Annotated in this window: 47 protein-coding genes and 1 pseudogene; 29 read left to right on the top strand and 19 right to left on the bottom strand. The window is 56.9% G+C overall.

The features are described from left to right. The 3 genes from BLU15_RS35340 to BLU15_RS35330 all read right to left on the bottom strand — a co-directional run. On the bottom strand, positions 1-188 hold a 188-nt coding region (locus BLU15_RS35340; RefSeq protein WP_210187495.1), incomplete at its 3' end, for a transposase. A gap of 224 nt (positions 189-412) precedes the next feature. Next, positions 413-1444 (bottom strand): IS110 family RNA-guided transposase, encoded by a 1032-nt coding sequence (locus BLU15_RS35335; RefSeq protein ID WP_090301826.1) that lies wholly within the window; start codon positions 1442-1444, stop codon positions 413-415. A gap of 1069 nt (positions 1445-2513) precedes the next feature. Next, the gene (locus BLU15_RS35330) at positions 2514-5183 is read right to left on the bottom strand and encodes a TIR domain-containing protein (protein ID WP_176960453.1); all 2670 of its coding nucleotides are present in this window, start codon (positions 5181-5183) and stop codon (positions 2514-2516) included. 1400 nt (positions 5184-6583) lie between these two features. On the opposite strand from BLU15_RS35330, the gene BLU15_RS35320 reads away from it, so the two are divergent. Further along, entirely contained in the window at positions 6584-6841 is a 258-nt protein-coding gene (locus BLU15_RS35320) for a hypothetical protein (RefSeq protein ID WP_090301820.1), read from the top strand. A 149-nt stretch (positions 6842-6990) separates the two neighbouring features. Next, positions 6991-7143 (top strand): hypothetical protein, encoded by a 153-nt coding sequence (locus tag BLU15_RS39755; RefSeq protein ID WP_176960450.1) that lies wholly within the window; start codon positions 6991-6993, stop codon positions 7141-7143. Between the two features lie 323 nt (positions 7144-7466). Here the strand turns inward: BLU15_RS39755 and BLU15_RS35315 are convergent, their stop codons facing one another. From BLU15_RS35315 to BLU15_RS35305, 3 genes are all read right to left on the bottom strand, one after another. Continuing rightward, a complete protein-coding gene (locus BLU15_RS35315; protein ID WP_090301818.1) occupies positions 7467-8864 on the bottom strand; it encodes a hypothetical protein in 1398 nt (465 codons plus the stop codon). A gap of 1 nt (position 8865) precedes the next feature. Continuing rightward, complete coding sequence (locus tag BLU15_RS35310; protein WP_244546920.1) at positions 8866-10050, bottom strand: MFS transporter; 1185 nt, start codon at positions 10048-10050, stop codon at positions 8866-8868. A gap of 141 nt (positions 10051-10191) precedes the next feature. Beyond that, positions 10192-10965, bottom strand: coding sequence for a helix-turn-helix domain-containing protein (locus tag BLU15_RS35305; protein ID WP_244546919.1), 774 nt, complete (start codon positions 10963-10965; stop codon positions 10192-10194). 396 nt (positions 10966-11361) lie between these two features. Here BLU15_RS35305 and BLU15_RS35300 point away from each other — a divergent pair, with 396 nt between their 5' ends. Then, on the top strand, positions 11362-12348 hold the full coding sequence (locus tag BLU15_RS35300; protein ID WP_090301812.1) for a class I SAM-dependent methyltransferase: 987 nt from the start codon (positions 11362-11364) through the stop codon (positions 12346-12348). Positions 12349-12527: 179 nt separating this feature from the next. Here BLU15_RS35300 and BLU15_RS35295 read toward each other — a convergent pair whose 3' ends face one another. Then, entirely contained in the window at positions 12528-13010 is a 483-nt protein-coding gene (locus BLU15_RS35295; protein WP_090301810.1) for a helix-turn-helix transcriptional regulator, read from the bottom strand. 157 nt (positions 13011-13167) lie between these two features. Here BLU15_RS35295 and BLU15_RS35290 point away from each other — a divergent pair, with 157 nt between their 5' ends. Beyond that, positions 13168-13479 (top strand): hypothetical protein, encoded by a 312-nt coding sequence (locus BLU15_RS35290; RefSeq protein ID WP_090301808.1) that lies wholly within the window; start codon positions 13168-13170, stop codon positions 13477-13479. A gap of 47 nt (positions 13480-13526) precedes the next feature. Here the strand turns inward: BLU15_RS35290 and BLU15_RS39245 are convergent, their stop codons facing one another. Genes BLU15_RS39245 through BLU15_RS35270 form a run of 4 tightly spaced genes read right to left on the bottom strand, consistent with a single transcriptional unit; the run spans position 13527 to position 15911 of the window. Further along, entirely contained in the window at positions 13527-14078 is a 552-nt protein-coding gene (locus BLU15_RS39245; RefSeq protein ID WP_143034326.1) for a hypothetical protein, read from the bottom strand. A gap of 23 nt (positions 14079-14101) precedes the next feature. Beyond that, positions 14102-14788 carry a thermonuclease family protein gene (locus BLU15_RS35280; RefSeq protein WP_143034325.1) on the bottom strand — a complete coding sequence of 229 codons (687 nt, stop codon included), beginning with the start codon at positions 14786-14788 and terminating at the stop codon, positions 14102-14104. Next, on the bottom strand, positions 14785-15330 hold the full coding sequence (locus BLU15_RS35275; protein WP_244546918.1) for a thermonuclease family protein: 546 nt from the start codon (positions 15328-15330) through the stop codon (positions 14785-14787). The genes BLU15_RS35280 and BLU15_RS35275 overlap by 4 nt, the downstream gene beginning before the upstream one ends. After that, the gene (locus tag BLU15_RS35270) at positions 15327-15911 is read right to left on the bottom strand and encodes a hypothetical protein (RefSeq protein WP_090301804.1); all 585 of its coding nucleotides are present in this window, start codon (positions 15909-15911) and stop codon (positions 15327-15329) included. The genes BLU15_RS35275 and BLU15_RS35270 overlap by 4 nt, the downstream gene beginning before the upstream one ends. Before the next feature lie 199 nt (positions 15912-16110). On the opposite strand from BLU15_RS35270, the gene BLU15_RS35265 reads away from it, so the two are divergent. The 13 genes from BLU15_RS35265 to BLU15_RS35205 are packed head-to-tail and all read left to right on the top strand — an operon-like array spanning position 16111 to position 28961. Continuing rightward, a complete protein-coding gene (locus tag BLU15_RS35265) occupies positions 16111-17028 on the top strand; it encodes a lytic transglycosylase domain-containing protein (RefSeq protein WP_244546917.1) in 918 nt (305 codons plus the stop codon). A gap of 12 nt (positions 17029-17040) precedes the next feature. Next, positions 17041-17379, top strand: a complete 339-nt coding sequence (locus tag BLU15_RS35260; RefSeq protein WP_090301802.1) for a TrbC/VirB2 family type IV secretion system protein — start codon at positions 17041-17043, stop codon at positions 17377-17379. A gap of 3 nt (positions 17380-17382) precedes the next feature. Continuing rightward, entirely contained in the window at positions 17383-17682 is a 300-nt protein-coding gene (locus tag BLU15_RS35255) for a VirB3 family type IV secretion system protein (protein WP_090301800.1), read from the top strand. Positions 17683-17686: 4 nt separating this feature from the next. Next, positions 17687-20101 (top strand): VirB4 family type IV secretion/conjugal transfer ATPase, encoded by a 2415-nt coding sequence (locus BLU15_RS35250; RefSeq protein ID WP_090301798.1) that lies wholly within the window; start codon positions 17687-17689, stop codon positions 20099-20101. Beyond that, complete coding sequence (locus BLU15_RS35245) at positions 20098-21177, top strand: lytic transglycosylase domain-containing protein (protein ID WP_090301796.1); 1080 nt, start codon at positions 20098-20100, stop codon at positions 21175-21177. Before BLU15_RS35250 ends, BLU15_RS35245 begins: the two co-directional genes overlap by 4 nt. A 10-nt stretch (positions 21178-21187) precedes the next feature. Continuing rightward, positions 21188-21889 (top strand): type IV secretion system protein, encoded by a 702-nt coding sequence (locus BLU15_RS35240; RefSeq protein ID WP_090301794.1) that lies wholly within the window; start codon positions 21188-21190, stop codon positions 21887-21889. Between the two features lies 1 nt (position 21890). After that, the gene (locus BLU15_RS35235) at positions 21891-22100 is read left to right on the top strand and encodes a hypothetical protein (RefSeq protein ID WP_090301792.1); all 210 of its coding nucleotides are present in this window, start codon (positions 21891-21893) and stop codon (positions 22098-22100) included. Positions 22101-22109: 9 nt separating this feature from the next. After that, positions 22110-23135, top strand: coding sequence for a TrbL/VirB6 family protein (locus BLU15_RS35230; RefSeq protein ID WP_090301790.1), 1026 nt, complete (start codon positions 22110-22112; stop codon positions 23133-23135). Between the two features lie 38 nt (positions 23136-23173). Then, positions 23174-23866: a VirB8 family type IV secretion system protein gene (locus tag BLU15_RS35225; RefSeq protein WP_090301788.1), complete on the top strand. Its 693-nt coding sequence runs from the start codon at positions 23174-23176 to the stop codon at positions 23864-23866. Beyond that, complete coding sequence (locus tag BLU15_RS35220; RefSeq protein ID WP_090301787.1) at positions 23866-24678, top strand: TrbG/VirB9 family P-type conjugative transfer protein; 813 nt, start codon at positions 23866-23868, stop codon at positions 24676-24678. Before BLU15_RS35225 ends, BLU15_RS35220 begins: the two co-directional genes overlap by 1 nt. Further along, the gene (gene virB10, locus BLU15_RS35215; RefSeq protein WP_090301785.1) at positions 24675-25916 is read left to right on the top strand and encodes a type IV secretion system protein VirB10; all 1242 of its coding nucleotides are present in this window, start codon (positions 24675-24677) and stop codon (positions 25914-25916) included. Before BLU15_RS35220 ends, virB10 begins: the two co-directional genes overlap by 4 nt. After that, entirely contained in the window at positions 25891-26919 is a 1029-nt protein-coding gene (virB11, locus tag BLU15_RS35210; RefSeq protein WP_090301783.1) for a P-type DNA transfer ATPase VirB11, read from the top strand. Before virB10 ends, virB11 begins: the two co-directional genes overlap by 26 nt. Beyond that, positions 26916-28961, top strand: coding sequence for a type IV secretory system conjugative DNA transfer family protein (locus tag BLU15_RS35205; protein ID WP_090301781.1), 2046 nt, complete (start codon positions 26916-26918; stop codon positions 28959-28961). The genes virB11 and BLU15_RS35205 overlap by 4 nt, the downstream gene beginning before the upstream one ends. Before the next feature lie 363 nt (positions 28962-29324). On the opposite strand, the gene BLU15_RS35200 is transcribed toward BLU15_RS35205, so the two are convergent. The 3 genes from BLU15_RS35200 to mobC all read right to left on the bottom strand — a co-directional run bounded on the left by BLU15_RS35200 (position 29325) and on the right by mobC (position 32376). After that, positions 29325-29516, bottom strand: coding sequence for a hypothetical protein (locus tag BLU15_RS35200; RefSeq protein WP_090301779.1), 192 nt, complete (start codon positions 29514-29516; stop codon positions 29325-29327). An 11-nt stretch (positions 29517-29527) separates the two neighbouring features. Further along, positions 29528-31726 (bottom strand): conjugal transfer protein TraA, encoded by a 2199-nt coding sequence (locus BLU15_RS35195; protein WP_244546916.1) that lies wholly within the window; start codon positions 31724-31726, stop codon positions 29528-29530. A gap of 239 nt (positions 31727-31965) precedes the next feature. Continuing rightward, a complete protein-coding gene (mobC, locus tag BLU15_RS35190; RefSeq protein WP_090301775.1) occupies positions 31966-32376 on the bottom strand; it encodes a plasmid mobilization protein in 411 nt (136 codons plus the stop codon). 446 nt (positions 32377-32822) lie between these two features. On the opposite strand from mobC, the gene BLU15_RS35185 reads away from it, so the two are divergent. Next, positions 32823-33533, top strand: a complete 711-nt coding sequence (locus BLU15_RS35185) for a ParA family protein (RefSeq protein WP_090301773.1) — start codon at positions 32823-32825, stop codon at positions 33531-33533. Beyond that, a complete protein-coding gene (locus tag BLU15_RS40435) occupies positions 33530-33928 on the top strand; it encodes a hypothetical protein (protein WP_090301772.1) in 399 nt (132 codons plus the stop codon). Before BLU15_RS35185 ends, BLU15_RS40435 begins: the two co-directional genes overlap by 4 nt. 69 nt (positions 33929-33997) lie before the next feature. On the opposite strand, the gene BLU15_RS39745 is transcribed toward BLU15_RS40435, so the two are convergent. After that, positions 33998-34141, bottom strand: a complete 144-nt coding sequence (locus tag BLU15_RS39745; protein ID WP_176960452.1) for a hypothetical protein — start codon at positions 34139-34141, stop codon at positions 33998-34000. A 263-nt stretch (positions 34142-34404) separates the two neighbouring features. Here BLU15_RS39745 and BLU15_RS35170 point away from each other — a divergent pair, with 263 nt between their 5' ends. The 3 genes from BLU15_RS35170 (at position 34405) to BLU15_RS35160 (ending at position 36331) form a co-directional block, all read left to right on the top strand. Then, positions 34405-35598: a DUF1173 domain-containing protein gene (locus tag BLU15_RS35170; RefSeq protein WP_090301768.1), complete on the top strand. Its 1194-nt coding sequence runs from the start codon at positions 34405-34407 to the stop codon at positions 35596-35598. 110 nt (positions 35599-35708) lie between these two features. Next, positions 35709-36017 carry a WGR domain-containing protein gene (locus tag BLU15_RS35165; RefSeq protein WP_090301766.1) on the top strand — a complete coding sequence of 103 codons (309 nt, stop codon included), beginning with the start codon at positions 35709-35711 and terminating at the stop codon, positions 36015-36017. A gap of 35 nt (positions 36018-36052) precedes the next feature. After that, positions 36053-36331, top strand: coding sequence for an HU family DNA-binding protein (locus BLU15_RS35160; RefSeq protein ID WP_090301764.1), 279 nt, complete (start codon positions 36053-36055; stop codon positions 36329-36331). Positions 36332-36375: 44 nt separating this feature from the next. Here the strand turns inward: BLU15_RS35160 and BLU15_RS35155 are convergent, their stop codons facing one another. Together BLU15_RS35155 and BLU15_RS41055 are read right to left on the bottom strand one after the other, a co-directional pair. Then, on the bottom strand, positions 36376-36687 hold the full coding sequence (locus tag BLU15_RS35155; RefSeq protein ID WP_090301762.1) for a DUF736 domain-containing protein: 312 nt from the start codon (positions 36685-36687) through the stop codon (positions 36376-36378). A gap of 382 nt (positions 36688-37069) precedes the next feature. Further along, a complete protein-coding gene (locus BLU15_RS41055) occupies positions 37070-37519 on the bottom strand; it encodes a zincin-like metallopeptidase domain-containing protein (protein ID WP_371590365.1) in 450 nt (149 codons plus the stop codon). A 92-nt stretch (positions 37520-37611) separates the two neighbouring features. Here BLU15_RS41055 and BLU15_RS40735 point away from each other — a divergent pair, with 92 nt between their 5' ends. Beyond that, a complete protein-coding gene (locus BLU15_RS40735) occupies positions 37612-37740 on the top strand; it encodes a hypothetical protein (RefSeq protein ID WP_256386719.1) in 129 nt (42 codons plus the stop codon). A gap of 122 nt (positions 37741-37862) precedes the next feature. Here BLU15_RS40735 and BLU15_RS35145 read toward each other — a convergent pair whose 3' ends face one another. Further along, the gene (locus BLU15_RS35145) at positions 37863-38732 is read right to left on the bottom strand and encodes a LysR substrate-binding domain-containing protein (RefSeq protein ID WP_143034324.1); all 870 of its coding nucleotides are present in this window, start codon (positions 38730-38732) and stop codon (positions 37863-37865) included. Positions 38733-38855: 123 nt separating this feature from the next. On the opposite strand from BLU15_RS35145, the gene BLU15_RS35140 reads away from it, so the two are divergent. Then, on the top strand, positions 38856-39872 hold the full coding sequence (locus BLU15_RS35140) for an AbrB family transcriptional regulator (protein ID WP_176960451.1): 1017 nt from the start codon (positions 38856-38858) through the stop codon (positions 39870-39872). A 432-nt stretch (positions 39873-40304) separates the two neighbouring features. Here BLU15_RS35140 and BLU15_RS35135 read toward each other — a convergent pair. After that, positions 40305-40691 (bottom strand): annotated as a pseudogene (locus BLU15_RS35135) (zincin-like metallopeptidase domain-containing protein); the annotation flags it as partial. Between the two features lie 144 nt (positions 40692-40835). Between BLU15_RS35135 and BLU15_RS35130 the strand changes: the two are divergent. The 5 genes from BLU15_RS35130 to BLU15_RS35110 all read left to right on the top strand — a co-directional run bounded on the left by BLU15_RS35130 (position 40836) and on the right by BLU15_RS35110 (position 47330). Beyond that, complete coding sequence (locus BLU15_RS35130) at positions 40836-42299, top strand: tyrosine-type recombinase/integrase (protein WP_090300107.1); 1464 nt, start codon at positions 40836-40838, stop codon at positions 42297-42299. Further along, the gene (locus BLU15_RS35125; protein ID WP_090300109.1) at positions 42296-44080 is read left to right on the top strand and encodes a phage integrase SAM-like domain-containing protein; all 1785 of its coding nucleotides are present in this window, start codon (positions 42296-42298) and stop codon (positions 44078-44080) included. Before BLU15_RS35130 ends, BLU15_RS35125 begins: the two co-directional genes overlap by 4 nt. Beyond that, positions 44077-46218, top strand: a complete 2142-nt coding sequence (locus tag BLU15_RS35120) for a hypothetical protein (protein WP_090300111.1) — start codon at positions 44077-44079, stop codon at positions 46216-46218. Before BLU15_RS35125 ends, BLU15_RS35120 begins: the two co-directional genes overlap by 4 nt. Positions 46219-46229: 11 nt before the next feature. Beyond that, positions 46230-46574, top strand: coding sequence for a hypothetical protein (locus BLU15_RS35115; RefSeq protein WP_090300113.1), 345 nt, complete (start codon positions 46230-46232; stop codon positions 46572-46574). A 126-nt stretch (positions 46575-46700) separates the two neighbouring features. Then, positions 46701-47330 (top strand): recombinase family protein, encoded by a 630-nt coding sequence (locus BLU15_RS35110; protein WP_090300115.1) that lies wholly within the window; start codon positions 46701-46703, stop codon positions 47328-47330. Positions 47331-47460: the final 130 nt, after the last annotated feature.

Genomic DNA, 47460 nt, shown 5'->3' with positions numbered 1-47460 from the left:
TTGACCAAGTGGACCGGAAGGAACGTTGCCGACACATCGAAGTGGCTAAGCGTTTTCCGCCATAAACGGATCTGCGCAGGATAAATGTCATGGCGACGAGCGACATCACCAATGCGAACGCTCGGTTGATCGGCTTCAGCCAATATCGCCATATGTGGAACGGCCCGCTTGGCAAGATATTTCCTCATGCATTTCCCCAATGAGGACGGTGCGGTCATATGTCCGGCCTGTTTGCTGGCCTTTCAGCCATGGCCACGATGAGATCCGCGGAGCAAATCGCCTAATCAGCTTCTCGCGCTGTAACGCGCTTGCGATATTGCGGTCTGATTTGCTTCGGGATGTCGTCCCGTTGGGTCATCACAATTGGCACCTTGCCTGCCTCTCCGACTGGTCGGCCGGAAAGTTCGTATGTCTAAGCCCGGACGATCATCTTCGCTCCCCGATAGCTATCGCCTCGAACGAGAAGAGCCCAGATAATGCGCGCGATCTTGTTTGCGAGTGCTACAGCGATAACCTTGAACGGGCGGCGCAACATCATGGCCGCAATCCATGGTGATGACTGGTGGCCACGACGAGCGAGCTTGAGGACCGACGTTGCTCCAGCGACAAGCAGCGTTCGCAGTTGCTGGTTTCCGCGCTTTGAGATCGAACCGATCCGCTCTTTTCCTCCGCTGGAATGCGCACGTGGCGTCAACCCAATCCAGGCAGCAAAATCGCGACCGGTCCGGAATCCGGCAGGATCCGGTACGACGGCCCGAACGGTCGCTGCGATGATCGGCCCCACGCCGGGAATCGCTGTCAGGCGCCGAGCGCTGTCGTCGTTTCTCACCGCCTCAAGGACTTTTCGATCGAGCCTTTCAATGCGTGCCGTCACGGTCTCGATTTGCTCGACGAGCTCTTCCAAAGCCATACGAGCTGCACCCGGCAATCTCAGGTCACTGTCGTCGCGCACTATGGCGGCAAGGCTGATGATTCCGACCAGACCGGTCGCCCTGACAATGCCTAGTTCGGCAAGATGGGCTCTCAAGGCATTGATCGCTTGAGTGCGCTGACGGATGAGCAGATCTCGTGTTTTGAGCACCATTCCGGCAGCCTGCTCCTCCTGCGTTTTTGCCGGCACGTAGCGCATGGTCGGCCGGGTGACTGCCTCGCAAATGGCTTCGGCGTCTGCAGCGTCAGTTTTGTTGCGTTTGACGTAGGCCTTCACGTATGCGGGTGGCATCATCCGAACCGTATGCCCCAGGGCTTGAATTTCCCGAGCCCAATAATGCGCGCTGCCGCAGGCTTCGATCCCTACGAGGCAAGGCTGCAACGCGCGAAAGAAGTCCAGCACCTGCGATCGACGCAGTGCGCGACGTACGATCACGTCTCCTTCTTCGGCTATGCCATGAACCTGAAAAACGGTTTTGGCCAGATCGAGCCCGACCGTGGTAATCTTCTTCATGGAGGGGTCCTTCTTCTTTGTGGCGTTTCAACACGACCACGTTAGGCACTTGATGCCGTTTGAGAAGGGCCGTTCCACCTCATCAGCTTCGCTTCCTTCGACCACCGCCGCCTACGCTCAACGCCGGAAATGATCTCCATGCGAGCCATGCCAACCTCTCAGATCTGATATTAGTGTCAGCACTAATGCTGGTTCTAATGCCAGAACATCGCCTAACTGGCTCGTTCAGCAAAATCCGCTCACCGGACGCTCACGACCAAATCACCAGTCGGGCAACAGAATCAGAAATCGACCAACAATGGAATCCTCAGTCCGATTCCGCGTTCAGCGGACGTGCTCTAGCTGCTCAGGCTCGATTTTAGCGCTATAGGCCTGCAATTGAGAAGAGATCTCGATCTAATGAACATTCAATTGCAGCATCGCTCCCTTAGCGACGCGAAATACTCCGGCCTGTTCCAGCAACCCAAGAGTCTTCCTATAAGAATTTACGCCAGAGTGCCAAAACCAGCCCTGATATTCGCCGAAATCGATGCAGCAGCGTCGGATTGCTCGCAGTGCGAGGCGTTGCGACAGATCACCAAACAAAGATCTTTGATCAAGCAAGAGAAGAGGCGTCATTTGTTTCCATCGTTTCCGCGACTACGAAAAATACGGAAATCCTCAGCGTTGGCAATGTTTTCTAATGGCGCACAGTTGCCATAGGGCTCGGCGTCGATGGCATTCGATACCAAGCGCCGGACTTATCCGAGCAATGTGCGAGGAGAACATGACTTACTCTCTATTGTCACCCCAGCGCGCATTGCCTGCGGACTTGCGTACCCGAGCCTGCGGATTAGCACTTCAGAGTTTCTCTCATCCGCTGTTGGAGGGCCCGGTGGACCTGAGAATACTCTAGAAATCAGATGGTCATCGGAGAGGCTGTTTGGTGGATGTTCTCAGTAATTGGCGAGCCAGCACTGCGGGTTTGTGCATGGGCCGGCCCCATGCCTCGCAAACTGTATTGTAGGCCGTCTCTACAAAAACAACTGGCCAGATAGCCAGTTGCTCGCCTACCCAGTTTGAGCGTTCGCTAGCCTTCGTCGCCAAGGACCGCTTCAAGCACCTCCGATCGCAATTTGTTCGGTTTAATGGAAGTCGCCCGCACGCGCTGCATCTCGATAGCCTTGAGCGGCAAGTTCAGTGTCTTCGAGATCCATTGCTTATCCTGGATCGTCATCGGCATGTAATACGAATATATATGCAGGGTGACCCTCAAGATAGCTACCAATGAGCTGTGCTCGCCGTATTTATGGATGACTTCCTCAACTTCCTCCTTGTTGAGGCGGCCTTTGTTGTACAATCGAGCGATAAGCAAAACGCTGGTGAAATTGTATGGAATATGCCCGTCATCACCGGCCTCGCTCTCAAAGTCTTTGGCAAGACGTTCTAGGGCTCTAATAGAATGGTCTTGGTTGAGGTAGCGCGCCAGCCCATTTTGGGACATGAACACCGACCAGAACGCGAATAGCCTCATAACTTTCTTGTACTTTTCGTCCATCGTGAGGCCGTCGCCCTTCACGGCCTTTTCGACTTCGGAAAGGGAGCCATCCTTGTCATAGATCAGAATGGCCGCGATCGCGTGGTTCAGCGATGCGTAGCGTCCGCTCGCCTGGACCATTTTCGTGATGCAGGTCAACACTTGGTCTGTGCCGTAGGTGCCGGAGCGGCCAGTCAATATCTGCCCGATGACGGAGTGAATTCTCAGGAGGGCGTTCACGCTTTTGATGTATGAATCGCGGTTGATCTCATTCTGGTCGATCTCTTCGATTGCCTCAGAGTCATCGATTTTGGAATCTAGGAATGGCAGCGTGTACTTCGCCACGACCTCTTCAGCGCTGTCCAGAATGTCGACAACCTTCTCACGAAGGAGACGGCTTCGATTTTCGTCGACGTTGGCTTCTGACGAGATCGACATGTTGTCGCCGGCCGGCAGGCCAAGAATGATCGACTTGGATCTATCTGACAGGATCCAGTCATCAGCCTTTGAGAACAGCTTGTCCAGCGTCACCATGAGTTGACGAATGACTATGTTGTCGTCAGTGAAGTACGCAATGTAGATAATAATATTTGCATATTTCTTTTGAAAAATATTGACTGAGCAGTTCTGGATAAAGTCGTTGTATTTTTCCTTGTCGTCGGACGCGAGCTTCCTTGCAACATATCTGGCGCAGAGAAAGTACCATAGGTAATCTTCGTGAAAAGAGAAGGTCGTCCCGTTTTCGTACAAAAACACGCCAACAGATATCTTTCGTAGAAATGCCCTATCGGACAAGAACTGCTCTTCAAATATATCCAGGCACCCCTCAAAGGCCTCCTTCGACAACGAGCCCATTTCGGTCTCCTTGAATGCAGTGTATGCCAACAAAGAGAGAAAATTCTTGCATTCATCCAGATGACGCCAGTCGCTGCTCACTTTAATCAAACGTTGTTGAATTAGCGTTTCGTAGCAAGCGGCAAACGAAGATAATGCGATGTCGCTTCCAACCGCGGCATCAATGAGCTCCAAGAACGTAACGACATTGTAGGGATACCGCTCCGCTTCGGTCTGGTTAAACATGATCATTAAGTGCTCGAACGTCGAAAGCACTTGTGCATCGCTCACAGCTGTCACGTGAGCGCCGCCGATCAATTTCCATCGCTTAACGACTTCCATGATCTTGTCACCGCTCATGGGTGCGATCGAGTAAACTAGCGGGTTAGGCAGATCATCAGGTGTAAACAACACGGAAGGAGCTGCCGTAAACGAGACGATCACACAGCGCGCATAGCTCGCCGACATCGTGCGAACAATGATCTCTTTCATTCTATCCGGGAGCGAACACTCATCAAAATCGTCAATGACGATGGAGAAGCCGCTCGGAATGAAATCGGATGAATCGAACTGGTGAACTATTGCGCGCTGGATAACCTTAACGATGTCAGCGCTCTTAATATCCTTCCCAGAAATAAGTATAGTAGGTTCACTTTGCTTACATAGCCCTAATTGAATCTGCTTGGCGAGGAGAGACTTTCCAGATCGATCGGACCCGGAAATGATAACGGCACGATTCTCCACTATTTGTGCCAATAGATTTTTGAGCTTGTTGACCTGTAATTTGTCTCTTTCAAAATAAAGCTCAGGATCGATGAACACTTGTTCTTCATCGAACTGTTGCAAGGCGGGGTGGCGAATAAAATCCACCTTGCAGACCTTGGATCGATAGTCGCTATTTAGCTGGGGCGGAATGAACTTTTTTTTTAGGGCCGCAATCTGCCCCTTGAGACCTCGAACAACTTCCAGCCACTGAGAATCTCGCTGTTGTGAATCAGACTTAGACGACGCGTTCTGGGTGACCGGCGTACCGTCCGTGGGCACGGCGTTGAAATCTCGTAGGCCGGCCACATCCCAATCGCAAGCCCGGACAATGACGGGTATTACCACGGCTTCACCTTTCGTATGCCGTTCTTTTGCTCGCGCATACTCCTTGTCCATACAGAAATCTGAACTGATGAACGCTGGGCTTATGAGAAACAGAAAGATATCTGAGGTCTCAATCTCCTGATGGATATCCTCCTTCAGCTTCCCTCCCGCTAAGATCATACGATCGTGCCAAACATCGATATCGCCGTTGCGCCTTAAGGCAGAAAGATGCGAAAGCAATTCATCCTTCAACCACTCGTCTTGATGGCTGTACGAAACAAAAACTTCAAACTTCTTCAAGATTGGCGACCCCTGCCCGATTCGCGTTGATTTCAACGTCTAGTGATATCGCAATAACCACTCATCTAGCAATTGCATCGGCCCGTTTTCCGCAGTTGTTATCAGTCACACCTCCGACAAGGTCAGCTTGCCCATTTGATAGATTTCTGGAAAAAAGCACTTGAGCGCGCTGGTCGGTAGAAGGCATCGCAGGGGACGATTAGAAACCTATTTTCGCAACACAGTGCCCAAGCACCCCTACGTCCTATTGGCCGTATTCGGTCGCTCGAACACGCCATGGAGCGAGGCGGCTTTCAGAAAGCCAATTCAGCGGATGCGACTTCGGTGACATTTACCGATGCTCTAGACACTCGATTCTTTGAAGCCAGCAAGCTTCAGCAGCGGCCGTCTTTCAGCACACCTCCTCAGTATCTGATGTCCGACGATAATGGCGGAGCGAAGTGGCCAGAGCAGGCCGCCCCAAAATTGGCCCGTGAAAGGTTCGACTACGTTAAGGTTGAGCGGAGCAATCTTTTCACGGCGACAAAGGACGTATCCTCGACAGAGACAATATGCTCTGCATTGGAGCTTTGTTTATCTTTAATTCCTTTGCGATGCCGTACATGCCGCGGGAATTATATGGGGTTTTCTTTTGCGCGGCGGCCAAGATTGGCGATCCGACGCCTTGAACCTAAAACTGATGTTGATGTCAAAATTTGCTCAATACGTCTGGAACGGCTTCAGATAGGTCAGGCCGAGTGCCATCGCCGCAATGCCTTGTCCCCGAGCGCACCCGCAGACCCTCTGTTGCAACGATCGCCAGTTCGGCGCGCGGGGTCGCTTCGGCTTCTGCCTTGGGTGATGACCATGTTTGGCGTCACGACTGACGCGCCGGCCCCGCGGGTACTGCCATAGCCGATGATCCAGCGACGTCTCGATGGACCTTCGTCTGCAGGGTTTCCCATCGCTTGACGAACTAAGTGCCGCCGTGTTGATGCGTCTTCTCACGGCGTTAATCTCTTTCGTTTTCAGGGAATTGTGCGATAGTTGATAGGCGGCAAGGCCAGGTCAGGAGAGACCGTTATGGACCTTGAAAGGATCGGTAGATCTCGTTTGAAAATGAGGCTTCCAGCGTTGCGGGCGCTCATTGACGCGCAACAGAGCCCGGTCCTTCGCGCATTGTCTGAAGAGTATGCGGTTGCCTGGATGGCCCGAGATCAGTTGAGCGTTGCACGCCGTTGTGACCCCGCCGATCTCTACGATTTAGAGGTCATCTGCGCCGAAATCGAAAACGACGTTGACCGTCTGCTCCGGAGAGCGAACGTCTGGCGGGCTTGGAACTAATGCCGCTTGGTCGACCGTACGAAACGCATCCTGCGTCTTTCGTAACGTCGATCGCCGACAGTCGGAGGAGCAAGGCGATGGATTTCGAAAAGGTCGGGCGGGGCCGCATGATGATGCGGCTGCCAAGGCACCGCAAACAGATTTCCGATGCCAACTTCCGTGCGATCAATGATCTGCTGGAAGCCTACGACCTAGCCGCAGTGAAGCGCGATGAGCTGCGCGAGCAACTGACGCCAGACCCCGTGATCATCAAGGAACATGAAGTTCTCTGTCAGAAACTGGAGGACGACATTATCAAGATGCTAGCCAGCGTGAGCCCGCGAATGGTTCGCTGACATCCACTTTATTCCCAGTAGATTCTCTGGGGCGAAAACGCGCAACTCGGCGGCAATCTTCACTTAACGAAAGAACGGCATTCTCTCAGTGGTTGCCGTCGCCCTGCCCCCCCTGCCGGCAACTCCGAACCGCAATCCAGGACCCCGGGTTGCGGTTCTTTTCCCTGACGGAGCTGAAGATGGGCTATGATTGGGATGGCGCCCGTTGGCGCCGCATGAAGGTGGCGAGATACGGAACCGCCGTGGCGCTGGCGGGTCTACTGGTCGCGGTCGCAACGCAGGTCGTGACGTCAGCGCTTTAGTCCCCTTCTTCAGATCGTCCTTCCCCGCATCGCCCCCAGACTGCTTCAGTTCGAGGCGAGTAGTCGCGCCGCCGGTTGCAACTGCCGGGCGGCATGGTTTCGCTTGAATGTCCAGGCTCGGTCGCATGAAAGCCCAGAATAATATAGATCCTGTGAGGAGGGTGGATAGCGACCGGCTCTGTGGCAGGGTGAGGTTGCATAACCACAAACACCCTACCTTGGAGGCAAGCATGCCTGTTGTAGCTCACCAATCCCAAGGGCCGGTCGCTATCCACCCTCCTCACAGGATCTACATAATTCCGTGAAAGCCTCAGTCGCTGGTGCTAGGAGAAGAACCATTCGGCGTCGGTTGGAGCGGTTGTTCCGGCCTGCAGGCTGCGGCGCAGTTCACACCACTGCGGATCGGACACGAAACCGTTCATGCCGCCGCAGGCGTCGAAGAGAGGAATGTCCCCGAAGCTGCCAACAACTTCGTCCACCTTGCCGGTGAGGAGATTTCCCAATCGCTCAATGGGCGGTCCACCGCAGTCAATGATCCGATGTCCCCATGCCCCAGGCATGTCGTCTGTCGCAAGAGCATCCACCAGATCCCCGTCGAGGCCCGTGGCAGCCAGCGCCCGGCACACGACATATCGCATCAGCGGATAGTAGATTGGATGGTGGCTGCCGCCGAGCACGCGAACGCCCGGAAGCACCGCCAGGACGAGAAACATTAAAAGCAGATTGGGAATGAGGCTCCGGTCAACAAGCCGTGGGATGATGTCGGAAGCCGTGAAGGCGGCAACATTCAATCCGGTCGTCGGATGCACAAGATCGCCGGCGACCAGTCTCAACGGCACGCGTTTGCCGTTTTCGTAAAGCCAGAAGAAGTCGGTGCCCCTGGTCAGCCAGCCTCCCCAGGCACCAGTCGTCAGTTTGTCGATTTCCGACAGGATGTTGTAAGCAAAAGACTTGTTTTCCAGCAGCCGAGAGCGCAACCAGGACCCCCACTCCGTCAGATGATCCGTAACGAGATCTGCAATGTCTTCGTCATCGATCTGAAGGAATGAAAAGCCCGTACCGAACAATTCCGGCCACAGCGCGCGGTTAGCGCATTTTAACGCGTGCGACGGACGCTCGAACTGCGCACTCGGCAGCAGCTCGCGAAGCTGCGCTAGCGCATGTCCATTGGAAGCTTCAGTGGATTTGAGCTTGAATTCGTAGGCTCCACGTCCCGACAGCAAGCTGTAAGGGAGCAGCTCGCTTCGGCTGAGCCCGAAGACGTTCACCGCTTGTCCATCAACACTCAGCCAGCCAGGTCCCTTCCGCGGTCTTTCGACCAGATTGACTGTCGAGACCGCATAGGAGACGTAGCTTGCTTGACCATGGGCCGACAGCCCAATGAGGCTGAAAACGTGCGAATAATAAGCTTCTGGTTCGATAAGCAACAACAGGTGCGGTCCCGTCTGCAGGACAGGCCGTGCCTTAAAGTCCGAGCAAATCTTTGAGACGCTCTCGACCGACATACCATTTCTTTCCCCTGCCCTTCTCAGGACATTGAGAACCTTGGCGAACGATCGGGCGCGGAGTTCACAAGGTGATTTCGGTCCGCAGTAGTCAAAGATACGCGTTGCGTAGTCCCGGAGCGGCCGCTGGTGGTATTCCTTCATCCACGGATAGAGCGTACCGAGAGCTTCAAAGACCGCTCGCTTCGCCTGGCCGTTTTCGCCCTGGTGCTCCATCTCAACGCTCCTCCTGTTCCTTTTCGCCCGGTCGGCGGCCGGGGTAAGCTGTCAAAATCAAAACGCCGATGACCAGCGCGACCCCGAACGCCAGGAAAACCGTCGAGGGATGTAGATCCTCGCCAGCTATGGCAGCCATGCCGAAAACAAGGAGTCCGAGCGCGACACCAACGCTGTGCATGATGCCCTTTGCCTGACCCAGGGAGCCGTCGGGAACGCTCTCCTGAAGCTCCACTTCCACGTTGACCCGTCCAAGATTGTAAAGAGTGCCAAGGGCAAGAAACACAAGCAGCGTCCACGGCACGTTTAGGAGCTTCAGCATCATCAGCGCAGCCGCGGTGGCGGTGAGGATTGAGAGATTGAGCGCACGAGCCCGTGCTGTTCGTCCCGTTCGGATTAGAAGCGCCGCACCGACGATCGCTCCCGCGGACCACGCTGCCTCGAGACGGCCAAAGTCCGCAGCGCTGCCGCCCTGTTCTATAAAGACGAAACTCGAACCCATGACGCTGACAAGTATCGCGCTTGCGTAGAGGAAGGCGTAGATTGTCGAGAGGCGCAGGAGTATCGGATCGCCGCGCGACTTTGGGGCTTCGTCGAGGCCGACGTTCGATGCCGGCAACGATTCCGGCTGCACGGGAATCATCAAAAATGCCGAAAGAAAGAAAAAGACAGAAAGAACCGCGAACGCGGCGGCCGGCGGGCGCTCGCCCAGCAACGCTCCAACAAGGAGAGCCGCGGCGAGGTTGCCACATTGCATGACGAAAAAGACAAGAGAGTTTGCCGTCGCGAGGCTGCGCCGCCGCGTTACCGCCGGGATCAATGCTTGCGATGTGGTCAGCGCGATGCGGTCGCAGAACGCGAAAAAGCCGGCTGACAGACTGATCGTGAAGAGGGTCTCGAAATAGACGAGCGCGCAAGCAGTTCCCGACACGGCCGCAAAGCGCCCCAGATCTGCCAGGATGTTCAGGCGACGTCTGTCAAAACGATCTGCGATCAGTCCAACCAAAGGGCTCGCAAGCAATTCGATAGCACAAACGATCGCGAGGAAGGTCGCCACGGCGGCGCTTCCGTATCCGGCTTCCACGAGGACCCAAGAGCAGGCGACGTAATAGCCGTTTCTTCCAACGGCTGCCGACAGTGTGCTGCACAGGAAGCTTGCGAACGATCGCGACCTGCGTCTTGTCATGTCGGGATAAGAAAACTGCGTAGGCTTCAACATGAGCGACGTAACCAGGGTGAACGCTGCCAGTCATATCCACATCCGCCAATTCTGCTTTTACAAAGCCGCCATCTTTTTCGATTCAATGCCAAAAAGAGACGGCATGCCCTATGTACGCCAGATGCGGCGGAATGCCGTGGGGCTGCAGCCAAAGCCACGCTTGAAAGCTATAGTAAAATTGCTTGAGCCCCCAAAGCCGCATTCCAGCGCGATTTCCGTCGCGGACAGGTTCGTGAAACGCAGCATTTCGGCGGACCTCTCAAGGCGCCGCCGGGCCATGAAGGCGTGCGGGCTTATCCCTGTCGATTGTTTGAACGCTCGTAGGAAGTGACGCGGCGTTATGCCCAGTTCGCGCGATAGATCGGTGATGCTTGGACCTCCGTCAACCTGAGCCTCCATCGCGGCCAACGCGCGCTTGAGATCAAACGGTGAGAGCCCGCCCTTGGCCCGCTCGGTAGCAATCCCGTGCCGTCTCATCAGTTGCACGAACAATTGCGTCGCCTGGCTTTCCACCATCGTTGAACTGTATGGATCGGGGCACTTCAGTTCGTTCGCGATCTTGTGGAGCGCTACCTCGATTGCACTGTCGCGGAACCCGATTGAGGGCGGCAATCCGTCGAGGTAACCGTGGGCTTCGTCTCCGAACATACGCTCGGCGAAATTTCGCCTGATCGATACGAGGAGGTAGGAAGCCGTCGCGTCGCCATCATCCCACCCTGTCCACACACTTCGAGGGGGAATGTAGATCACCGATCCTGGTCGCCGCGCGGCAAAGACGATCCGTTGCCCATCGACGAAGTCCTCGCCCTGACGCGCCTCGCCTTTAAGGTTCATCAGGAAGGCGTGCCGTGTGTGGGTGAAATTCGTTTCCTGGCGCTGCAATCCTGTCCGCCTTACCAGATCCGCTCGAATACTTCCCCATGCATGGAAGTTGTGGATCAAGGACCGATTTGCTGATCGGCCATATTTGTCGGGATCGATGCAACACCTGTCCGTCACCTTTCGAAATTCCCCTTACGTAGATTGTCGGCTCATGGAAAGTGTGGCTGACCGGAGGTTGTTGGGCAATCGTCGATTAACTCATGGGTGGCTGAATATGTCGTTCCAGTTAAAAAAAATTCAATCGAGGAAAAGCGGGACCTCCCGCACCAATCTAGGAGTAGGGCGACGACACAGCGCGAAGCAATCGGAACTCTAAGTAATTATTATTATTACTTATTTCCTATCTCTGAACCTGTGGCACCGCACCCAATGATCGGTATTTGCAGGTGAACAGCGATGCAAGACTTGAAAGCCTTCCTGGCCGAATGCGATCTCGGCCCGCGCATTAAAGAGCTCAACGGCTTCTTCACGGCGACTGCCGCCGGCCAGAGCGGCATGCCCATCCGCAGGCCTGTGGCCGACATGCGTGTTTTGCCGCCCGGCGAACTCCTTGGCCGGTTTGTGAAGCTGCACGCGGCGCGTCAGGGGTTTTTCGACCAGCACTATCTCAGCAGCATCCCGTATCGGTTGGAGGAGGAATGCCGAATGGGTCATGCTCTGTTGAAATACGCTCAGCGCCGTGGCGGTCCGATATCTCTCTACAGCCTGGGCACAGCGGAAGGCACGATGGCGCGAACCTTGTCGGAGCTCTCGCAGGGTCAGATCCAGACCCTATCGTGCAGTCCGAATGCGGAGAATTACAATTGTTTCATGGCATACGGCGAGCCGCTTCACGCGCACTTCTTTCTTGGTCCGTTTCACAGATTGACGAAGGATCATCTGTCCTCCGACGCGCGCCTTGCAACATTCGCCCAGGGGTTCGACTTCATCCTCGAGGATACAACGTTTCAGATGTATTCGCCAAAGCGGGCAAGGCAGATCGAGTTCGTGGCGCAACATCTCAAGGAAGGGGGCATCTTTCTTTTCCTTGAGAAGTTTCGAGCCGCGGACGAACATGACTACAAGTGTCGAGAGTATCAAAAGGACTTCGGCTTTAAGGCGCGGTATTTCACGGCAGACGAGATCGAGAGAAAAGCAAACCAAGTTCTCAAGACGATGTCCAACAACGAGGCCACCCTCGACGAGATGGCGCAAGCGGTGGCGATGCATTTCAAGCACTGCGTCGTCACCTGGAACAGCGGGAACTTCTACGGCCTTGCAGCGAGCAACAGCGAAGAAAACCTTCGGCTTTACCTCTCGCAAATGGCCGAGCCGGCCATTCCATACGAGTATGTCTACGAGACAAGCCCCTATCTGGTTCTGACCAGTTCGACCGTCAAGTAATTCAGGGCGGGCAAGTTCTCGCCCCGAGCTTTTCCTTTAGGCCCGAGGTTTTTCCCTTCCCGATTGCCAAACCCGCTATTGCTCGAGAGGTATTCGGGCTTCATTCCGCATGAAGAAGATGATCCAATGACTGTACGCTTCGAAAGAACAGGGCACCCCTCCCCCAATCGCTGCAATCCTCATGTAGACGATGATGGTTCAACCGACTGCTGGATGCGCAGAATGGCCTCCATCAGAGTTAGTACCGTGTTTAACGTGTCACCGGGAAGGTCTTCGATCAGCTTGATCAAACGGCGTCGCTTGCTAGCCTCTTCAGGGGTTTCACCCCAGAGGTGAGGAGCTGCAGCAAACAGTAAATCGTCGGGGGCGAAACCGAGGATTTCGCTGAGGTGGATCAGTTGGGTTACGTGCAGCTTCGAAACGCTGCGCTCATAACGGCCGTACACCTGCTCGGCCAACCCAAGAAGGGGGGCCAACTCTGCCCTTGTCAGTTTCTGCTCATCCCGTGCCTTGCGAAGCGCGCTGGCGATTTTCTCATCCATTTCTTTGTCAGTTAGAATCCCGCCGAATCCCGGCCGGCGGTATACGATTTTTTCGGTCTTGGGCTCGCGGCTCTCAACGAGCCCCGCCTTTTGAATGTATCCTGCAGATTTAGTTGTCATGCATCCATGCCTTCCCCAACGGCAGATACATACATCACCCATCAGGCGGTTGGCTATGCGTTTCCATAGGCTTGTTCGGCAACCAGAATGACCGCTTTCTCAACAAGCGCGTTTTCACGTGCCTAGGCATAACGGCTCGACAACGGAGCAGTTCCTCATGTCAGATCAGAAGGTCAGCGACGAGCTCGTCGAACTCATTCGAAACCACGCCTCCGTTGCAAAACAGGAAAAGCAAACGCACCTTGGTTTGGTCACTCACGAACTTGATGCCGACCAATGGCGGCGGCTACGCGACGAGGAAAAGGCCGCACAGGCGCGCCTCATCGAATGGAAGCCTGCCACGCCATATGACGCCCTGATCAAACTGAGCTATCTCCTAAGATTCTCGGCGGAACGCGGAAGGCCCCTTCATGACGCGTCGCTGGCGATCGTGTTGAACTCCGTAAACCAGTTCGATCCCGGGGGTTAGGCCCCCGCAGGTGTGGAAGTAAAGCGCGTGATCAGCCTGGCATTAGATCAGTCGTTCAAATCGAAGTAGTAGCGCGTCGCCTTTCCTGTTTTCTGATCATCGATGTCGAAAAAGTAGGGTCGTTCGCGAGGCGTACGCGGTTTGAATTCCTGATAATGACAACTGCCCCAACCGCTATAGACACGGGAAACGCCGTCCTTCGTCAGTTCGGTCCGAACCCGATCGCGGTTTCCGAAATGACTTCGCCCATCCTTGCAGGTCGACACCTTCCGGATACATCGAGAGAGCTCGTCCTTACTGGGATATTCAGAATTCTTCTCTCCAGCTGTTGGGGTCCAACCAGCAGGGCAGTCGGCATAATGTTCGTAACCGGGTTCTCCGGCACCACCCTCCGGACATATCGGCCAGGAGAAGCCGGGCTGCTTCATAGCGGAGATCAATTTCTCCATGGGCGGATGGCATTGCGGTACTCCATGCCACGACGGATTAGAAGAGGCCGCACAAAGAAGAACTTCGCATCCCCATTCGCTAGTTTCCGCTCGACCGGTATGGAAAATGGTAACAGTGAGAATGGCGATGAGCAGACAGATACGCACCATTGTCGATCCTGTGATTTGTTAAGTTATCGATCGGTTCGAATTGGCGGTTGTCGGGCGTCTAGGAATGGCGGCGAAATCTCGCTTTGCCGCTCGCCAAGCAGATTGCGATCGGCAACGGGTCGACGATACTTCGTACGGTCGACGGCCTTGCGGCGCCACTCGTTCATATCGAGAACGTAGGTCCCCCACATTCCATACCGGGCCGACATCGCATATCGTTGGGTCGCGATATATTGGGCATCGATTTGAGCAGACGGTATGACACGCGACCACCCGACGCGGAGCATTTCCAGAGCAATATCGCGGCCGCGCACGGTACATAGCGCGCGCAGAACACCATCTGCATCATAAGCCACGCCGTGACATACGACGCTGTTGTTTCCAACCACCCGTCGAAGCCAGGCCTTTGCCAGCGGACCACATGGGACCGGTCGCAACGCTATGTTTTTGGTATCCGGCGACGATTTGATATCGAAACTCCACTGCGGCAGTTCGCACGCGTCGATTTGGAACAGGCGCACCTTTGCCGCTGATCGTGGATACCACAATGTGCGGCCGTCGATGACCGCTACCCGTCCGCTAAACACTGGCAGCTTTATCGCTGGCGGATAAGTACCGCCCGCCGGAAAACTGAGAACCGGGTCCGCAGCGCCCGCTGATGGGGCAAGTGCGACCAGGCAAAGCGCAAGCAAAGAACCTCTTTGGATCATGGTTCCCCCTTGGCTCTTTCCCGAGCTGCACGACTGAGCAGTACCGATGGATGCTGAACGTCGGAGAACTGCCAAAGCCCGGCCTTGCGTTCTCTCGCCCCCTGCTCTGCAACAGCATATGTAGGGTTGATGGGAAGCCCGGCGCCATCGAGCGCGGCAAACGAATAGCCTTCCGTGATAAGTATCGCCGCCAAATCCAACGCCTTTTCGCCAACATTGGCAAAGCAGACCACATAATTGAGCTCGTCAGCCCGCGCGACCGGCGCACATTTCGGATGGGTGTCTTTGATGAATGCGGCGAATACGGCGACCGATGCATCCCCGCAATCCAGTTTTTGTCCGGCACTGTTGGTAAAGGTTGTTCCTCTGAGGCAGGACTGAACCCCGTAGAGACGATATCGCTCACCGTTGTTGGACCAGGTGTCGCCGCTCTCCAGAGTGACGCCAGGCTGGAGTTCGAGATATTCAGGCCCAGCACCCGTCACGCGAAAGGCCAGCGCGAAAAACACCAGGCAGGCGCCGATAAAAGCCGCCGTCCTCATTGCTGAACGATCCTCGGATCCGCCCACATGCCGAAACCGCCGCGGCCGATATTTTCAGCTGGAGCCAGATCAGGCCGCATCAGTGTTCCGTCCGGCTTCCTCGACAGCCGAAGCGCGCCGAGCGAAACGAGCTGATCTTCGAAATTGTCGATCGTATCGAGTGTACCCGGATAGTTATAGTAGCCGAAGCAGGTCGCGTCCTGAGCCGGCGCATCCTTCTCGGAGAGGAAGACTCTACAAAAGATGACCCGCGGTGATTTCAGCAAGATTTGCAACTGTTCCATCGCGTAGTCCTCGCAGCGGCCGGCAAAATTCTCTTGCCTGTTGATCATTTCGCCCTGACACGGTTCGAGACCGAAGAGGTGCAAGGCAATCTTGTCGTCGACGCGAATGTCCGTCGGTGAGACCGCTTTGAAGCCGCTCACCGACGCGAAACCCCTCCGGTCAACGATTTTATTGCTGCCGTCATAATACTCGATCACGAGTACGGTATTGCCTGGGACCGCCAGCGACCTGACATAGCTGGCGTCAACGGTCCCGGCCGCCGCGGCGGGCAATGCCACCGACAGCCCACATAACATAAGGGACGCCGGCAATCGGAGGATTGTTACTATTTTGGTTATCACGTCACACCACTAAAAGTTTCATTTCTGGTCTTCCACTTTCAGATTTTTCGATGTAGCAGTTATCCATAATGGTAACATGCTTTGCTGAGATATACCGCGTTTTCGACGGGCTCTCAATGGGGCGCCACCCTAAAAAGTCGATGAAGGGCACCGCATGAGAGGCATTTCGATTTCGACACTGGTTGCCATTGCGACAGCGACATCGTTACGATTCGCCAACGCTAACGATCTGAAACAGTTTGATTTATCACGATTTTATGAAAATTCTGATCTGGATCTGAGCGTCCTGGAACGAAATCGACTGGACATCGACCATTGGGCGCCGAACGAGCCAATCGAATATAGCCTCAGTGAGGAGGGCCACCTCTCACTATATCGTGTTGGTCAAGCGACCGCAGAGAATTTGAATAATTATGGTAATTCTTCCATTCAGGACAATAGTTTGCAATCGGCGTCGATGTTCTCCATGTCGGACGCATCACAGCCACTACCAGATTATCAAAACGATAATGTGGACGGGGCTGCCCGAGCCGATGGAAAGTGCGGCCCCTCACCCCTTACTCCCGTTGAAATCGAGTCATTGGTTTCACGGACTGCCGATCGGTACGGTGTCGATATTGGCCTTGCCAAGGCAATCGCTTGGACGGAGAGCAGATTCGATCAGATCCGCAACAGCCCCAAGGGCGCCCGCGGGCCTATGCAACTGATACCCGCAACGGCCAAACGGTTTGGCGTCAGTGACGTTTGCGATCCGGCGTCGAATATAGAGGGTGGCGTCCGTTATATCAGATCCCTCATCGACCAGTTCGGCAATCCGCTACTCGCAGTGGCGGCTTACAACGCCGGGGAGCAGCCAATCTACGATCACGGTGGCATCCCGCCATTCGCCGAGACCGTGGGATACGTCGCTGCGATCATGAATTACCAGCTGGGCCTCAGCACCCCTCGGCGAAGCGGCAGCGCGCAAAGCCGAGCGCAAGATCCCTTTGCACAAGCCAGCGCGGACGCAACCAGCACCATCATCGGAAAGACCGGCATCGCCAAATTCGTCAGCGGCGTCATGCAGTTTTAAAAGGAAAGGCACATGAAAATCACGCTTTCGTCCAGCCAACCGCAGATGCTCCGAGCGGCTGCGACATCTTCGCTCATCATCGCAACGCAGTTCATCGGCGCTGATCTCGTGATGGCGCAAGCGACCAATCAGGCCTTCGCGCCATTGCAGACCGTCGTGCAAGCCGTTGTCGACTTCATCACCGGTCCGTTCGGCCGTCTGATCGCTATCATCGCTGTGATTGGCCTCGGCTTCCTTGCCTTTGCGGGCCGCCTGAGCTGGTTCACGGCCGGCGCTGTCGTCCTTGGAATCGGTCTGGTGTTTGGCGCACCAGCGATCGTCGATCAGCTCATATCGACCGTCGGAAACTGAACCATGGCCGAGATCGAGGATGAAAAGCCCGTACTGACGCCTCTCGTCATCGGCTTAACACGCTCACCGACCCTATGGGGTGTTCCCTATATGGCGATCGTGGCCGTCATCGGCCTGACGATCATTGCGTGGCTGGCGACCAACCGGCTCTGGGCGCTCACCACCGCCCCCCTTGCCTACCTCATCCTCTTCACCCTTTGCACCTGGGACAGTCGCATCCTCGACGTCCTTCAAGTGGCATCGCGCCTGACCCCGAAAACGCCGAACCAGACCTTCTGGGGCGCCAATTCCTACGGACCGTGACGCCATGTTGAAAATCATTCGCGAAGAACTCGGGTTTGGAAATGTTGGACATCGCGAGAAGCCGATGTCCAAACACATCCCCTATCTCCGACATGTCGCCGATACCGTCATCAAGCTCGAAAACGGCGCCCTGCTCTCCATCGTCAAGTTGGACGGCTTATTCTTCCAGACGGAAGACCAGGCCGAACTCAACATGCGTTCCGTCGTCCAGAACACAATGATCCGTGCTCTCGGATCGAGCCGGTATTCTGTCTGGTCAACTGTCGTCCGCCGGCAGGTGCAAACGGACATCGAGGGCGAGTTCGACGATCCGTTCTGCAGGATCCTCGATGGCCGGTATATGCAGCAACTGCGCGAAAAGCGCATGTTCACCAATGAGCTTTACCTGACCATCCTGCGTTCAGGCATGCGTGGCGCCCTGGCAATTGGCGACAAGGCCCGCCGCTTTCTTAATAGGACAACTGGACGAGACGTCGGCGACCATCATTTGAGCGAATCCACAAACGAGCTCGAAGAATTGGTGGGCAATATCTGCCGGGACCTCCAGAAATACGGGGGCCGTCCGTTGGGTATTGTTCATCGAAACAACGAACCCTATTCCGAGCCTTGCGAGTTTTTCAATTCGATTTTGAGCTGTGGCGTCCCCCGGAAGATGCGGCTGCCGCGGATGGGGCTTGCCAACTTCGTCGGCACCTCGCGGCTGCATTTCTCACGGCGAACGTTGCAGGCGCAAGGCGCCACCAACGACGATAACCGGTTTGGCGCTATTCTTTCGATCAAGGAATACCCTCCCTTCACCGGACCGGGCATGCTTGATGGTCTCCTGCAGGTCAATCACGAGTTCATTCTGACGCAATCCTTCACGATCACAGACAAGCCGATCGCACAGGAGCGCATCACCCGGCTGAAGCGCCAGATCGCCGCCTCCGACGAGGCCGGCAGCGATGTCGAGAACGATATCGATTTTGCGCTCAACAGCCTGATGAACCAGGAGGCAGTATTCGGCCTTCACCACATGACGCTTCTTTGCCTATCGCGCGACCTTCAGGGCGTCAACAAATCCGTGTCCGATCTCGGTAGCTGCCTCACCGACATGAATATCAACTGGCTGCGCGAAGATCTGAACATGGAAGCAGCCTTCTGGGCGCAGCTGCCCGGCAACCACTCCTACATTGCCCGCAAGGCCCTGCTCTCCAGTGCCAATTTCTCCGGCCTCTCTTCGATGCACAACTTCGCGACCGGTCAGATCGAGGGAGCGCATTGGGGTACACCCATTACCATCCTCGAAACCACGAGTCAGACGCCCTACTGGTTTAATTTCCACCGACGTGACATTGGCCATTTTCTCGTGACCGGTCCGACAGGATCAGGGAAAACCGTCGCCCTCACCTTCCTGCTTGCCCAGGCCTTCCGCGTCAGGCCAGCACCGAGGGCCGTGTTCATCGATAAGGATCGCGGAGCCGAGATATTCGTTCGAGCGATGAACGGAGCCTATGAAGTCCTCACACCAGGGACACCGACCGGCTTTAATCCGCTCCAACTGGAGAACACCGGCCCAAATCGCGATTTCCTGCTGCGGCTTCTTAAATCGATGCTTCGGCGCGGTGATCGCCGAGACTTCGACCAGTCGGAAGATGATATCCTCGAGCGGGCCCTGCAGCGCTTGATGCTGGAGCCGGCAGAACAGCGCAATCTAGCGAACCTGTCCGGCCTATTGATCGGGCGGTCCCGCGCCGATCCCAACGATATGCACGCGCGTTTGCGTCCCTGGATCGAAGGCGAGAAGGCGTGGCTATTCAATGCGCCGCATGACGTTCTAACGCTCGCAGATCGGCGTATCTTCGGTTTCGACATGACCAGCATTCTCGACAACGAGGAGGTCCGCACACCGGCGTTAATGTACGTCTACCATCGATTGGACGAACTTCTCGACGGCAATCCGGTCATGATTTTCATGGACGAGGGCTGGCGCCTTCTGCGCGATCCAACCTTCAGCGACTTCATTGTCGACAAGATGAAAACGATCCGCAAGCTCAACGGCATTCTCGGTTTTGGGACCCAATCTGCCGCCGACATCGCCCGGTCACCAGCGTCTCACACGCTGATTGAGCAGTCATCGACCAATATACATTTCCCCAATCCACGGGCTGATGAAGAGAGCTACATCAAGCGTTTCGGCTTGACCGCGAAAGAATTCGCGTTCGTCCGCAACACCCCACCGGAGCGGCACACGTTCCTGATCAAACATGGCATTGACAGCGTCATCGCCCGGCTAGACCTCGGCTGCATGCCGGACCTCATCAAGGTTTTGTCCGGGCGCAAAGAGACGATCGAAGAATGCGCGCGCCTGCGTGACACATATGGCGCTGAACCAGATTGTTGGCTCGCCAAGTTCTGTGGCTGGGAGGAGGACAAATGAGGACCTTCCTTCGCATCATCCTGCTTACGGTGTTGGGCGATCCGGAGTTCGCAAGGGCCGATGTTCCGGTGCTGGACAACACCACCCTCAAGGAGGATCAACAGCGGGATAAGGCGACAAGCAACATAGAGAACTCGGATCGCGATCGACATACCATCCACACGTCGGTAACCTGCTCAATGTACCGGGCAGCCCGCCGAAACGATCCGGTATCGGCAGCGCAAGCGAACCCGGAGATCTCGGGTCTCGTCAGGCGCGTCGCGTTGGAGGAAGGTGTCGACGACAATCAGTTCCTAGCTCTCGTCTACCAGGAGAGCCGCTTCAACCCTTGTGCAAAATCAGGCGCTGGGGCGACCGGGTTGTCCCAATTGATGCCCAGGACTGCCGCCGAGCTGGGGGTCGACGAAAACAACATCGAGGACAATCTGCGCGGAGGCGCGCGCTACTACAAGCAACAGCTGAAGCGTTACGACGGCAATGTCTCGTTGGCGCTCGCTGCCTATAATTCCGGCCCCGGCAACGTCAATAAGTATGGCGGCATCCCGCCATTCAAGGAAACGCAGGGCTACGTCCGCAACATTACCCGCAACTGGCTTCCAGCGTTTGGCGGAGCCGACAAGTCAGCCATTCCCGTTAATTTCGGCGGTAGCGAAACCGCCTATGCCGGCATGCGCGATTCAACGCTCAACGCGATGGAAACAAGTGCGGCGACCGAGGACAGCCTCGGCAACGTTGCGAGCTGGTACCAGCAGTTGGGTCGCCTCCAGACCGGCAACATACAGGATAGCTGGGATCATAACTCCACCGCGCGCAATGCCAATCTCGAGATGATGAACAACGTCATCAAGATGGGAACTGCGATGGCTGACCTCGTCAACTCCCGCAACGCGGTCTCCGCTTCGAACCTGTCCGGTTCCTCCCGCTCGTCGGAAGTGAACAACGACAGCGACGAACCCCGCCAGACGACCGAACTCTGCGCCGCCAGACAAAACCTGGTGTGGAACGACATCGAAAAGGCCTGCGTCGAGAAACGCGAGGCCGAGAAACAAGTGGACTTGCTGCTGCAACCCCAATGAGGAGACGGGAATGAGAACTTTGCTTTTGGTGCCGGTCGCGCTCGTTTTTTGCTATAGCGCCGCGCATGCGGACGTCCCTGTCATCGACAGAACAAACTACGAGGTAGCCAAACAAACGGCCGATACGACCGACAAGATCCTCAACACCAACAGGGACATCCTGTCGACGGTGAAAGATACGCTGAAGGCCGTGACAGGCGACCGCGGCAGTGCGGCGGCGCCACTGAAGAACCTCGCGATTGGACAAGGTTTCAGCGTCTCGTCGATGCCCTCCTTCGATAGCCTGCTAAAGTCCGGCATTCCAAATTTTGGCAGCATGAGCGGCGATGTCGCCAAGGTCGCAACGACCTTTCTCAATGGGCTGCAGTTGGTCACGTCGCTCTCCGGAAAAAAGGACAGCGATTTCTCCGGCGACAAATCCTACGAACAATTGGTCAGCACAGTCCTTGGAGTCTCTGCGCTGATCACGGGCTCCCAGCAGGCAGTCGAGACCCGGAGAAGCGCCTTCGAACAGGCGGGGCAGCAGATCGGAACCGCTGCGGACATCAAAGGCTCGATCGATCAAAACACGCAGTTGCAGGTGCAGTCCGGCCTGACGCTCAACGAGATGATCGGGGTCATGAACGGCGCGGTCACCTCTCTACAGGCTGAAAACCAGCGGCGTCTGACGGATATCTCCAACAGCAAGAAAACGCTCACTTACGGAAATTGACATGATAAGAGCCGGTATCTTTGCCGCCCTCCTTCTGATGGGTATGGCCCTGGTGGGCTGCGGCACCGTCAAAGAAAAGACTGCACCGTGCAAGCGGCCGGCAAATCTTTCCGCTTATGCCGAGGATCCGCGCGGCCCTTGCGCAGCGATGCGGCTAATCAACGATCCGGTCAGTGCCTTTGAGGCCATCGGCGTGCTTGATCAACACTAGGAGACGGCGATGGAAGACTTTCTCGGCGACCTTCTCGACCGGATTGAGAACTCGGGAACTAGCTTTTCCGAAAGGGCCTATACGATCGTCGGCAACGAGATCATGCCGCTGTTGCAGATGATGTTCATCGCCTACGTCGCCTATTTTGGCCTGCAACTTTTCATGGGAACCGCACGCATCAGCGTCGGAGACATCCTATCCCGGATCGTTCGGATGATGATCATTCTTGCCTTGGTCAGTTCCTGGGGCAACTTCAACAACCTGATTTACCACTGGGTCAACGACACCCCGGAAGATGTCGGCCGCGCCATCCTTGCCGCCTCGGGTACCGGGATAACCGAGCCGACAAATGGCATGTCGATGATCTGGGAGACCGCCAATGAGGCGGCATCGGCCTTTGCCGAGCAGTCCGGTTATTTCTCCATCCTGCCCAGCATGATTGGAGTGCTGATCATGGTCGGCGCCGGGATCTTCATCGCGGTGGCGCTCGCCATCCTCATCCTCGCAAAGGTCATGCTGTGGGTTCTGATCGGCACCTCGCCGATTTTCATCGCCTGCATGTTGTTCGACAGAACGCGCGGATACGGGGTCGGCTGGTTCAACCAGTTGCTCACTTACGCGCTCATCCCGCTCTTCATTTATGTCATAGCCGCCTTCCTGATAGCGGCGATGGACCCAGAACTGAGCAAGATCGATGCTGCCAGTGGAGCGCGAACATTGACGCTGGCTGATGTAGCGGCTTTCCTGTTGCTCTGCGCGGCCGGTGCCTTTGTCATGCTCTACATTCAATCGCTTGGGCAGGGGATTGCCGGCGGCATCGCCGTTGGTCTGGGAAGTGCTGCTGCGAGCTTTGCTCAGCGGGTTGGCGTGCGGATTCCACTTGCAACGGCACGCGGCGGCTACAGCGCCGGACAGGTCGCCGTCAGAACAGGCCGCGCGTTCAATGACCGCTTTCGCGGTGGTGGGGGCGATGGCTCGTCCGGCACTAGATCTGCCATGCAAGCGAAAATCAGCCAACACAGTTCACCGACTTGAGATCACAGGGTCACGCACATTCCAGGGTTTAGGAAGCAATGGCAGATTCAAAGGACATCAGTCTCCGCACCTATTATCAGGACGGTGATATTTGGGAGCAGGAGATCGTCAGGAAAGCAAAACGATCGCGCGCGCTTGCTTGGTTCGTCACGACCATTTTCGGAGGAATCACGCTTCTGAGCCTGGCTGCCCTAGCTATGCTCGTGCCACTCAAGAGCTTCGAACCGTATATCGTCGAAGTCGATAAAAACACCGGCTACGTGGAGGTAAAGACAGGGTTGACAAGGCCGACCAGTCTGACCGAACAACAAGCTGTCACCCAGGCCAACATTGTTCGCTACATTCGCGCCCGCGAAGGTTACGATCCCTATGCGATCGAACATAATTTCGGGATCGCCGCACTATTGTCGACCGGCAACGCGGCACGCGAACTGCAGGACCTTTATAGCGCCGCAAATGCCAAAAATCCTGCGAAGGTCTACGGCAAGAGCAAACGAGTGACGACCGAGATCGCCTCTGTCACTTTCCCCAACGGCAGCACTGGCATTGTTCGGTTCGCGACCAGCGAACAGTCCGATACGGAAACGATCCCGCGGCACTGGATTGCAGTGGTCCGCTTTCGCTACACCGATACACCAGCCACAAACGAGTGGCGTTTCGAAAACCCGCTCGGCTTTCAGGTCTACGACTACCGGCGCGATCAGGAAACGGTTTCGGGAGACGGCCAATAATGCTGAGACAGGTCCTTTTTGCGGCGGTGATCAGCGCCGGGAACGTCTCGGCTGCGAGTGCCCTGCAGACGCCGACCGCCGGCCGGCTCGATCCCCGTGTCACCAGCGTCGTCTACCAGCCGAACAACGTCGTCCGTGTCTTCGCAACCTACGGCATCTCAACCATGATCATTTTCGATGAAGACGAGAAATTCGAGACTATTGCACTCGGCGACACCGATAGCTGGGATGTGGTGCCTACCGATAAGGGCAACATACTCTTCGTCAAACCGAAGGGAAAAAACGTCGCGACCAATCTGAATGTCGTGACGACCAAAAGGATCTACTATCTCGAACTCAATGACCACGCACCGGAAGATGGCAAAAAGGTCTTCGGCATTCGCTTTGTTTATCCGGACAAAGACTTGAACGCATCCCTGCGCAAGCAAGCGGAAGAGCGCGCCACCAGCCCGAACACTTCGGGCATCGACAAAGCCAACGTTAATATCGACTATTCCTTCTCGGGCGACAGCCAGTTGAAGCCGACGATGGTTTTCGACGACGGAAAGAAGACATTCTTCAAGTTCGGTCCGCGCGTGCCTGCGATCTTCGCGGTAAATGCCGATTTCACGGAGACGCTTCGCAACTTCCGCCGAGAAGGCGATTACATCGTCGTTGATGGCACGGCCACCCAGTACACGCTGAGGGACGGCAATCAGTGGACGTGCATCTTTAATCTGCGCAAGCCCGATGTCGGGGCGCCGGATCCCGACATTATGGCGCCCGTGCCGGATGACACGGCGACCATTCGCAGAAGGAGTGGCAACAAATGAACCGCTCCCCCGAACTGGAAGCCATGATATCCGCCGATGAGGCGGAGGTTCAGGACAAACGTGCCCGTCGCAAGCAGGTGATAGGAAGTGCAGCTCTGCTGCTGGGTGGCGCAGCCCTCGCCTATGTGGTGGTGTTTGTGCCTCAAGAACGGCCGCAAGACATCACACAAGGCGACGAGGAATTTACGACGACAACCTTCCGTCCGCCCTCTTTCCTTCGAACCGATGAAAAGCCGCCGGAAAAACAGCCCGATCCGGTGATCAAACTGCCCGACCCGCCGCCTGACGAGACGGAGGATAGGCCTTCTGACACCACACAGTTTGTCGTTCCCCCGCCGCCGGGCATCATCGAGATCGAAGGAGAGACGCCACAACAACAACCGGACAAGGTCGAGGAATTTCCCAAACGGTTCCTTTCGAAACAGATCGTGGTGGACTCGGCCAACGCGGACGCCAACGATGGGACACTCGGATCGAACACCGGCGATGGCCCGACCGCCGCAGGTGAAGATCGCAGCAGCAAGTTTCTGGCAACAGCGTCCGCAATCGGCGACCGGTCGGCCAAGGCGCGCCAGATCGGGCGCATAGATGCGATGATACCAGAGGGAACGCTTGTGCCCGGCCTCCTGGAGACCGCGATCAATAGCGACTTGCCTGGGCAAATCCGCGCCATCGTAGCGCAGGATGTCTATTCTTTCGACGGACGCCGCGTGTTGATCCCGACCGGCACGCGGCTAATCGGTGAATATCAGTCCGACATCACCCGCGGTCAGAAGCGCATCTTTGTGATCTGGACACGGCTCCTGCGTGATGACGGCGTGTCGATACGGTTGAACAGCATCGGAACAGATAGCCTGGGTCGGTCCGGCCTCTCCGGCATCGTTAACAACAAATGGCGCGAGCGGTTCGGGTCGGCAATCCTGCTTTCCATCGTCGGCGCCGGTGCAAGCTATCTCACTGGTTATGGCACCGGCCAGACCAGTAGCATCACCGGCGAGGAGACAAACTCCGATCGCGCCGCCGAGCTTGCACGCGAGACAATTGCCCAGACCTTTTCCGACATGGCCAACCAGGCGCTCGCGGAGAACCTGAGGATTCCGCCGACGATAAGCGTTCACCAGGGCGAGCGCATCTTCGTCTATGTCCGCCAGGACCTCGATTTCTCCGCGATGTATCCGGATCCCATCGAGGAAGCCTTGAAGGAGATCAAGCATGAGCGAGGCCTTCGCCAGAATTAAAGCCGCTGAGAACAGCCCGTATTATTTCCTCGATCGCGCACTCGATCCGCTGCGCCTATTCCTGGCCGATCCTGAAGTCCTCGAAATCTCGGTCAACCGACCGGGGCAGGTGTATATCGAACGTCTTGGCGCAGAGCAGATGGAGCACCATCACATCCCGGCGCTGACTGCCGCGGAAATCGAGAACATAGGTGAACGTGTTGCCGGCGCCACGCAACAGTTCATAAGCCGCATCAATCCGATCCTGAGCGCGGCTCTGCCGTCCGGGGAACGCATTCAGATTGTGCTTCCGCCGGCGGCCGCCGACGGTGGCGCGATTTCCATCAGAAAACAGGTCACCAGCGATTTCAGCCTTGAGCAATATCGCGACAACGGCTCGCTCGAGAAGGTGTCGGTTACCATGGCAGGTCTCAGCGCGATTGATCGGGAGCTGATCGAGCATCTTCGCGCCGAACGGATCTATGAATTCATCAGCACCGCTATTCTGAAACGTGTTTCGATTCTGATCAGCGGCGGCACATCGACTGGCAAGACGACATTTCTAAATGCCTGCCTGAAAACGATCGATGGATCGGAGCGCATTCTGACGCTTGAAGACACCCGCGAGCTTTTCCCGCCGCAAAAGAATGCTGTCCATCTTCTGGCCTCGCGTGGCGAGCAGGGAACGGCCCATGTCACGATCCAGTCGCTCCTTGAAGCATCGTTGCGGATGCGGCCAGATCGGTTGTTTGTCGGCGAAATCAGAGGTGCTGAGGCGTTCGCTTTCCTCCGCGCGATCAACACTGGCCACCCGGGCAGTATGTCGACCGTCCATGCCGACACGCCAATGGGAGCTTACGAGCAACTCGCCATGATGATGCAGCAGGCCGGTATGTCGTCCGGCTATTCGAAACAGGATCTGATGTCCTACATCAAAATGGTGATCCCCATCGTGATCCAGTTGCGTCGAGACGGGGGTCGGCGCGGCATCTCGGAGATCTTCTTCGCTCGGCATTCGGGATGAGCAAGTCCTACCAGGCAGTCTACCTGATTATCTGCACCCTCATTGCTGCTGCCACCTGGATGCTCAGCTACGGCCTCATCCTTCAGCTTGGCTTCAAGGATGGCCGTATCTTCCGGTTGACGGTGACCAGCAATCCGTTCGCACCTTTCCAGCAATTGCTTCTCTATCCCGAGAGCCGACCACTACAAATTGCAGCCCTCGGCGCTTTGGCACCGGCTGTAGTGATGGCTGTAGCTGCTGGGATCTTTGGATTGAGACGACGTTCAAATCCGCTGGGTGATGCTGCGTTCCAGGACACGGCGTCGCTTCGACAGGGCAAGTGGTTTCGCAAAGATGGGCATATCTTGGGACGTCACGGGCGGCACATCCTTCGTCGCAAGGACGACCGGCATCACCTTGTCATCGGACCAACCCGTTCGGGAAAAGGTGTTGGCTATGTGATCCCGAACGCACTGATGCATCCAGGGTCGATGATCGTCACCGATCTCAAAGGCGAGATCTATCAACACACCGCCGCTTATCGCAAACGAGCCGGCCACCAAGTCTATCTGTTCTCCCCCGGTTCAGCAAAAACGCAACGATGGAATCCCTTGGACTTCGTCCGATCCGACCGCGGAAGCAGGACGATGGACATACAGAATATGGCGAGCATCCTGATCCCGGAGACCGTTGGTTCGGAGAATGCGGTCTGGCAGGGCACGGCACAGCAAGTGATCGCCGGTGTTATCAGTTACGTGCTCGAAAGCCAGCACTACAGAAACCGCCGGAATCTTGGCGAGGTTAACAGCTTCGTCAATTCCGGGTCTGATCTGCAGGTGTTGATGAAGCTGATCCAGGAGAAGGAACCTGATCTTTCCAAATTCACAATGGAGAGCTTTAACGCCTACATTTCGCTCAACGAAAGAGCCGCCCGCTCTGCCCTGCTCGATATCCAGAAGGCGATGCAGCCGTTCCGAAATGACCGGGTCATCGCTGCGACCAACATCACAGATATTGAACTTGAGGCCATGCGGCGCAAACCCGTGTCGGTGTACCTCGCACCGAACATTACGGACATCACAATTCTTCGTCCTCTCCTAACACTGTTTGTCCAACAGATCATGGAGCTGCTGACGCGCCAGCTCGATGTGAGCGCCCTGCCCGTCTATTTTCTGCTCGATGAATTCCGACAATTGAAGCGCATGGACGAGATCATGAACAAGCTGCCATATGTGGCCGGCTACAATATCAAGATGGCGTTCATCATCCAGGACCTGAAGAACCTCGACGAGATCTACGGCGAGACATCGCGGCATTCGCTTCTCGGAAATTGTGGACTACAGCTCATGCTCGGGGCCAACGATCAGGTGACCGCCGAGTATGTTTCGCGTGCTCTTGGAAAGAAGACCATCCGATATAAGTCTGAATCCCGCACGCTTGAGCTTATGGGTCTTCCGCGCCGCACAAAGGTCGAGCAGATTCGCGAGCGTGATCTGCTCATGCCCCAGGAGGTAAGGCAGATGCCGGAGGATCGCATGGTGTTGATGGTGGAGGGGCAGAGGCCAATCTTCGGGCGCAAGCTTAGATTCCACGAGATGGAACCCTTCCAGTCTGCTGTTCGGTATTCCTTGGAGCATGTGCCCGAGGTACCGGAGGTCGACTACGTCGTCGCGCGCACTGTTCCTGCACTTGCGCCAGGGTACGATGGGCACGACAACTTGGTCACCGTGCGCGACGCTATCGACCACATGAAAGATTCGGTCGATTCGGCGCCTCCAGATCGGTATCAGGATGTCGTGGCCAAAACTATGCGGCCGCCACGAAAGAACCCAAAGTCCGGTGGCAACTCCCGCTCTCCCGACTCAGATCGAGTAAGCGCATCGGTGCTTGAACGGATAGCCGATGCGGAAGACCGATTGGTCCCAAGCGGCAAACGCCTCGCGGAAATCGTCGGCCAGAAGCGTGGAGAAAAGCGGTTATCGTCTGCTCGTCGGAAGACGATCAATGACATTCTACAACAGACAATCCCTGACCCCGTCGAGCTTGGGCTAGAGATAGGTTGACTTCGCGATCCATGAGGGAACCGCAACATTTTAAAAACACGTCAATTTCCGCGGTAGTATGTGATCAGAGGGGGATTCTCGAAATCATTGGACCCCATGTAACGCGAAATGAGATCTACCGTCACGCCTGCGGGCGGTCTATCCTTATCTATCAATACAATCTGCGTCTGGGCGACGCCGCCTTCATTCAACTACAAACCATGTTGTAGAAGCTTTGAAACTGCTCGCGGTTTTCCCTCTCGCTGATGTTCTTCATCGGCGAGTCGATTATGAGCATTTCAGGCAGTGGCACCCAACTCCACAGCATGACGATGCACAGCAATCGCAGAGCAGAACTTGAAGTGCCTCTTTTTGACGCTAACGTCAGAAGGGCGAAAGATCACCGATCCACTGCAACGATTGAAGAGCAGCTCTCCAAGCCATTGTGAGATAGTGCTCAAGCAGCGCCAATACCATCACGAACACGAACACTGCGCCGCAGACCGTCGCCCAGCCACCGTTCGCTTTATGGTCAGTCTCCTGATTGACAATAAATTGACGCCGATTATCACGCATAGCTAAATCCCCTACCGTTCGCGATCATCCTGGTCACGTTCTCTCTCATCGGCTTCACGTTGCAAAAATTCGAGCCGAGGGACCTGTTGTTTCGCCAGATCCGTCCGGGGTGCGCCTCCGGATGCGCGCTCCCCCGAGGGCTCTCGTCCATCAGACTGTGCATTGTCATTGCTTCGAATATCGGTTTGACTGTGCCCTGCGGCGTTGCTCCCTCTGGGTGCCCCGCGTTCCTCAAGCTCCTCGGAGCCGTTCCGTTCATTAGAGCGCAAAACTTCGCGACCTTCGCTCCGCCCTCTTTCCCGTTCAAGGCGCTCACGCTCGACTGCGATTAGCGTTCTACGGAGTTCGTCGTCCACTTCGGCAACTTCGCGTATCAGTGTATTGCCCGCAGCTCCAAGTTCAGCGGCCTTGCCAAGTTCGAGGTCCAGTTCCACTTTCAATGCACGAACGTCCTGTCCACCCACCTTCCCGGCTTCAACCCGTTCAATGGCCTCACGCGCTCGTTCAATTTCGACAAGGATCTGATTTGCGGCTTTAACCGTCGCGAGACCATGGCGAGATACCGCATCATTCCACCGCTCGAGGCTATCGTCCCGCTCTTGCGCCGTTCCCTGGATATCATTTGGGCGAGGGTGGCCCTCCTCATGCCGCTCCGTAGCCTCGTCGCGATCTCTTTGCTCGACGAGTGCGACGAGCTCTCTGCGCACGTTGACGTGCTCCCGTGCGGCGGCGGCGATCTCCTCGAAATCCGCTCGCTCAGATGGAGGTGTCGTGCGATCGGCCCGAAACAGGGCCATCTCGACCCGCTTCTCATAGGCTTCGAATTCAGGCCGCGTCATATGGCGCATATCGTCTCCCTCGGAAACAAGGTGGTCTAACTGTACCAAATTTATTCGCGATTGCGAGGACGAATTCTTTGAGGCGCTGGCGAATGCTTCCTGCGCGTTTGGGCGTTCACCATCTGTTTCCAAACGCAAAATTTGCGCTACTGCAAAGGTGGCGACTGTTTCATGCCCGGCTCCGCCCGCAAGCGAACGCCATTCCTGCTTAGCCAAAACAGTATAGGCCTTGCTGGCGTGCGTGTGCGCAAAACTCCGCTCATCTGAACGCTTGGCAAGATAACGCCGTTCCGCCGCTTCGCTCGTTCCTTCGTGTTCTGTGCGCCCGGTCGAATTGATCGGGCGCACCTGGTTCTTACCAAACGCGGGAGCACTAGCCCGCTCGCGCCGATCCGTCATTTCCATATTGATGCCGTGGTCTCGAGCCTTCTCGGCCATCGTCACCCGCCACTGCCTGAAGGCCGGGATCGTCGTTTCAATCCTATCGCCCGCATCCGATCGCATAACGACGATCGCGTGCGCATGCACATGCGGGCGTTTGCCGCCGCTATGCTCAGCCTTCGGGTCATTGGCCGGATCGTGGACGGCGAACACATAGTGGTGGCCGGAAAATTCAGCCGCGAGAAAGCCGCGGGCAGCACTTTCAAATGCTGCGACAGCCGTGCCTGCACGAGCCGACATGATCAGATGCATAACGTCCCGCGGTTTGCGGCTGTGAAGCTTGTCACGCCACTCCTGCTGCACAAGGTCGCCAGCCTGCCTGGCATTGGAGATGCCGCGTCCTTGTTCATCCCTCACCGCACCACCGTGCTTATCGACAAGCGCCCGGAGGCGGCTTGTGCCGTAATCGACGCCATTGCCGTAGCCCGTTAAGCGAAACCGCGCCTCGACACCATCCCTGTCGCCTTGTTGGAAACGCGCCTGAACGAGCCTGCTTGCCTTGTCGTCGCCGGTCAGCCGCTCACCATCTTTTGGGCTACGAAGCACGACCAGTCCTTCGATATCAATGCCGTTTCCATCAGCCCGAGGAGTTACGGCATAAGCAAAAGACCGATCTGCGAACCCCCGCTTGACGACGGAGCGGGCGAGCAAATCCAGATCCGACTCTTGCACAAAGAAAGCCTCGATCCGGAATGAACCGATGTCGCGGCTTTCGGCTCTGTTCTTCATCAGGTGATCCCAGTCTGCGCCGACTGCGGCAAGCTCGTCTCGGCCACGCAATCGCTCTCCACGTTCGTTCTCGACGACAACTTCGCCGTTACGCGACACGTAGTTGACCATCGCACCAAGGCGCGAGCCGCCTCCGAAAGAGGCCATTTTGACCACGGCTGGCTGGCTACCTGAGGCAAGAGCCTCAAAGCGGGTTCGCATCGGCCGCTCCGTGTCGGCACGCCTGACGTCACCGCCCAAAACTCCCGCCGATCTCCGCGATATCCCGGTCTTCGCTAGGCTGCCACCGCCAGAAGCAACGCCACCCGCTGCGAATCCAGCGCTGCGATGCCGCCATTCCTCTTCATCGATGGGTTTGCGTCGCCCCAACGAGCGATCGTGAAGAAGTGCGGCCTTTCGCTGCTCCCATTCCGCGCTGAAGGCCCCCAGGAAGAACTCCATCAGCCACCTCCGCGCCGTTTCTGATGGCCACGCTCAGCATAGACTCTGAGCTCAAGCATGACGGACGCCAGAATCTTCTGGATATCGGCAATCTCGTTGGAGATCCTTTTCGAGGCGGTAACTCCGCTTTTGTTTGCGACAAGCGCCAATTGATTGAGGTTGATGCCAACCCTCCGCATTTCAGCGTGAAGGAGACCCAAAACCGCACGATCGTCGTCATCAAAAAATGGCCGGACCCCCGCCCCTTCCAGCGTCAGCGATCGCATGAAGGCGGAAACCGTCATCTTGGCTGCCTCGGCTGCCCGCTCGATTTCGGCAAATTCCCCAGCATTGAAACGCGCATGGACGACCTTGTCCTTGCGACCCTGCACCGATTTGCGCTCGATAGTCCTGTTATCGGCACCGTCCATCGCCCACCCCAAAACCCGCCGCAGGCGCCATCGACGGCTTGTCCGTCGATCGTCAGCAAATTTGTATCACAAATTTGCGTATCCTGCCAAAACAAGCTTTACTGTAATAGTTCATCATCCACAACCGAGATCCTCCGCTGACGGTGCAGCGGACACCGCTCGACACTTTTGAGCGCGCTCGGGCATTGGTGGGATCGCTTAGTAGGAATCACGCGTGTATCCAATTCATGCTGTTGAATTAACTGACTGCACAATGTGTTCACACGACACCATCGAGTGATTAATCGATGTGAAATGTCGAGGTGAGCGGTGTATGTGGCCGTACAGACCTAGAGATCATTCACACGATGTGCATTTGGTTTGCAAATTTCCTGAACCTATTTTATTCATAGTCCGTCTTTAGGCCAGGAACATCACTACGCGGCGTCGCAGAATGTTGAGGGATCGTGACAAGGATCTATGCTGCAGTCAGCAATAAGGGCGGCGCCGGGAAGACGACGCTTGTAACCTTGCTCTCCGGCGAATATGCGCTGCGGGGAGAGCGTGTACTTCTTATTGATGCCGATGCCAGGAAAAACCTCTCGGGCTGGTGGAAGCTTTGCCACACAAAGGGAAATGTTCCAGAAAATATCGCAGTCACGATCGCCGCGACGCAAAGATCGATCGAGACCGAGATAGCACGCTTGGGCAGGTCCTTTGATCTGATCGTTATCGATGCGCCTGGTGTCGACAGCACCATTCTATCAACCATCATCCGGACGTCACAGATTGTTATCTCCCCTGTCCAGCCGGCCATCAAGGAGATCGAGGCTGCAGGCCAAGCCGCCGCCGCCGTCAATGAAATCAACGACGAGTTCGGCTCGCGGATCCTGCATTTCAACGTCCGCACACGCATCACTGTGCCAGGACGCAATCTCGAAGCCTATCGCTACATCAGGCCATTCGTAGCGGGGTTGGTTGCGGCCGACTACCAAACGACACTTCTGGAGACCGAACTGTTCGAGCGCAACGTCTATCGGGAAATCCAAAACGGCCTGGGGACGTTGCAGATGCAGGAGTTGACGGAAACGGTCAGGAAGGCCCGTGCGGAAGTGCAGGCGCTGGTTACGGAAATTGAACAGAAGCGTGCGGACATCGTTAGGGAAGAAGCTGCATGACGAAGGCAAATTTCGGGCTCGATGATTTCTCGATTGCTCCACGTCGGCGAGCGCAAGAGCTGGTCCCCATCGAGTCGGATCGCGACGACAAGAAACGGCAGCGCTCTGCACCACGCGTGTCAAAAGGCTCGGACGATACCGCCCTGATGGCCAAACCATCCGACGACGAGAAACAGGCGCGCGAGAGAGAGCGTGCAATGGTCCAGGGCGAAGCCCGCCGCAGCCTCAGAAATCTGAAGCGCACAAAGCAACGTCACGTCAAATTCTACGTCAATGTCGCACTTGATCAGGAAACAAAGGCTCGGCTTGTGCGTGCCGCCTACGAGAACGATGTCAAAATGACGGTGGTGATGAAGGAGGCGATCGACTTCTATCTATCGGAGAACGGCTACTAACTGTCCTCGAAGAGGATGCAGCCGGTCGATCCGGCGGCATCATCTTAAGCGAACGCCGAAAGATGCCCCCTAGTGAGGAGGCAAGGTCTGGATTTCGGCATCTGTCTGCTCAATCGCTGCGTTGAGTTCGCTCTCGATCTGGCGACGCTCTTCAAGGGTGGGGGCGTTGCGGAGTTCGGCGCGCAGTTCCTCGATGTGCTGTTCCATCGTCATCTTCGTCTCCTTGACGTTTGTGAAAGATGACCTGAGCGGCTGTGAGGGGAGAAGACGGGTCAAGGTTCGCGTCAGCGGCCGGCGGAGCCGGCGCGCGGAGGAACCGATTTTGTCGGAGCGCAAGCGCAGGCAAAATTGGAGGGGCTGCGCGACCTTGAGGCGGCTTTTCCCCTCGCAGCACAATCGCGGCTCTGAGCAGACAGGGTTTGGTCTCGTGTGGCACCGGGGCGAAGGTTCGACATACTCGGGGAGACACTGTACGGATGAGGCGCTTCCAAATCGGGAACACTGTTGTCGAGGAGCAATCGACAGGCTTTCAAGAAAACCTAGCCGCGGCCTATCGCTCGAAGCTGCGCCCAGTCTGCCTTTGCCGGACGTCGGGCGTAGCGATGTACATTGCCAGTGTCGGGGAGCAACTCGTCATCAAGCGGATGCCTTTGACCGGCGGTGCGCACGCTCCTGAGTGCGAATCCTATGAGCCACCCTACGAATTGTCGGGGCTGGGCTCCCTGATCGGTAGTGCTATCCAGATCGATGCGGAAAGCGGAGTGGCTTCTTTGAAGCTGGATTTCTCACTTTCCAAGAAGGGCCCGCGTACCGCGCCGACGCAGACATCGGCGGGTTCGGGGTCCGCGAAGAATGATGTGCGCAAGATGTCGCTGCGTGCCCTCCTTCATTATCTCTGGCATCAGGGCGGCTTGGCGGTATGGACCGCACATTGGGCGGGCAAGCGGCACTGGCCGCAGGTTCGCAACCACCTTCTGGAAGCGGCGCGCACCATGTCTGTCAGGGGCGAGCCACTCGCGAATCGGCTGTTCGTGCCAGAACCATTCCGGCTCGACGACAAGTTCGCGATCGAACAACGACGACATGCTGCCCTGGCGCCGCTTCATGGTGCAGCCACCGGTTCGAAACCCCTTATGGTTCTGATCTGCGAGATAAAGGAGTTCACGCCGACAAGAAGCGGTCAAAGGATTATCGCCAAACACCTGCCTGGTTTTTCCCTTTTCCTGGAAGAGGCCCTGTGGCGTCGCCTCAATTCGCTTTTTCCCGCCGAATTCGACATGTGGAAAGCAAACGAGACTTGTCATTTAATCGCGATCGCGACGATCGGCGCGTCCGAGTCGGGAGCGATCGCCATCAATGAGATCGCCTTGATGGTCGTCACGGAACAATGGCTTCCAGTCGAAAACACCCATGAGGCGCGATTGCTGGAACAATTGACGAGGATGTATCGAAAAACCATCAAGGGCCTCCGTTTCCACCTTGCCACCACGCAGCCATTCGCAAACGCGATGCTTCCTGAGCAGAAGCCCTGTCCCGCAGCACTCTATATCGTGCCCCCCGGCGCCGGCGAGGAATTCGAGATTGCGCTTCAGGAAATGATCGATGCACGGCCGGATGTTGCGCCTTGGCTATGGCGTGTCGCCGATGGCGACATGCCTCCCCTGCCCTAGTAAAGGCGATCGGCACTGATTTCGACCTATCAAGCCTGTGAATCAATGCAGCGCGATTGATTCAAAACTGTCGTTGGACGTTGGGCACCAGATCACCGATTCTGTTCTCCATGTCGCTCTATCACTATCGCCTCCATTGCCATCGCACCGATCCAAGCAGAAACATGGCGCGGTTCTACACACTCTCGATACAGCCAACGCTGTTCGGCGAGACAGCAGTCGTCCGTTCGTGGGGACGGATCGGAACGAGCGGTCGGCAAAAGACGGAGGCGTTTTCGGATGAGCTCGTCGCGGTGTCCCGCTTCCTCGAACTCGCGCGCCGAAAGCGGGCAAAGGGCTACGAGCCGATGGGAAGCTGTGGAAATGCCGCCAAGGGCGGCTCGTTGAGCGTAATGGTCGATGACAAGAGAGTTCCGTAGTGGAAAAATCTCGAATCTTCAAGCGGGAGTTCACTATGACCACGACCAGCGAAATTGCAGATAAGATCGCAAGCGAACATGGCCTGACGAAGGTTCAGGGCAAGGCTATAGTGGAAGCCGTGTTTACGGCCATCACAGCCGCATCCACCTCCGGCAACGAAACTTCAATTCCCGGTTTCGGGAAGTTCAAGGTAAAGAACACGCCGGAGCGCGAAGCACGCAATCCGGCGACCGGCGCGACCATCAAGGTCGCTGCCGCCAAGAAGCTCACCTTCGCGCCGGCAAAGGCGCTGAAGGACGTGCTTAACAAGTGACGTGAGAAAAGCCCCGCTTGATTGGCGGGGCTTTCTAGTACAGCTCACCGGCGAGTGTTGCGCGACCAGATGAGCTGGAGGCCTTCGTGACCGTGGACTTCGGTGAGCGTGGCATAGATCGGCGCTGGGAAGCTCGGATCGTCGAGCTTGACCGAGATGTAGTCGCGCTCGGTTTCGCGGGCTTGTTTCTGCCAGCCTGCTCCGAACTCGACATTGCCGGCCAGTACCCGGAAGTCGGGGGCGTCTTCGGAGGAGCGTTCGACCCTGACGATCTTTGCCTTGACGTTGAGGTTGAGGGTCTTGATGGTGCCGGTGAAGCCGTCGTTCGAGGCGGTGAAAGAGCCGATGGTAGCCATTGTCGTATTCCTTTTCTGTTGCTCGGGCCGCGCCCATCGCGACCTCGATGGCTGTCGACAAGACCGGGGACGATCGGCCCGCACCCGCAGGGTCGCAACGAAGTGGAGAACGGTCATGGGCCGAGGCTTTCTTGGCTATCGCGAGGAATGACGGAGACGATCCCGCGTGAGCTGTCACGTGGGATCGTCGCCGTCAGGGGAAGAAAACGAGCCGGCCGTTGCGGGAGGACGATCCAGCCGAGCGCCGCGAGGCGGTCTCCGGTCAGACATGCCCCATCGAGACCGCAATGGGCGTGCCTTCCGCAAATATTGAAAGGATCGAGAATGGCGGAACCAGACGCTCTCAGGCCAGCATGAAAACTGCAACACCCGCGCGTTTCATTCACCCCCCTCTGAGGGGCTCGGCCAGGAACGCATGATACCAGTGACCCTTCCGACTGCGGGGCATTTTGGACTGTGAGCGCGATTTTCTTGAGGAAGGCAGGCCAGAAACTGCCAAGCGGCGCGGTCGCCTCGAAGGTAAATGCATTGTCGAGTTCAACCCGATTGTACCTATCCAGAATGAACCAACATGGAAAATCCAGCCCGGCGCATCAGATCGTGGAGGTAGGCGACGGCGCGCTGCGGCCTGGAAAATGAAGCGCTGTCGTTTTTTGAGGACCGAGAGCCATGATGCGAGATAGATCGCGTGATCCGGGCACGGCCCCATCTCCGGAGCGATGCCAAGGTCGGCTACGAGAAACATCACACCGAGTTCGGCCATCAGCTCTTCGCGGGCGCGCTCCGACTGATCCTCAGCCGGGTTCCGAGCCGCTGCCGCTACCCGGGGCACGGCGTTCGCCAGGTTCGTGACCGTCTTCCCAGCCTCGTTTCGCAGATGCGGCGGCACGGTCTTGTCCGCAGCGCCTTTTGGATGACGCGCGCTTGCAGGAAGTGAGCGTTGTTCCCGGCGGACATGTTCCCGAGATCATCGGCATTTTTGAAAAAGCGGAAGTATTGATGAACGGTCATGTTCTCCTTGTTTCAAACAAGGAAAGAGGACGATCAATCTGAACGTCGCGTTAGGTATGTCGGTCCAAGAGGACGCGACCTTCATCCGATTCGCCCCAGGACGCGGGACGTTGCGGTTGTCGCAGAAGTCCCTATTCTGCAATAGAATATCGAAGCCACCTTGCTCACGAAAGCGCCTGGGCGAGGATCCACTCAGCGAACAACTTGACCTTGGTCGTTCGACTGCGCGTTTCTGGATACACGAACCAGTAGCCACGACCATCATGGGCGACGGTTTCAAAAAGCTGGATAAGCTGCCCTTTTTCTAGTTCCTCTTTAAAGAGTGCCGGCGTGAGCAAGGCGATCCCAAAACCTTGCGAGGCGGCGATATGTTCAAGGTTCTGGGCACCCAACTGCAACGTGCTGCCTTCGGGTACAGATGCTGTTTCACCGGCGGCGTCGAGCCACAAACGCCACCATGGGCTATGCCGATCAACCAACGGTGCTGAAAGCATCGCTGCGGGGGTATTGAAGGGGCCGTGCTTTTCGAGAAAGGATGGACTGCACATCGGTGCGAAGTTCATTGCGAATAATTCATGACCTTTGAGGCCAGGCCACTCGCCGCGTCCCGGTCGTATGCAGACATCGAAACCTTTCTCAATCAAATCCACGTCGCCCCTGACACCCTTCAGTCTGACGGCGACATTGGGATGCTCGAATTGGAACTGACCTAGTCTCGGAACAAGCCACGCTGCTGCGAAGCTCGGCAGAGCTGCCACTGAAAGAACCGCTTCATCCGCGCGAGCCAGGCCGTCAAATGCATCTCCCATGATGCCGAAGGCATAGGACATCTGCTCCGATAGCTGTCGTCCGGCAGGCGTCAGAGTTACCACCTGAGGCCGCCGTGTGAACAACTGGCAGGCGATCTCAATTTCTAAAGCCTTAACCTGCTGGCTGACTGCAGCCTGCGTCATTCCGAGTTCTTTTGCTGCTTTCGTGAAGCTCTCATGTCGAGCCGCCGCTTCGAAAGCCCGCAACGCGGTCAGATTGGGCAATCGCCTTACCAAGCCAAAGCCCTCATGCAAGCCATAGCAATCTCGATCTGTCGCAACACTGATTCATCAAACTAAAGTGGACCTCAATCTCCCAAGTTAACAATATGCAGCCTGAGGATTAGTTTGACTTATGTTCTTCCCATACTGGCCGCCGCTGTCGGAGGCTATCTATTAGAGGTACTTAGCATACCGAATGGTCTCTTGATCGGTGCGACGCTAGCGGGTCTCCTGTTCTGCAGCTTTTACAGGCGTGCTCAGGTTGTTCCGTTCAGCCTGCAATTCATGCAGATCGTTCTCGGCATTTCGCTCGGTATCACTGTAGGTCCTAGCGATCCTCTCGTGGCGTCCGACTGGCTCACCGCCGCAGGACTGACGGTACTGTGTCTAACCCTACAGGTCGGCACGAGCTACATCTGGCTCCGAAAGGTTTCGCGTTGGCCGGCAGCCGATGCGGCGTTGGCTTCATACCCTGGCGCCATGGCGGCCGTGCTCGATCTGCTTGGCAAGTCGGCTGCCGGTCCGAAAGTGCTGATCGTTCATATGATGCGGATCATATTCCTGACTTTCGCCGCCAGTCTTCTCGTTTGGAATCACATCCCAGCACCCACCCAGCCGCTCGCCCTGAGTCTTCCGGTGTTGTTCGTGGCGGCAGCAATCGTTGCCTCAAGTCTAGTTCTCGGCCGAATAATGGCAAACAGCGGCGTACCCGCGCCTTATATGTTGGTCGCGTTGGTCTTCGGCGCTTTTGGTTCGAGCATGGGTTTGCTGGAGGGCTTCCACGTTCCACAGCTTATGCTCGATGGGGCAATCATCCTATTGGCGGCCTTGATAACGATCAACGTAAAGAACATCGACAAGCGAGAGTTTTTTCCGGCACTCCGAGCTGGCGGCGTCGCTCTGCTTCTGACGCTAACATGGACGGTTACTATAGCGGTGCTTGCTGCATGGCTGTTAGATTATGAGGTTGTGACCGTGTTGCTGTCCTGTGTACCTGGAGCCGTCGAGAGCGTCGCGTTCGTGGCGGTAGTTTCTGGGTTGGATGTCGCCTTTATTTTGAAGGTGCACTTGATGCGTTTACTTTTCGCGCATCTTTCACCGGCCTTGTTACTCGTCGTACGAAAAGAGGGTTTGCTCGCGTAACAAGAGGTCCTGACGTGCCAACACACAATGACGCCAGTCGGAGAGATCCTGATCTTCCGAAGCTAAATGGCGCGCGCTCTTTCGCACAATTTTGGATCCGAAAGTCCCGTCAGTCTATTTGCTGTCACTGGCCTGCCGCGTAGCCCAAGACCTCCACCCCTAGCCTTCCTCGAATCCCTCTGATGATACCGAGACCTGTGGGCCGGAGGCGACCACTTCCGGCTATCTAGACAGACAGATGCCACCATGATCTGGATGCCGGGATTATGAATTTCTTCATGAGCAAGCGTTGCATAACAGCTTTCCATATCCAGGAGGACGATCGAGCCGAGCACCGCGAGGCGGTCTCCGGTCAGACATGCCCCATCGAGACCGCTGTGGGCGTGCCTTCCGCAAAGATTGAAGGATCGAGAATGGTGGACCCAGGCGCCCTCAGCCCAACATGGAAAATCCAGCCCGGCGCGTCGGCTGAAGATCGTGGAGGTAGGCGACGGCGCGCTGCGCTTGCGCGGCGGCCTGGAAAATGAAGCGCTTGTCGTTTTTGAGAACCGAGAGCCATGATGCGAGATAGCTCGCGTGATCGGGGCGCGGCTCCATCTCCGGAGCAATGCCAAGGTCGGCCGCGAGATACACCGCACCGAGTTCGGCGATCAGCTCTTCGCGGGCGCGCTCCGACCGATCCTTAGCGTATCTGGAGAGATCACGATTGAGACGGTGGGCTGCACCGGCCCAGTGGATTTCTTCATGCGCAAGCGTTGCATAATAGCTTTCCACATCCCGGAACGTTTCGATCGGCGGCATTTGGATGTTATCTCGGCTCTGCGGCCGTGTCTCACAAGTGTCACGGCTTCATGATCAACATATCCGGCAATTAGAACGCGCGGCGTTGCGCGATGGGGCGATGTTTTGCCGGGGCGGGCTCGAGCCCGTCCCGGCAAAACATCGCTGCTCGAAGAGGTCCTCTTGCCCCAGCTCTTCTTCACCGACCTTTCTGCCCTGCCTCGTTCGGTGACGATCGACGGCGTTGCACACGCGTTAGAGGCAGACAAGATAGCGGCTGCAGAGAAGCTCGGGCTCGTTGAGGGTATGCCCTTCATTCTTGGCGGAGAAGGATCCTACGACCACAACCTCAATCGCTTCTTGCGATCCTGCCCGACCATGGGCGTACGCTCCCTGAACAGCCTTCGCGCATATGCGCGAGACATCGTCGTGTGGATGCGTTTTCTGGAAGAACGTCGGGGCGGCAAGTCTGTATGGGCTGCGAACCGTGACGACATCGCCGCGTTCCACCAGGCCCGGCGCCTGTCCGAGCCGCCCTTCCGCATCTCGGCCTCTTCCTGGAACCGAACGATCGCGGCTCTCGACAAGCTCTATAGATGGGCCGTCGATGAGAAGATCATCACAACGGCCCCCTTCACTTACAGGCAGCTATGGTCACGGGCACCGACCTCGGGCGCGGTCGTCTCCGTGGCGATCAACTGTGCCAAGGAGAGTGGAGGTCGCAACGGAGATGTGCAATTCCTGGATATGCCGCGCTATTTGGTTTTTCGCGACGTCGGACTGCGCGGCAGACTTCCTGACGGGCAGGAAGACCCGAGCTGGCGCGGACGCAATGGTACGCGCAATGCTCTGTTTGCGGAACTGCTGATCACGACAGGTCTGCGATTACAGGAAGCATCGAGCCTGCTGCTGAGCGAATTGCCAACGTTGGATACCGAAACAGGCTCTCCAGTCCGCTCTTTAGCCTTCCGTCTGGCTGCTGCGACGGCAAAGGGGTCGCGTGGGCGGGATATCCGCATGCCTATTCGTCTGATCAGGCAACTTCACGACTATGGTTTGATTGAGCGGGAGAATGCTCTTGGACGTCACCGGCGGCGCGGGCGCATCTGCCGGATGCCTCGATCAATCACAGTAGCCGCATATGAGCATCGCGCTTTACGCCTAGCCGACGGCGATCACACGGTCAGAGTAAGCGTCGACCAGTTGCGTCCATCGGATCGGGTACGCCTCATCGACAAGACGACCGGCTCACCCCTGGCGCTCTGGCTGACCGAGGATGGGCAGCCAGTGTCGATGGCGGCCTGGGAAGCCGTGTTCATGCGGGCCAGCGAACGATGCCGCCACCTCGGTTTCGATGACATGCATATCACTCCCCACATGCTCCGTCATAGCTTTGCCGTCCACATGTTGACGCTGCTTTTGCGCGAGCAGGTCCGGTGGGTGGTCAGCGAACGATCGGCACAGCTCGGCTCCGCCTATCGACGGATGATCGGCGATCCGCTGCTCAAGCTTCAAAGGCTGATGGGGCACAGCCGTATCGAAAGCACTTACATCTATCTCGACCATCTTGCCGACAGTCAGGAGATCGTCGATGCGGCCGTAAGCAACTTCGGGCTAGACGCGGGATCCGAGGAGTTCGCGCCATGAGACGGGGGAGGCTGGCCAAATTTCCGCCGCAGTCAGATAGCTCCGACGCGGATACCGCCGCGACCACTACGACTGTCGATCCGCGCCGCTTCGCCGTGCGTGTTGATACGGGCAACGAGTTTATCGTGGATTTAACCGACTTGACTCCCTCATCCTTCGTCGTGGAGATCGCGCCGCTGCTCCGGGAACGAATCCGTCAGATGGGACCAACCCCAATTTGGCGCTCAGTACGCAATAGCGTGAAGATGCTGCGGCGGTTTTGGTCGTTTCTCGATGCTCAGCGCCACACAATACGTGCACTGGGTGACGTAACCGTCGAGCTGATTGACGGTTACGAAGATTGGCTGGAGCAAAATGCAGGGAACCGATCGTCCCAGCGGCAACTTCTGGCGACACTGATCAGTGTATTGCGGATCGCCGTCAACGATCGTCCTGGCGTGCTCACACCCGACGTCGTATCGCGTTTGCGCTATCTGGGGCGTGGTCACGGCAGCGGCGGGCGCCCTCGTGACGCTTACAGCAGTGGGATTGCCGAAGCATTGCGAACCGCTGCGCGGACACAAGTGGCAAACGCCCGTGAGCGCATCGTACTCGGCGACGACCTTCCGGCGCCTCCACTCGGACTTAGCGCCGGTACGCGGCTGCGCGTTCTTTATGATGCCGTCCTCGTTGAGATCGCAAGATCCAGCTGGATCGAGGCAGAACATCCCGCCTTCAAACGCTTCGCAAATCTCGCCCGATATCACAAGATTGATTGCAAGATCGAGTTGCCGCACAGAGGATTCCACTTAACGGTAAGCGACTTCGCCGCGTTCCTGGTGCTGCTGTCGCTGGAGACCGGTATGGAGATGGAGTGCCTGAACCGTCTGAAGGCCGATTGCTTGCGCAATCCTACCCGAGGGTATGTCGAGATCGAGTATTACAAGCCTCGGGCGCGGGGCTCGGAATGGAAACACGTGCGGGTGCGGGACGGATCGATCGCCACGCCAGGCGGACTAATGCGGCTCGCGATCTCATTGACCGAACGGGCACGCCGGCACACTGGTTCAGATCGATTGTGGGTCCTTTGGACCGTCAACGGCCTGCGATCGCTGAGCGACGATGGCACGCAGGGAGTCGATGCTTTTGTCGAACGCTACAAACTTACAGATGATGAGGGCAGGCCGCTGCGCTTGCAGCTCTCCCGGCTTCGAAAGACCTTTAAAGCCGAATGGTATCGTCGCACCAATGGGCAACTCGAGCAGTTCGCCGTCGGCCATTCGATCCCTGTCGCAGCCAGGCATTATGCCGACATACCTGCCCTGCGCCATGTCCATGAACAGACGTTAGCTGACGCGTTTCACGACGCTCTCGACGCTGCGCTCAGACCACGCCTCGTCACCAGCGAGCAGGAGAACCCTGCCGTCGAGCCGCAGGACCAGGCTCCCGCAAAAGATGACCAAGACGTGTGGATGGCGCGATGCGGTAACTTTTACGATAGCCCGTTCGCAAAAGCCGGCGATCCCTGCCCCACGCCATTCTGGGGGTGCTTGGAATGCGAGAACGCCGTCATTAGCGAGCGCAAGCTCCCGGCGCTCCTCGCATTCCAATCGTTCATGGCCGATCAGCGTGCTGCCCTCAATGCCGAAGAGTGGTCAGTCAAGTTCGCGCGCGCTTGGCATCGCATCACTCATCAGATCATTCCTGCCTTTGCTCCACAGGTATTGGAAGCGGCCCGAAGGACGACTGATGCAAGAGATCCGATGCTCCTCTATCTGCCGGTAGAGGCGATAGCACGATGACAGCGGCAAATCTCGGCCACATCCCGCGCACCTCCAGCATCCGCAGCGACACTGACATTGTTCTTAAGTCGATGAAGCTGAAGGATGGGACGAATCGGGAAGCACTTTCTCGTTTTGGCGACGACGTCTGGGATCTCGATCCGGCAATCTTTCAGGACATGGCACGGCATGCCTTCCGCACGCTTGACTTCAGCACCATCACCTGTCCGCGGGAGAAGCTCACCGCCAAGGAATACATTTACGCCTGGCTTAACGAGCGATTGCCAGACGCCGCGCGTCGGCTACGGCCCATGAGTGCACGGGCGGCGCTCGGCACGCTACGTCAGCTTATGACCTTCGTTCGGGAACGAGAGGGACGATTCGATGCAGCTCTCATCGATCAGGATCTTCTCAATGCTTATCTCGTGTTTCAGAAGAACCGCTCGGTTTCGCCGTACCGGATCGCTGAGTGCTTGAGGCCGGCTTTGCAGTTGCATCGGCTGGCCCGCTTCCTGACGCATGGCGGCTTAAGTCTTGTGCCCTGGAACGGCGCACCACCCTACAGAGTGGCAGGCTGTAGCGGGCATACGTATGAGAATGTGACACCGCGCATACCCGACGCGGTGATCGCCGAACTGCTGCGATGGTCGCTTCGCTATGTCGAGTTGTTTTCCATCGACATCTTTGCAGCACGCGAGGAATTGGATGAACTGGAAGCGGGCTATTCGGCCCGCCCGCGCGGAGCTCCTGCGGGCAGCGTCGTCGCACGCGTGACGTCCTACATCGACATCCGCCGCCGTGCTGGCCGTGGCATCCCTGTGTGGAATGACCCCGCCGACATTGCAGGCCTGCGAGATGCTCTCATTCGAGGCAAATGGCTCAAGGGGGAAGTACTGAACATTCGGCTCATTTCGTTGCAGAGCTGTGTGCGTCCGAGCAACCTCATCCAGAATAAGGCGGCTTTTGCCCTTCTGCTCGAAGCCGTGCAGGAGCTCGGCGTCGAGCACGGTGGCATGGACACGCCGATCACCATCGATCCGACGAGCGGGCGTCCATGGCGGTCTCGCTTCGATGATTTCTCCCTGGCACACGAAGAGCGCCAGCTCCAGACCGCCGCTTACATCCTGTGCGCTTATCTGACCGGCATGCGCGATAGTGAAGTCCAGGCAATGCAATCCGGCTCCCTGCAGCGCAAACGCAGCGCCGATGGTATGATTGAGCGGCTGACTATACGCAGTACCGTCTACAAAGGGCGTGAAGAGCGCGGGAGCGTCGAGGAGTGGGTGACGATCGCGCCAGTTGTACGCGCCATTGAAGTGGCTGAGCGCCTCGTGGCAAGACATCGGCCACAGCGCAGGCAGGGCTGCATCTGGGTCGCTCTTCATCGTAAAGTTGCCCGAGATGGCGGCGTGCCGCACGTGGTGCAACGTATCAATGGGTTCCGCCAGAACTTGGACCGGCGTTTCGGAACCGCGGATGAACCGGCGATCCCGCTCGTGGATGGGCGATGCTGGATCTTCAACACGCGGCAGTTCCGCCGCACTGTGGCCTGGTATATCGCCAACCGCCCCTTCGGAGTGGTCGCCGGCAAGATCCAGTACAAGCATGCCTCCGTGGCAATTTTCGACGGCTATGCCGGCTCATCGACCTCCGGCTTCCGTCAGGAAGTGGAACAGGAACACTATCTGGGCCAGCTCGATGACATCGTAGAGCACTATGAAGCGGCACGACGCGGAGAACGCTTGACCGGCCCGGGCGCATCGCGCGTCATACACGAGATCGAACGGGTGACGAAGGAGATTGGCTCCTTGCCCGGCGTCATTGCGGATGGCAAACGCATGAAGGCAATGCTTGCTCACCTCGCACGCACGCTGCATGTCGGCTACCTGAACGATTGCTTCTTCGAGCCGGCAACCGCACTCTGCCTCACCCGGTCAGGGACCTCAACAAGCCAGCCTATCCTGTCGAACTGCGCTCCCGATCGCTGCCCGAACTCCTGCATTGCACGCCGCCATTTGCCAGCGTGGCAAGCAGCAATCGCGCATGCCGAAGCCATGCTGCAAGAAAGGCGCTTGTCGAACCTGCAGCGCAGCGCCATCCGGCAAGACCGAGATCGAATGCGCAAGCTGATCGCTCCCCTCCGGGAGGAACCGCCCTGAAGCCGGTCAGCATGTCGACCGACCGCGCGCTACGTGCCGCATTGACCCGGCTTGTCTGCGGCAATGCAACCCGGACCAATGGACGTTTGACGGTTACCAATCTGGCGCGCGAGGCCAATGTCAGCCGGGCAACTGCAAACCGCGCTCCGGCAATCGTGGCGGAGCTCAGAGCGATTTTGGCCGAGACCGCGTCCCCGCCTCTCAAACAGCACCAGCAGATCGATGCGACGCGCGATCAGCGCGACGCAGCGAATGTGGTGGCCCAGCACCTTCAGGTCCGCGCCCTGTTGCAACGCGACAGCGCCAATAGGAATGGTAAACTGCTGTCGGTAGTGGGCAAATTGGATGACGGCTAGCGCTGCCGTCGCTCCGGAACAGTCATCGGCGGCATGTCTTGTCCCCAATAAATTATAGTCTGTTCTGGACAACGCTCGCTCCATCCCTATCAAGGCCCTCCGATCCTAAAATCCCGGAAGGTTCAATTGGGACAACGTGCCGCCATCTATTGTCGGGTTTCGACCGCCGACCAGTCGTGTGAGCGGCAGCAGCGCGACCTGATATCGTTCGCTGCTCGCGCCCATTACGACGTCGTGGCGGTTTTCAAAGAGACGGGTTCAGGCGTGAAGCTTGATCGGGTTGAGCGCAAAAAGATCATGGCGCTCGCCCAGGCCAGACGAATCGACGCCATCCTTGTCACGGAGCTTTCACGATGGGGCCGTTCGACCATCGATCTTCTTAACACGCTACGCGCGCTGGCAAATTGGAAAGTGTCGGTCATCGCCACAAACGGTGTGACCTTCGACTTGTCCTCGCCGTATGGTCGGATGCTAACGACTTTTCTAGCCGGCATTGCCGAATTTGAACGTGACTTGATCAGCGAGCGGGTCAAGTCCGGCCTCGCCGCAGCAAAGGCACGGGGCAAAAAACTTGGCCGTCAGACTGGGCAACGACCCAAATCCGACCGGCTTGCACCCAAAGTTCTCGCGCTTGTCGCCGAAGGCCGCAGCTATCGCTGGATCGCCCGTGATCTTGGCATCAGTAAGAACACGGTCGGTGATATCGTTAAGCGCACCAAATCCGTTGAGAACCTGCCAAGGATCGCGACCCGTTAAGGCAAGACCAAGGCGCCGTCGTCAGCAACAAGCGTACTCACCGAAATCACGCCGCGCCGGCTATTTCGGGTGGCCATGCGAGCGCCTAAACAGTTAGGTGAGACAGATTGGCCGTTCAGATAATGGATGT

The organism is Ensifer sp. YR511 (assembly GCF_900103045.1).
Lineage (GTDB): Bacteria > Pseudomonadota > Alphaproteobacteria > Rhizobiales > Rhizobiaceae > Ensifer > Ensifer adhaerens.
Note: the sequence above shows the minus strand (reverse complement) of the source record. Positions and strands in the feature narration are given on the sequence as shown.

What these genes read in the sequence shown, in the direction of transcription:
- BLU15_RS35335 (WP_090301826.1), bottom strand. Translation starts at nt 1,444, where the DNA reads ATGAAGAAGATTACCACGGTCGGGCTCGATCTGGCCAAAACCGTTTTT.
- BLU15_RS35320 (WP_090301820.1), top strand. Translation starts at nt 6,584, where the DNA reads ATGGATTTCGAAAAGGTCGGGCGGGGCCGCATGATGATGCGGCTGCCA.
- BLU15_RS35315 (WP_090301818.1), bottom strand. Translation starts at nt 8,864, where the DNA reads ATGGAGCACCAGGGCGAAAACGGCCAGGCGAAGCGAGCGGTCTTTGAA.
- BLU15_RS35310 (WP_244546920.1), bottom strand. Translation starts at nt 10,050, where the DNA reads ATGACAAGACGCAGGTCGCGATCGTTCGCAAGCTTCCTGTGCAGCACA.
- BLU15_RS35300 (WP_090301812.1), top strand. Translation starts at nt 11,362, where the DNA reads ATGCAAGACTTGAAAGCCTTCCTGGCCGAATGCGATCTCGGCCCGCGC.
- BLU15_RS35295 (WP_090301810.1), bottom strand. Translation starts at nt 13,010, where the DNA reads ATGACAACTAAATCTGCAGGATACATTCAAAAGGCGGGGCTCGTTGAG.
- BLU15_RS35290 (WP_090301808.1), top strand. Translation starts at nt 13,168, where the DNA reads ATGTCAGATCAGAAGGTCAGCGACGAGCTCGTCGAACTCATTCGAAAC.
- BLU15_RS39245 (WP_143034326.1), bottom strand. Translation starts at nt 14,078, where the DNA reads ATGGTGCGTATCTGTCTGCTCATCGCCATTCTCACTGTTACCATTTTC.
- BLU15_RS35280 (WP_143034325.1), bottom strand. Translation starts at nt 14,788, where the DNA reads ATGATCCAAAGAGGTTCTTTGCTTGCGCTTTGCCTGGTCGCACTTGCC.
- BLU15_RS35275 (WP_244546918.1), bottom strand. Translation starts at nt 15,330, where the DNA reads ATGAGGACGGCGGCTTTTATCGGCGCCTGCCTGGTGTTTTTCGCGCTG.
- BLU15_RS35270 (WP_090301804.1), bottom strand. Translation starts at nt 15,911, where the DNA reads ATGTTATGTGGGCTGTCGGTGGCATTGCCCGCCGCGGCGGCCGGGACC.
- BLU15_RS35265 (WP_244546917.1), top strand. Translation starts at nt 16,111, where the DNA reads ATGAGAGGCATTTCGATTTCGACACTGGTTGCCATTGCGACAGCGACA.
- BLU15_RS35260 (WP_090301802.1), top strand. Translation starts at nt 17,041, where the DNA reads ATGAAAATCACGCTTTCGTCCAGCCAACCGCAGATGCTCCGAGCGGCT.
- BLU15_RS35255 (WP_090301800.1), top strand. Translation starts at nt 17,383, where the DNA reads ATGGCCGAGATCGAGGATGAAAAGCCCGTACTGACGCCTCTCGTCATC.
- BLU15_RS35250 (WP_090301798.1), top strand. Translation starts at nt 17,687, where the DNA reads ATGTTGAAAATCATTCGCGAAGAACTCGGGTTTGGAAATGTTGGACAT.
- BLU15_RS35245 (WP_090301796.1), top strand. Translation starts at nt 20,098, where the DNA reads ATGAGGACCTTCCTTCGCATCATCCTGCTTACGGTGTTGGGCGATCCG.
- BLU15_RS35240 (WP_090301794.1), top strand. Translation starts at nt 21,188, where the DNA reads ATGAGAACTTTGCTTTTGGTGCCGGTCGCGCTCGTTTTTTGCTATAGC.
- BLU15_RS35235 (WP_090301792.1), top strand. Translation starts at nt 21,891, where the DNA reads ATGATAAGAGCCGGTATCTTTGCCGCCCTCCTTCTGATGGGTATGGCC.
- BLU15_RS35230 (WP_090301790.1), top strand. Translation starts at nt 22,110, where the DNA reads ATGGAAGACTTTCTCGGCGACCTTCTCGACCGGATTGAGAACTCGGGA.
- BLU15_RS35225 (WP_090301788.1), top strand. Translation starts at nt 23,174, where the DNA reads ATGGCAGATTCAAAGGACATCAGTCTCCGCACCTATTATCAGGACGGT.
- BLU15_RS35220 (WP_090301787.1), top strand. Translation starts at nt 23,866, where the DNA reads ATGCTGAGACAGGTCCTTTTTGCGGCGGTGATCAGCGCCGGGAACGTC.
- virB10 (WP_090301785.1), top strand. Translation starts at nt 24,675, where the DNA reads ATGAACCGCTCCCCCGAACTGGAAGCCATGATATCCGCCGATGAGGCG.
- virB11 (WP_090301783.1), top strand. Translation starts at nt 25,891, where the DNA reads ATGAGCGAGGCCTTCGCCAGAATTAAAGCCGCTGAGAACAGCCCGTAT.
- BLU15_RS35205 (WP_090301781.1), top strand. Translation starts at nt 26,916, where the DNA reads ATGAGCAAGTCCTACCAGGCAGTCTACCTGATTATCTGCACCCTCATT.
- BLU15_RS35200 (WP_090301779.1), bottom strand. Translation starts at nt 29,516, where the DNA reads ATGCGTGATAATCGGCGTCAATTTATTGTCAATCAGGAGACTGACCAT.
- BLU15_RS35195 (WP_244546916.1), bottom strand. Translation starts at nt 31,726, where the DNA reads ATGCGAACCCGCTTTGAGGCTCTTGCCTCAGGTAGCCAGCCAGCCGTG.
- mobC (WP_090301775.1), bottom strand. Translation starts at nt 32,376, where the DNA reads ATGGACGGTGCCGATAACAGGACTATCGAGCGCAAATCGGTGCAGGGT.
- BLU15_RS40435 (WP_090301772.1), top strand. Translation starts at nt 33,530, where the DNA reads ATGACGAAGGCAAATTTCGGGCTCGATGATTTCTCGATTGCTCCACGT.
- BLU15_RS39745 (WP_176960452.1), bottom strand. Translation starts at nt 34,141, where the DNA reads ATGACGATGGAACAGCACATCGAGGAACTGCGCGCCGAACTCCGCAAC.
- BLU15_RS35170 (WP_090301768.1), top strand. Translation starts at nt 34,405, where the DNA reads ATGAGGCGCTTCCAAATCGGGAACACTGTTGTCGAGGAGCAATCGACA.
- BLU15_RS35165 (WP_090301766.1), top strand. Translation starts at nt 35,709, where the DNA reads ATGTCGCTCTATCACTATCGCCTCCATTGCCATCGCACCGATCCAAGC.
- BLU15_RS35160 (WP_090301764.1), top strand. Translation starts at nt 36,053, where the DNA reads ATGACCACGACCAGCGAAATTGCAGATAAGATCGCAAGCGAACATGGC.
- BLU15_RS35155 (WP_090301762.1), bottom strand. Translation starts at nt 36,687, where the DNA reads ATGGCTACCATCGGCTCTTTCACCGCCTCGAACGACGGCTTCACCGGC.
- BLU15_RS35125 (WP_090300109.1), top strand. Translation starts at nt 42,296, where the DNA reads ATGAGACGGGGGAGGCTGGCCAAATTTCCGCCGCAGTCAGATAGCTCC.
- BLU15_RS35120 (WP_090300111.1), top strand. Translation starts at nt 44,077, where the DNA reads ATGACAGCGGCAAATCTCGGCCACATCCCGCGCACCTCCAGCATCCGC.
- BLU15_RS35115 (WP_090300113.1), top strand. Translation starts at nt 46,230, where the DNA reads ATGTCGACCGACCGCGCGCTACGTGCCGCATTGACCCGGCTTGTCTGC.